Origin of the sequence: Natrinema versiforme, from assembly GCF_005576615.1 — an archaeon.
GTDB classification, from domain to species: Archaea; Halobacteriota; Halobacteria; order Halobacteriales; family Natrialbaceae; genus Natrinema; species Natrinema versiforme_A.
This window is the reverse complement of sequence record NZ_CP040330.1, coordinates 1-57382: the sequence shown is the minus strand read 5'-3', so window position 1 is coordinate 57382 and position 57382 is coordinate 1. Positions and strand designations below refer to the sequence as shown.

Below are 57382 nucleotides of genomic sequence, written 5' to 3'. Positions count from 1 at the left end.
GACATACTCCATGCCGTAGTAACGGAACCATATATAGATTTTTGATTGTCAATCATAATTCGGATACTGCTACGGATACACACACGGTTGAGGTTGATTAGCAGATGTTCGTTCACTAGTAAATCAGTTCTCATAACCTTATATCCTTAAACGTGTATTATGGCCATGAACTGGCCGAACGTGATCGAAACGGCGGAACTCGGGACCAGTTATTCCCGCATCGGGGTCGTCCGCTCGCCCATGGACCGAAACGTCGGCGGATTCGACCGGCTCGGCCGCCTCGTCCTCGCGGCGATACTCCTCGTCGTCGGCTACCGAAATCGGGATCGAACGCTCGGCACGCTGGCGTTCATCGCCGGTAGCGACGTCCTCGCAACCGCGATCATCCAGCGGTGTCCGGCGAACGCGGTGCTGGGAATCGACACCTGCGGGACCAGAGAGTAACGATCTGGGACGAGACGACCGGGTGCACGAGGCGAGACAACCGCTCGAGACCGGTCGAGAATCGCGCGACGCTCACTCCTCGGGCTCGTACGGGACGGCGTCGCCGTCGACCGGCGGCGCGCCGACCGCGATCACCGAGACCGCGTCGTCGGCGTCGGCGGGGTTGTACGCTCGCTGGGGCGCGCCGGGTTCGACCGCGAACAGCGACCCCTGCGGGACCGTAAACTCCTCGTCGGGCGTCTCGACGTGAAGCGTTCCCGAGAGGACGACGAACGCCTCCTCTTGGGTTTCGTGATAGTGGTAGGCGAGCGGCAACTGCTCGCCCGGTTCGGCGTCGAACCGATTGATCGCGACGGTTTCCATGCCCGCCGCGTCGCTCAGTCGGCGGAGATCGCAGGGCCGTTCATCGACTCGCTCGAGGTCGTCCGGATCGACGACGGTGTAACTCATAGGAAGTCGATTCGGAGCGATCAGCAAAAGTCCGTCGCCACCCGTTCGGGACGCCATATCCGCCGCTTCGCCGCTCAGGTCGTCCGGAACGCCCGGTCACCGGCGTCGCCGAGGCCGGGGACGATGAAGCCGTCCTCGTCGAGGCGATCGTCGATCGAGACCGTCAGCAGGTCGGCCTCGTCGACCGCTTCGTTGACCCGGAGCAGTCCTTCGGGTGCCGACACCGCGGAGAGGACGATCAGGTTCTCCGGTTGCACGGCGTTCTCGACGACGTGCTCGAGGACGGTACACATCGTACTCCCCGTCGCGAGCATCGGATCGGCGATGATGACCGTGTCCTCCTCGTGGATCTCGGGCAGTTTCACGTAGTCGACGGTGATGGGGAACGAGCCGTCCTCGGCGCGGCCGGCCTCCTCGTTGCGGCTCGCGCTGATGACGCCCTGTCGCGCTCGCGGGAACGCCTTCAGCAGTCCCTCGACAAAGGGCGTCGCGGCGCGGAGCACGTTGATGATCACGACGTCGTCGAGCCCGCGGACGCGCTCGCCCATCGTCTGCTCGAGGGGCGTCTCGATCTCGACGTACTCGGTCTCCATGCGGCCGTCGATGATCTCGTAGCCACAGATCCGGCCGAGTTTGACCAGCCCCTTTCGGAAGCTGACCTGTTCGGTCTCGACGTCGCGCAGACGCGAGAGCGTGTCCTTCGCCAATGCATGCGTGATGAGATACGCGTTGTCCCGGTCTTCGATCGGCATATCCCTACAGCCACTCGCCGGGTAGTTCACAGTATCGATCACCCACGAGCCCCGCGCCGGAACGCGATCTCGAGGCATCGACGGCTCGCGAAAGATCGGCTTGAGACCGCTAATCCGATGTTACCGAGCTGTGATCGACGCTGCGGGTCGAATTCGAGCGCTGATCGCACGGATCGAAAACCGTGCTTGGGTACCGGAAACGGACGAAACGGTGGGACCGGTTTAATCGCTCGATCGGCGTAGGCCCCGACGCTCCATCACGGGCACTGCATTCCAATGAGTCACCAGAACCAACAGCCACGGCAGGGCGGACAGCAGCCGACACGGATGACGGGCGAGCGCGGGACCCCCGGCGGCCAACAGATGGGGGGCCAAGGGATGAGCGGCGGCCAGCAACCCATGGGCGGCCAACAGACGGGCGGTCAGCAGTCGATGGGGAGCGGCCAGCAAATGGGCGGTCAGGGGATGGCCGGACAGGGAACGCAGGGCCGACAGTCGTTCGAGAACCACCTCACGAACGAGCTCCGGATCGCGCTCGAGGACTTCACCGAACTGTCCCACATCGCCGACTGGTGTGCGAAGATGTGCGCGTCGGAGGGGCCACAGCTCGCGACGTGTGCGGCTATCTGTCGCGACATCGCGGAGCTGGCCGAGTTCAACGAGAAGCTGATCGCGCGCGACTCGATGTTCGGGCCCGAGATCGCGGACACGTTCGTCCGGATCGCTCAGGAGAGCCTGCCCGAACTCCAGCAGTTCCAGCAGCACCCCCACGTCGCCGAGACGATTTCGGCGATCGACCGCACGATCGACTCCTGTACGACGCTCCTCGAGATGGTCGGTGGCGGCCAGCAGATGGGCGGCCAGCAGATGAGCGGACAGCAACCCATGGGCGGCCAACAGATGAGCGGACAGCAACCCATGGGCGGCCAACAGATGAGCGGACAGCAACCCATGGGGAGCCAGCAAATGGGCGGACAGCAACCGATGAGTGGCGGCCAGCAGCGGGGCGGCCAGCGCTAAGGCCACCGGCCGGACAGGCGAGTCACGGCAGAGAAGTTTATACCTATCCGCACGCTACCACTCGGCCAGCCGAATGGAAGAGAGTATCTCGGGGTTCAAAGTTCGCGGTGACTGGGGCGACATCGTCGAACACGGCGAGCGCATCACGCGCGCGCTTCGAGACGTCGATGTCCATGATCCTGACCAGGAGTACGGCGCGCGCTTTGCACGCGCCTTCGAGGAGTGGGACGAGTGGCGTCCCAAGGCCCACGAAACCCTCGATTCCGACGTCAGCGAAAAGACCGCCGATCAGGCCAGCGTCGAGGAAGGGAAAGGCGAGAAAGCCGGCAAAGAGCCGGACGAAGACATCAAGACCGCCGGCGAGAAGCTCTCGGAGTCCTACGAGCAACTCGAGGACGACGACGCCGAGGCCGCGGTCGACAACTGGAAGGAGTCGATCGATTACGTCGCGCGCGCGGCCGACTCCGCGAGCCGGAAGGCACTGCGCCGCGTTGAGGACACGGTCTATCAGAACGTGATGACTCAACTCGCGCCCTACTACTTCGACAACGAACTCATTAGCGCCAACATCCAGCAGGCCGCGCGCAACGGCGGGAACGGCGAGCAGTTCGTCTTCGAGGTCAACGTCAACGACGACGTGCTCAAGGAGAGCGTCTCCGACCGGCTCGCCGACTACGAGGACGAGGTCGACCGCTGGCACGTCGAGATCGAGAAGGACACCGACGCGGCCGAAGCCATCGAGGGCGCCGAGCCGCCGCCAGAGCCCGACGATAACTCGCGGTCGACGACGAACTGAGCGAGAACGCAGATCATGGTATCGGGATCGGCGAGCCTACCACGCGGAGTGATATCTCGAACGCACCAGCGTGACGAATAGCTAGCCGAACCTAGCGATCAGGGGGTGCAGACGAAACCGACGTGCGACAGTCTTCGACGTCGGGTACGGTACCGACATCACTCGCCAGCAGAAGTCGCGACTCGCTCTAATCGGGTGCGCACTCTCTAGAGTAACACCCCTGTGAGTGTGGCAGCCATCAGTCCGTCTGCGAGCCCCTCAGCCATGACCGTCTGTAAGCCACCTCTTAGAAAATCATAACTATTGGCATAGTATTTACTCATATCGGGACAGAGAAATGGGCACTCAAATAACTATGAATAAAGCCCCACTCAGCGTCGGAATACTGGGCTGGCTCATCCTTCTCAACGGGATCCGAATCGCTATTCGAGGCAGTAGTGGGGCTCCCTCTCTCGGGACGTGGCCATCGATCGTCGTAGGCGGGTGCACGGTCGCTCTCGGTTGGACGATCATTACCGGCCGACCGATCGGTCTCGCCGGCGGATTCCTTACCTGGAGTTACCACGTTATAGCGGGGTTCTTCGGCGTTCTCAACGCAGGTACCGTCGAAGATAATACCGATCTACTACTGGGTATCGTGACTGCCACGACGCTCTGGCTGACCGGCCTCTGGATCCTGTACAAACACAGGGAGTTCTTTCTCGAGCACGTCGCGACCGAGTCCGAGCCAGTCGAGTAATGCGCGCGAGGTTCCGATGCGGCGGAAAACGGACACGATAATCGGGCAGATGCTCGCGGATCTCCCAACCGCATTGACTCGAGCAGAACCTGTGCGATTGCGCTCTCTGCTCGGCCGCCGCTGGCAGTCACAGGTCGGCACACACTTGTACGATCCGCTAATAGGAGGCGAGTAGATGGTCGAAATCGCCACGCTCGGAACCTTTCTCGTGGCCGCACTCGCGAGTCTCTTCATGGCCTGGGCGATCGGTGCCGGCTCGAGCGGCTCCACCCCGTTCGCACCGGCCGTCGGCGCGAACGCGATTTCGGTGATGCGAGCGGGCTTTCTCGTCGGACTGCTGGGTTTCGCCGGCGCAGTTCTGCAGGGGGCGAACGTCTCCGAGGCGGTCGGGACCGGACTGATCGCCGGCGACGTGACGCTCTCGTCGCTTGCCGCCACGCTCGCCCTGCTCATCGCGGCCGGACTGGTCGCGATCGGTATCTTCACTGGCTATCCGATAGCGACGGCGTTTACGGTTACCGGCGCAGTCATCGGGACCGGTCTCGCGATGGGCGGTGACCCGGCGTGGCCGAAGTACACCCAGATCGCCACGCTGTGGGTCCTGACACCCTTTGTCGGGGGCTCGATCGCCTACGCGGTCGCCCGAGCGCTCCGCGCCGAGGTGGTCGCCGAGGAGTACCTCATCATCGTCTTGGCCGCCGTCGTCGGCGCGATCGTCGCCAACATCGAGTTCGCGCTCCTCGGGTCGGGGTCCGGCGGGGCGTCGATCGCACAGGCCTCGAGCGGCTGGATTCCCGGACCGGCGGTCGCCGGAACCGCCGCCGCGACGCTCGTGATCGCGGCGCTGTGGGCGGGCGCGATCGCGGTCGATCTCAGAAGCGGAACCGAACGCGGCGAGCGCCACTTCCTGCTGATCCTCGGCGGGCTCGTCGCGTTCTCCGCCGGCGGCAGTCAGGTCGGGCTCGCGATCGGGCCGCTGATCCCGCTGTCGGGCGAACTGGACCTGCCGCTGATCGCGATGCTCGTCGGCGGCGGCTTCGGCCTGTTACTGGGGTCGTGGACCGGCGCGCCGCGAATGATCAAGGCGATCTCGCAGGACTACTCCTCGCTGGGGCCGCGGCGGTCGATCGCCGCGCTCATCCCCTCCTTTATCATCGCGCAGGCCGCGGTCCTGTACGGCATTCCGGTCTCGTTCAACGAAATTATCGTCAGCGCGATCATCGGGAGCGGCTACGCCGCGGCCGGCAGCGGCGGCGGCGTCAGTGCCCGCAAGATGGGCGTTACCGTACTCGCGTGGATCGGGTCGCTCGCCGGTGCGATCGTCGTCTCCTACGTCGGCTACACCGCCGTCGGCGCGATCCTCCTCTGAGCGGGCCGACATCGAACGGTCTTTACACGACGGATCGTGAGTTCGAGTATGGACGAGGACGCCGTCGATGTCACCGACACTCCCGACGAGACGATCCAGTGGCGGCGGGACGCGAGCACCTCCCGCACCGTGCGCCTCCTGTGGATGCTCGGGGTCGGCACCTTCTTCGCCGCGATCGGCATCGTCATCTGGTGGCGACTGTACAGAGTCGCCGGCGAAGCCGCCGGCGGAGTCGGCCGAACCGTCGTCACTGCTCTCGTCGTCGCGCTCGCTGCGACCGTCCTCGCGCTGGCCGCCTCGAGTCAAACCGAACGACACCTCGAGCGACTCGTCCGGCGGCTCCCGGTCGACGTGCCCTCAGGAACGAGCCTGAATCGGGCGATGGACGCCGCCGTTGGGACGGTCGTGATGGGGTCGGTCATCGGCGGGCTGATGGGAATCGGCCGATACGTCTCCCAGACCGGGTTACTGGCCGGTGCCGGCCCCTTTACCGGGCTGGCGGCCCTCTGTCTCCCGCTCGCGCTCATCGCCCTCGTCCTCGCCTCGTTCCTGCAGTCCGTCGGCGCGCTCGACCGCGACGAGGGGACGATCTACCTCTACGAACCGGAGCAGGCGATCGACCTCGCGGTGATCGATGCCGTGTCGGTCCGAGAAATCGGGGACGCCGCAGTGCTGGGGCTCACGTACGCGCAGCCGGACGGCCAGTACGTACAGGGGCCGCGCCGGATCGTCGTTCCGCCGGCGGTCGCTCGCGACATCGCGGCGATCGTCGAATCGCGGGACTGACCGGTCGAAGAACTCGGACGACGCGGCTCACTCGTCGTTTTCGTCGATTTCCATCGGCGCAGCCTCGCTTTCCGGCTCCGCTTCGCTCTCCTCGTCCGGCACCTCGAGTTTCTTGAGCCGGGCTTTCAGAATGCGGGTGTTCTCGACGGTTTCGACCGTAATTCGGACGCCGTCGTAGGTTATCTCCTCGCCTTCCTCGACCAGCCGGCCCGCGCGGTTGAAGATGAAGCCGGCGATGGTCTCGAACTCCTGGCCCTCGGGGAGGTCGATCTCGAGGGATTCGTTGACGTCCTCGATGTTGACCTCGCCGCGGACGAGGACGGTGTCGTCGTCGATTGCCTCGATGGGCTGTTCCTCGCCGCCCTCGAGGATCTCGCCGATGATCTCCTCGATCATGTCCTCCATCGTCACCAGCCCCTCCGTGGTCCCGAACTCGTCGATGACGATCGCCATGTGCATCCGATTTTCCCGCATCTCGGTCAGGAGTTCGTCGACGTTCTTCGATTCGGGCACGTGCAGGGTCGGCTGGATGAGATCCGCCAGCTCGAGTTCGGCGTCGCCGGTCTCGCCGTAGTTGAGGTCGCGGACCAGATCGCGGATGTGGACGACGCCTTGGACGTTGTCGAGGCTGCCCTCGTAGACGGGGACGCGGGCGTGACCGCTCTGGATACAGGTCTCGATCGCCTCGTCGATGTCGGCGTCTTTCGGAACCGCCGTCATGTCGAGTCGCGGGGTCATCACCTCCTTGACGATCGTGTTGTTAAAGCGGAAGATCCGCTGGAGCATCTCGTGTTCCTCCTCCTCTAAGACCCCCTCGCGCTCGCCGGACTCGATCATCTCCTGAATTTCGTCACGGGTCACGTACGGTGACTCGATCGCACCCGTCGATCCGATGAGGTTGTTGATCTGGCGCGTCAGGTAATCGAAGAGGGCGATCAGCGGATAAAGCAAGTACTCCGTCGCCTTCAGCGGCCTCGCGATGCGAATCGACCACGTCTCGGCGTTCTCGACGGCGTAGGACTTGGGGACGCTCTCGCCGAAGAGGAGAACGAGCGCGGTGATCCCGAACGTCGCCAGCAAGACCCCGACCAGCCCGCCGAAGTGCATCGACAGGATCGCCGTCGCGATCGAGGACATCGCGATGTTGACGATGTTGTTGCCGACCAGAATCGTCACGAGCAGCCGGTGGGGGTCGTTCTTGAGCCCCTTGACCAACTCCGCACCCGGGATGTCGTCCTCGATCATCCCCTCGAGCCGGTGTTTCGGCAGGTTGAACATCGCGATCTCGGACGAGGAGAAGAACCCGGAGAGGGCGATGAGGACGACGACGGCGAGCGCGCCGAGAGTCGTCACTACCGACTGATCGAACTCGAGTCCCACGAACGGGACTTCATAGGCAGCCAACGGAACCGCAAACAGCGGAGACAACGCCATTGATATACAGCCTTATAGCCGGATCGGTTAACCGTTTCCCATTTTACAACGGGTTACGGACATCGCCGCCGGCGACGACACGTTTACCCGGTCCGTTCCCCTACGTTCGAGTATGAGCGAGACCGCCGAGCCACCGATCACGTTCTACCGGCTCCAAGGCTGTCCGTACTGCGAGCGGGTCGCCCGGCTGCTCAACGAGTACGACCTCTCGTACCGGTCGCGGTTCGTCGAACCGATGCACTCCGAACGGAACGTCGTCAAGCGCGTCGCCGGCGTCCGGACCGTTCCCGTCGTCGTCGACGAGAACACCGGCGTCACGATGGCGGAGAGCGCCAACATCGTGGACTACCTCGAGTCGACCTACGGGCGCGACCGGCCCGACGCGGCCGCGGCGGGTGCCGGAGGTGACGACTGATGCCGGAGTTCGATGTCGTCGAATTGGGTCCGGCGGACCACCCCGAACCCGGCGAGGAAGCCCCCGAGTTCACCCGACCGTTCGTCACCGACGAGTTCTGGGAGGATCGAACGCTGTCGGACCTCGTCGGCGATGGCGAGAGTCGAACCATCCTCGTCTTCACCCCGATGACCGGCTCGTTCCTCGCCAAGTACGTCTGGGACGAACTCGAAGAACGCAACTGGGACGAACGTGCGGACCGCGTCGTTGGCGTCACGGCCTCGACGCCCTACGGCGTCAAGCGGTTCCTCGAGGACAACGACTACCCCTTCGCGTTCTTCGCCGACCCCGGCAACAGGGTCGCGGAATCGTACGGGATCGACCACGACCTCGACGGCATGACCGGTATCAGCGAACCGCGGGTCGCCTTCTTCGCGCTCGGCGACGATCGAACGGTCGAGGGCACGTGGGTCGCCACCGACTGGCCCGACTTCCCCGACTACGACGCCCTCGAGGCGGAACTCGGCCTCGAGTAACCGGCGCTGAGCGACAGCTTTTTGCGCGCGATCCACCGATTTCGAATCGAATGAGCGAGTTCGACCGCGCAGCCGAGGCGATCGAGGCGGGGGAGCTCGTCGTCTACCCGACCGAGACGGTCTACGGCCTCGCCGCGGACGCCCTCGATCCCGCCGCCGTCGAGCGCGTCTTCGAGGTGAAAGGCCGGGACCGCTCGAAACCGATCTCCTTCGCGGTGCCCTCGGTCCCGTCGGCGCTGCGACACGTCCGCGCGACCGAGCGGGAGCGACAGTTCATGGGAACGTTTCTCCCCGGCCCCGTGACGGTCCTCTGCCGGCGACGCGACTCCGTCCCCGACGAACTCACGGCGGGGCGGGACCGCGTCGGAGTCAGGGTGCCGGACCACGCCGTCGCGCTGCGACTCTGTGAGCGGGCCGGAACGCCGATCACGTCGACCAGCGCGAACGTCAGCGGGCGGGAGAGCGCCCGCCGACCCGCCGAGCTCGATCCCGAGATCCGCGAGGCCGCGGCCGTCGTCCTCGACGACGGGGAGACCGACGGCGGGACCGAGAGCACCGTCGTCGACGTCTCGAGCGAAACGATCCACCGACGCGGCGCGATGGCCGACGAGATAGAGGTCTGGCTCGAGCGACACTGAACCTCGACAGCCGCGACTGCCGATCGCCCGGTACCCGCTGCTGCCGTCCCGTTGGGCGACGGTAGCTATATAAGACAACGATCCAATAGGTTCGCATACGTCGCCCCATGAGCAGTCATCCCACCAACGAGTCGTGGTTCGGGACGCAACCAGTGCTGTGGTTCCTCCTCGCCGTCGCGGTCCCCGGCGGTGTGTACGCCGGCAGTGGGATCGTATTCGCCGGGCAGTCCCTCGAGAGCGCGGTGCTGATCGGCATCACCTTCGGGCTCGTCTTCGCCGTCACGACCGCGATCCTGAAATACGCGCTAGGTCGGTAGCTCGCGCCGACGGGCTACAATCCCAGCAGCGACCGCACGGTCCGGGTTTTGACGCCACACTCCGCCGCGAACTCGCAGGACTCGCACTTCGAGCGATTGTTCGTCCGGGACGGCGGCCCGTCCAGTTCCCGAACCGCACGGAGCGCGCTCCGATACTGGGCTTTCCGTCGCGTCGTCATCCGCACCGACCGAATCACCCCGGCGGCCGGATACTCGAGCCACGCCCGTTCGACCGGTTCCTGGTGCTCCCACGCCAGCGCCTTGGCGGCCGCGACCGCGTGGACCGATTGGGATCGCCAGACGCCGTTGTCGGGCGGTTCGCCCGGCGAGACAACCACCGGCTCGAGCGGCTCTGCGAGTACCTTGTGGACGATCCCGCGACAGTCCCGGCCGGTCGCGAGCACTTCCCGATCGCGGGGATTCCGGAGCCGGTCCCACTGGCCCGCGTCCTCGAGTCGCCCTTTGGTCGCAGCCAGCCGATCGCGGTATTGGGTCGGCGAGCGGGCGATCGGTTCCGCCGCGAGGTCGTCCGGCGGGGCCTCGAGCAGGGATTCGTACCGGGGCTCGAGATCTCGAACCCGCTCGACCTCGGGCGGTGGCTCGCGGTTGACATCGTCGCGGGTCCGCTCGTAGTAACACTTCCGGGCGCAGTAGGCTGCGGTCCGCAAATCGCTAAATGAGACTCGAGTGTCAGTCACGAACCGTCTGGCCGCGCCTTCGCATAAGAAGTCTCGTGAGCTTACAGGTAGGCGGAGCGAACGTCGATGCATCCGCGAGCGAACGAAAGCGCGGCGCGTAGCGCCGCGAAAAGACGAGCGGCTAAGCCGCGAGTCGAGTGAGCGAGCGGGCCGACGACTGATCCGGAGCGAGCGAAGCGAGTGGAGGGGAAAGAGGAGTGCTTTTGGTCCAGCTTTTACCGAGGGAGGTTTCGCTGGTAGTAACCAGCGAAACCTCACGCAGCGTAAAAGGTGGGTTCTAGAAGTCCACGTTCGTCTCCATCCCCTCGGTCGCGTCCTCGAGGCCGTCCTCGCGGAGGTCAGAGGTCATCTGCTCGGAGAGTTCCGAGTCCGCGAGGATGCTGTCGAACTCGTCGCGGTAGCGGTCGTTGGCCGCTCGAGACTCGTCTTCGGCCGCGGCGATGCGCCGGTAGCGACGGATCCGGTCGGCGCTGACGTCGTACTCCGCCGCGAGCGTGGCGTCGTCTTCCTCGCGATTGCGGATCGCTGCGAGATCGACTTCGTCGGCGTCGTCCTCGCCGACGAGGTGCAGCGACATTCGGGCCTCGAAGATGTCCGCGGCATCGACGCCGAGATCGTCGGCGATCGCCTCGTCGCTCCGGCCGTCGTAGAACGCTCTGGCGACCGCAATCAACTCGTCGTCCGATAACTGCGTTTCGAACGCATAGCGTTCCCGCATCTGCTGGACGACACTCTCGAGGCGATCCTCGTCCGATCGCTCGTCTCGCTCGAGGGAGCCGCGCGTGTTCTCTTGGGACTCGGTGACGGTTTCCTCGCCGTCGGTGACGTCGGTGAAGATATCCCGGAGTTCCTCGGTCTTATCGTTCATGGGTGGACACTCCAGACGGGAGTCTATTTAAACCTGTTGCCAGATCACGTTGGGTCGGACTACTGACATGGTCGACAATTATGAACTCGAAATAGTCCGAAAATTTCCGCAAGACGGCGTAGGGGTGGTCTGCCGAGCAGTGTGGCAAGAATTAAGTTACAGCCCTCCCCCTCAATGGACATGCACGCGTTAGCACAGTCAGATGTCGCGAGGGACACGTACTGGGGAATCACCAGCGTGGAATACGCGGTGTTCTACCTCCTCGCGTTTACCGCCGTCGCCGTCTTCATGTACGGCGTCTACCGGCGGTTCGCCCGCTATGCGGCGGGCGACGACGATTCGTTCCCTCGTGTGAACGATCTGCAGAACCGTATCGCGAGCGCGGCCAAGATCGTGCTCTCGAACGAGAAACAGTTCAACAGGGATCTCTACGGCGGCCTGATGCACTCGTTTATCCTCTGGGGATTCCTGACGCTGTTTATCGCGACGCTCATCCTCATGGCCGAGGAGTACGCCGCGGAGAAACTCCTCCACCTCTCCTTCTGGAACGGTGACTTCTATCTCGCCTACCAGTTCATCGTCGACGCCATGGGGCTGCTGTTCGTCGTCGGCATCGGGATGGCCATGTACCGACGGTACTGGGTCCGCAACCATCGCCTCTGGGACCGCCACACCTCGAGCGAGGACGATCTTTTCATCTGGACGCTGTTCGCGCTCGGTGTTGGCGGCTTCCTGCTCGAAGGCCTCCGTGTCTACAGCGCCGGGATCCCGGACCACGAAATCGTCAGTTTCGTCGCCTACGGCATGGCGCTGGGCTTCGACGCGATCGGTCTCCCGACGCTCGGGCCCGAACAGGCCGGCCTCAACGGGGCCGGGCTGAACGTCGAGAACCTCCACTGGCTCGCGTGGTGGTCTCACTCGCTGATCGCGTTCTTCTTCATCGCGTGGATCCCCTACGCCAAGCCGTTTCACATGATCTCCTCCTTCGCGAACGTCGTCACGCGCGACGAGAAGGCCGGCCAGCGCCTGCCGAATATCCCCTCGGATCTGGACGCGACCAACGCCGAGTCCATCGACGACTTCACGTGGAAGGAAATCCTCGATCAGGACGCCTGTACCAAGTGCGGCCGGTGTTCCTCGGTCTGTCCCGCGAAGGCGTCCGACCGCCCGCTCGACCCGCGCAACGTCATCCTCGACCTGAAATCCTACCGCGAGGACCTCGAGGCCGGCGGCGAGGAGCAACCCATCATCGCCGACGGCGGGACGAGCGTCATCAACTCGGAGACCATGGAGTCCTGCATGGCCTGTATGGCCTGTATGGACGCCTGCCCCGTCGAAATCGAGCACCTCAAGAGCTTTACGCGGCTCAACCGCCAGATGGCCGATCAGGGCGACGTCGCCCCCAGCATGCAGGACGTCTTCCAGAACGTCATGCAAAACGGCAACACCTTCGGCGACTCGCCGCGCAATCGCGGTGACTGGGCCGACGAACTCGAGTTCGACGTCACCGACGCCCGCGAGGAGGAAGTCGACTACCTCTGGTACGTCGGCGACTTTCCGAGCTACGACGAGCGCAACAAGCAGGTCGCCCGCTCGCTGGCGACCATCCTCAAAGAGGCCGACGTGAGCTTCGGCATCCTCTTCGACGACGAGAAGTTCGACGGCAACGACATCCGCCGCGTCGGCGAGGAGTTCCTCTACATCGAACTCGCCGGCCACCACGTCGAGACGTGGGACGACTGCGAGTTCGACAAGATCGTCTGTACCGATCCCCACTCGTACAACACCTTCAAGAACGAGTATCCGGAGGTCGACTTCGAGGAGTTCGCCGACGACCCAATGATGCCCTTCGACTACGAAGAGCAGTGGAACGAGGACGGCGAGATCGACGTCTACCACTGGACCCAAGCCGTCGAGGAACTCGTCGAGGAGGGCAAGCTCGACCTGAACGGTACCGAACTCGACTACACCGTCACCTACCACGACCCGTGTCACCTCGGGCGGTACAACGACGAGTACGAGGCCCCGCGCGAACTCATCACGGCCACGGGCTGTACGTTAGACGAGATGCCCCGCAACCGCAGCAACTCCTTCTGCTGTGGCGGCGGCGGTGGCGGCCTCTGGATGGACTTCGAAGAGGAGCCCAAACCCAGCGAGGAGCGGATCCGGGAAGCGCTCGAGGACACCGACGCCGGCAGCGGCGTCGAGAAGTTCGTCGTCGCCTGTCCGATGTGCATGACGATGTACGAGGACGGCCGCAAGACCGGCGGCTACGAGGACGAGATCGAGGTCGTCGACGTGGCCGAACTCATCGTCGAAGCGATCGGGAAGGCAGACGAGGCACAAGTCGAAGTCACGGCGGACTGATCGATTCGCAGCCACCTCGGGTTTTGCAACGCTACCGTTTCGATCGCTCCCTCCTGAGACTGACGTACTTTGTCAAAATATCTCTATTCTAACTATTCTTATAATCTTACCAGTTGAGCCAATTTGAGGAACGAGCTGGTCGTTGAGTGACTTGAACTAGAATGCTCGCAGACCTGCTCAGCGAGTTCTATGACGCAGATTTAAAAGGACCTTGGAAGAATGAGCGGACGGCGACGCCCGTCAGGACATTCGCCGTCCGCCTCCACGAAACCGGTTGTTCGCTCCGCGAGACAACAACAACTTGGCGGAATTAAGCGTTGAACGCTCGCATGGAGCGGATTAGAATTGGTGCATCGGCTGGCTGACAGCGGGTACGACCCGCCTGAGGCGCAACCGAAGCGGGTCGCAGTTGACGAGACTGCTGTCAAGATCAACAGCGAGTGGTCTTGGTTATACGCTGCAATAGACACTGAGACGAAGCTGATTCTCGATGTCCTGTTATTTGGTCGGCATGCCACCGATCCGGCAGCTGCGTTTCTGCATCGACTCGACGAGAAATACGATCTCACCGATACCGTATTTCTCGTGGACCAATTCGGCAATCGGACTGCCCTTGCTCGATTCAGATTAAGCGGGCGGGTCAACTACACCGAGCGAAACCTCATCGAAACGTAGTTTCACACCCTCAAAATTCGCATCGACCGCTTCCAAACTCGTGGGTGGGAAGTCGGTTGAGCGCACGCGAATGCTTTGAACAATTAATACACTACTACAACCGTCAGGGACCGTACCACGCTCTCGACGGAAAGACACCAATCGAGGAGGTACAGGACTAAACAGCGCCCTATTTAGTAGATATTATTTAATTCAATATAGTTAGAAAGATTTTTATTCAGGATTACCAACCTATTATATGGAGCATGAGAGAATCCAGAAGGACCATATTGAAGTCGGTTAGTAGTGCAGCAATTATCGGTCTATCCGCAAACTCCGTCAGTGGATCACCGGATAATGAACATCGTGTTTTCGAAAATGCATTAGAAATTGTTGAGGAAACATCTAGTGTAGATAAAATGATTAAATATATGGAAAAAAGAGGTCACGGTCATGACAGTCTTAGGGGAAGAATAACCTAGAATTACATCAATGAAAGAAATGGTGTATCGACACAACAATCAGAAATAAACAAATCATCTCTAGATATTTATATTTCACTATTCGGCCCATCATGTGAAAGAGCTAATGAACATGGGTATGAGGACTCATTTTACGCATATATTGGCTGGGAATTTGACGGCAACGAAAGTGAGTGTGGCCGGAGTAATACATTCGGTGCGAAAGACTGTATAGGTCTGACATACAAAGAGGATGCGTGGTATGTCCCAGATGGGGCTGACGGATCTTGGATGTCCGACAAGGTCTCAGTTTCACCAAAATACTATCAAGAAAACGGAATTGCATGTAAGTTTGATGATGAATCATTAGGGGAAGTCTGTGATAAAGAAAACAAAGGAAAGCACTGGTATTTCGCTGCCCCTCTCAAATTCGCAGACGGTGACTTCGAACCTGGGTCTCGCCAAGTTTGGGCAGTTTATAGCCATCAAAATGTCGCGAAATACCTGGGTGATCTCCAACTGAACTTTGGGGCCATATCATATTCAACAGCTAATGATCCAATAGCATGGCAACGCCATACGAATGAAGAAGGAGAGCAACTTATAATGAACGATCAAGACGCAACTTCCTGTACGATTTGAGGTTAAGTCTCTAGCAACGAAACCAAAGGAAGTTTGGTATTGGCCAACGTGAATTACCGGTAGATAATATATTGTTTCTTTATAATTATGGGACGAGAATATCGTAGGACGTTCGCTATTTCCATACTAGCAGCGTTATCAGGGTGTGGCTATTTTCGGGAGGACTCTGTCAGTTGTCCGACTGAGAGACGATTCATTATAAAAAATAATGATGATATCACCCATAACATAGAAATAAAAATAACAGATTCAGAAACCTCAGAGATAGTATTTGAAGAGGTCAGGGCAGTTGGCCCAAATAAACAAAAGGATTTCAGTCATTTATTATCTTCTCTGAAGGAATATGAAGTCACACTTAAAGTCGAATCACTTGATGCAGAGTTCAAAGTTTCAGAGACTACGGCCTGCGCCATAGTGAAATCCTCACAAAAAATAGATATTATTTACAATGGAGAATGAGACCACATATACGTCAAAATGCTATTTTTGCAATTTTTAATAATATATAATCATACCATTGGCCTGCTCTCTATCTGTTCTTTTACCTCCCGGACGAACTCGAGGAAGTTGTCGAAGACCAGTTTCGCCTCGCACGCCTGCTGGTAGTTCGCCTCGGTAATCTCGCCGAGGATCGACTCGAGGCGCTCGTCGGAGAGTTCCTTCCGGTGGACGAGTTCGCGGGCGGTCTTGGTGTCGTACTCGGGGTGGAACTGGACGCCGAAGACCCGGTCCTTGCGGAAGCCGTGGTTCGAGTAGTCGTTTTCGGCGAGGGGCTCGGCACCCGGCGGGAGGTCGGCGACCTCGTCGGAGTGGCTGGTGAAGGCGGTAAAGGACTCGTCGATGCCGTCGAACAGCCGCGACTCGCCGGTGTGCTCGATCTCGCTGTAGCCGACTTCGTAGACGCCCATGTCCGCGACGGTTCCGCCGAGGACGTCGGCCAGTAGCTGGTGGCCCCAACAGACGCCGAGGAAGGGAACGCCGCGATCGATCGCCTCGCCGACCCACTCCTTGATGGGGGCCATCCACTCTTCGTCCCAGTAGACCGACGCTCGAGAGCCGGTGACGACGGCCCCGTCGTACGCGAAGTCGTCGGGGACCGTGCCGTCGGTGGCGTCGAATTCGGCGAGCGAAGCGTCGAGTTCGCGTCGGAAGTTCCGCGTCGTGTTCTCGTCCCGATGGGCCGCGTTCAGGACGGCAATTCGGAGCTGACTCACGGGACGCTAGTGGCCACTCGAGACGCATAGACTTTCCGTCCCACGCCGCCGTTGCCGCAACCGCTGACGGCTAGGACCGGCGTTCCGTGGCCGTCGAGTGAATGGAAGCCGGTCGCGGTCGCAGTCGAAAATCCGACGCGAAACGACCGCGGCCGATCCGCGACGCCTCACTGGAGATAATACCGACCGTCCGCGTCGCGGCGGACTCGGTCGCCGGCGTCGAACCACCCGTCGGCAAACTCGCCGCGATCATCGGCCTCGTCGTGGTCCTCACTGTGCAGTTCCGCGGGCTCGTACCAGTTCTCCTCCTCGGTCCCGGCGGCGTTGACGTATCCGTCGGCGACCATCGGCCCGGAGAGCTGAAGTCGGCCGGTCGCCTGACCGTCCAGCACCGTTCCGTCGTCGTCGACCAGGCGAACTCGACAGTCGGGAACCGGCCGGCCGACGGCGGTCTCGTCGGTATCGGCTCCGTTCGTCCCCGTCTCGAACCCCTGGCTCAGCGCGGTCGGACACTCGAGGCGGCCGTAGACCCGCGCGACCGGAACCGCCCGATCGCGGTAGGCCGCGATCACGTCCTCGCTGACCGGGGCCGCACAGACCGCTCGCTCGAGCGAGTCGACGGCGGCGTCGAAACCGGATTCGGCGGCGAGATCACGAAGGGTCGTCGCCCGGCCGGGCAAGAACGTCGCCGACTCGGACTCGATCGCGGCGAGCGTGTCACCGGGATCGAACGCACGATCGAGCAAGAGGGTGCCGCCGGCGTATAGCACCGACAGTGCGACGCGAACGAGGGCGTCCGCGGCCGACAGCGGTGTGGTCAGCGGGACGATATCGTTCGCGGCGAGCCCCCACGCCGCGACGGCCGTAGAGCAGTTGCGCTCGACGGCCGCGGCGGAATACCCGGCGATCGGACGCCCCGTGTCGCCGTGGAGAGCCAGTAGTGGGTTGTCGCCCGCCGCCGCGTGCCGCTCGTCGAAATCGACAGCGGCGCGGTCAGCGTCGGCGAGTTCCGCGAGTGTCACCGTCCGATCGAAGGGAATCGACCGCACCAGATCCCGTTGGGCCGCCTCCGAAACGACCAGATCGGGATCGAGGACGTCGAACGGGCGCTCGACGGAGGCCGGCGTCAGCAGGTGCGAAATTGGCGCGAACGTCGCACCGAGTCGCCGACAGGCGAAAACCAGCGCGAGCGCGGCGACCCGGTTTCGCGTGACGAGACAGACGGTGTCTCCCGGGCCGACATCCAGCGCCGCGAGCCGCTCGGCCGTCCGCGTCGCGATCGTCGATAACTCGTCGTAGGAGACCCGATCCTCGTGGATCGTCTCCGCCGGCGCGTACAGCCGCTGCTCTGAGATATCGACGACCGCCGTCCGATCCGGGAACTGCTCGGCCCGGCGAGCCAACGAGAGGGTCACGGCGGGACCTCCAACGCTCGAGTACGTAGTAGATAGGGGGTCAGTCGCAAGCACGGGACGGCGACGTGTACAGAGAGACCGCGCACCGAGCAGCGGCGAGTCGACTCAGTCGTCGTCAGTGTGTTCCGCGAGAGCCCCCAGCAACAGATCGTTGACCGTCCGCGAGCGCTCGACGAATGCGAGGTGGCCCGCATCCTCGAGTCCGCTGAACTCCCCGCGCGGAAGCCCGCGAGCCAGTTCCCGTCCGGCCGCGGGCGACACCAGTTCGTCCGCCTCGCCGTGGATCACCCGCGTCGGCTGGGTCACCTCGACCAGCCACTCGGTCGCGTCGAACTCCTCGAGGGCCGCGACCTGTGCCGCCCAGCCCGCCCGGTCGGCGTCGCCGTCGGCCCGCCAGTCGACGATTCCTTCCACTGCGTCGGGCTGGGCCTCGTGGAAGTCCGCGGAGAGGGCCGCCTCGAGCGATTCCCGGAGCGCATCGGGATCGCCCGGGGGCGCGAAGAGGGGTTCAAGGTCGAACGCCGATCCCTCAGCCCCCGTCCCGAACAGCGTCAGCGTCTCGACGCGACTCGAGGTCCGGGCCGCCGCCAGCGCGATCGCGCCGCCGAGCCCGCAGCCCACGAGGTGAGCGTTGGTGATCTCGCAGTCGGCGAGGACCGCCTCGAGGTCGGCGACGAGCGCCTCGAGGGAATACGGTCCGGGCGGTGCGTCCGAGCGGCCGGTTCCGCGGAGATCCCAGACGACGGCCTCGTGGGGGCCGACGATGGCAGCGTGTTGCCAGCCCCAGAGCCAGCCGCCGAGGCCGGCCTCGGGGACGAAGACGACGGGCTCGCCCTCCCCCGCGCGATCGTAGTACAGCGAGACCGATCCGTTCGATGCAGTGGGCATGGGAGAATCGACGGGACGGGTACCGAAAGAAGGGATCGATTTCGACTCGAGCGATCGGCCTAGCGAGACCGCCGAATCAGGCGTTCAGGATCTGGCGCAACACGTCCGGGGCGTCCTCGAGCGCCGCGTCTAAGTCATCGACGTTCGGGCCGCCGCCCTGTGCGAAGTCCGGCGGGCCGCCGCCGCCGCCGCCGACCTTGGCGGCGAGTTCGCCGACGACCTCGCCGGCGTTGACGCCCACGTCGTCGGGCACCGCGACGACGAACTGGGCGCCGCTCTCGCCGCTGCCCAGCACTGCGATTTTGCCCTCTTCGACGAGGGCGTTGGCGGTCGCACGGAGTTCGCCCATATCGGCGTCGATCCGGTCGATGACGGCCGTCGTCTCGCCGATGTCGACTTCCTCGCCGCCGCCACCGCCGCCGGCGCGGGCCTCGGCGAGTTGTTCTTTGAGGTCCTCGATCTCCTTGCCTCGAGCCTTCCACTCGTCGAAGAACCGTTCGGCGGTCTCGGGCACGTCTTCGGGGGACACGTCGAGGACCGCGGCGGCGTCGTACAGCGCGTCCTCTTTGGTCTGGGTGGCCTCGATGGCGGCCTCGCCGGCGGCGAAGGTGATTCGCTCGACGCCGTCTTGGACTCGCTCGGTGTTGAGGACCTTGATCGAGCCGATATCGCCGGTTCGGGCGACGTGTGTGCCACCGCAGGCCTGGACGTCTTCCTCGACGTGAATCAGCCGGATCTGCTCGCCCGGGGGGATGCCGCCCTGATAGAGGTCGAAGCCGTGTTCGGACTCGGCATCGTGGCGGTCGGGCCACTCCTGGGTGACCTGCGTGTTGTCCATGACGATCTCGTTTGCCCGTTGCTCGATCCGCTTGACGTCCTCGCGGGAGATCCGGTCGTAGTGGCGAACGTCGATCCGCGAACTCTCGACGCCCTTCTGGGCACCGGCCTGCCGGATGTGCTCGCCCAGCACCTGTCGCGCGGCGTGGATGACGATGTGGGTCGCCGTGTGGTGGCGCATGAGCTGACGGCGTCGACCGCCGTCGATCTGTCCGTTGACCAGTTCGCCCTTGCCGGGATCCTCGTCGGTCCGGTGGAGGATGACGCCGTCCTCGATCTGGACGTCCGCGACCTCCACGGTCGTATCGTCGGTCGAGAGCGTCCCCGTATCGGCCGGTTGGCCACCGCCCTCGGGATAGAACATCGTCTGGTCCAAGACGACGTCGTAGCCGTCCTCGCGCTCGAAGACATCGAGCACGACCGCCTCGAACTGCGTGCGCTGCTGGTCGTCGTAGTAGAGTTTCTCCGTCTCTGGCAGGTCCTCGAAGCGCTCGTCCGCCTCGTCCTCGTCTTCGGCGGCCGCCTCGGGCGTGTCGTGGCGCTTCGCGACGAGGCTGTAGAAGTCGTCGGGGATATCGACGTCCGCGCCCGTCTCCTCGGCGATCTCGGCGACCATATCGGGCTGGATGCCGTGGGAGTCGTAGAGTTCGATCAACTCCTCGGTCGGAATGGGCTCGCCTTTCTTCGCGTACTCCTCGGCCAGCGTCTCGACCCGGCGACCGCCCCGCTCGAGCGTCTCGCGGTACTTCTCGACCTCGGTGCGGACGATGTCCCGGATCGTGTCGCGGTTCTCGTACTCGAGGCGCTCGGCCTGCATGTCGACCAGTTCGTCCAGCGGCGCGTCGATGCCGACGGTGTCACAGAGCCGCTTGGTGCGTCGGAGGACCATCCGCGCGAGATAGCCCGTGCCGACGTTCGAGGGAACGATGCCGTCGCCCAGCATATAGGCGAGCGTGCGGCAGTGGTCGGCGATGGCGTAGATGTCCTCGAGGGGTTCCATCAGCGCCTCGAGTTCCGCGATGTCGACGTCGAGTTCGGCGGCGATATCGCCGCGGGCGGTCTCCATGTCCTCGGCCTCGTCGATGTCCATGTGGCCCGCGAGTTTCGCGGCCCGATGGATCAGTTCCTCCTGCTCGTCGGTGTGGTCGAGCCCGGCGTTCTCCTTCAAAAAGGCGATCATGTCGGGGTAGACCGCCTCGTAGACGGTCGGCGTCCCTTGGGAGACCCACGTCCACCGCTCGAGCCCGTAGCCGGTGTCGACGATGTAGGTGTCCATCGGGCTGTAGCGGTTCCCGTCTTTCATCTCGTACTCGCCGTCGGGGTCTTGCTCCATGGACATGAAGACCAGCGTGGCGAGTTCGACGCCGCGGTAGATGACCTCGATGGCGGGGCCGGCGTTGCCGCCGCCGACCCACGGGTCCTCGATGTAGATGACTTCCTCGAGGTCGACGCCCATCGAGTCGAAGAAGCCGTCGCAGAGTTCGACGGTGTGGTCCTTCCAGTAGACCTCGCCGTGGTAGGCGTACTTGTCCTCGGGGACATCCTCGCGCGTGTTGAACGCGTGGTGGGCCATCATCTCGAAGGCCATCGTGTGTCGGCCGGTCTTGCCGACGTTGTCGATGTCCTGCATCCGAATGCAGGGCTGGGAGACCGTCAGCGGGTTCGCCGGCGGCGGCGTCTCGCCGCTGGTGACCAGCGGCTGGAAGTCGTAGATCGACGCCTGGGTCAACAGGACGTCGTCGCGCCAGCGGTTCGCCGCGACGGGGTAGGGATCGATTCGCTCGTGGTCGTTGGCCTCGAAGTAAGAGAGAAAGGCCTCGCGCATCTCGGTGAGGCTGTACGACCCATCGAAGCCCGAGTTGTCGATGAAGCCGTACTCTTCGCAGGGCGGCTCACCGCAGGTCACCCGGTCGTGGTCGCGCGTCCAGAAGTGAGCGCCACACTCCGGGCACTCCTTGCGCTCGAACCCTTCTTCCTCGAAGTACTCGAGGCGGTATTCCTCCGCCAGTTCGCTCATTACGCGTGTATTCGCCCTGCAGCGCGTAAAACAGTTCCGCAACTGCCGTCGCGAAACCAGCATCCGACGCGACTATGAGCGAGACAGTTGTGAACGGGAACACCTCGTACCGGAACGCCGGTACCGCGGATAGACGGTGTCCGTCAATCCCTCGCGGCGCTCGCGCGGCGGCTCGTCGATGCACAGTTGCGCCGCCAGTGCCGAGAGAAGTGATAGGAAAATAATAAGTATCTGCCGATAAAATACACGGATAATGGTGGGAATGGAACGGAGTCGGACGGGTGGACAGGTGAGTCGATCCGGGAGGTGCGATCGGACGGTTCCGAACCCTCCTGCGGACGGACACGGGCGCGGTGACGGGTCCCGAAACAGGGGCGACCGCTGATCATGTCGACGCGACGGTCCCTGCTCCGGAAGGCGGGCCTGACCGGTATCGGAACGACGATCGGCGTGACGCTCCTCCCCTCGCCGCCGAACGCGACGGACCCCAGCGGCACGGTCGAGGCCGCCGAACCCCCCGAGGAAGTCGCCGACTGGCTCGACGAACCGATCACCGACGAGAGCGACGCGCCGATCGGCCGCTACCACTACGAGCCGACCAGAAACGGGTTCCGCGCGACCGCACCGTTCAACGTCGTGCTCCTCCCCGAGGCCGACGGCGAACGGGGCCTCGAGCGCGTCATGTCCGTCCTCGACGACGAGGGGTGGGTCCGCAGTCCCGAAGAGTACACCCGGTTCGCGTGGGATCGGGAACGCGAGGCGTTCGTGCGCCAACAGGCGACGGCCGCCCAGACCTACTACGGGACCAACGGCCGGCGACACGTCCGGTGCTGGTCGTTCGAGAGCATCGTCTCGATGCAGGCCCACGAGGACACGAGCGCCCGCCCGAAACACGGTATCGCCTCCTACGAGCGCGGTCGGGACACCGTCGAGGCGATCTTCGCCGAGGACGGCTGGGAAATCTCCCCCGGCACGATCGACCTGCGAAACGAAAAGGGGCCCGACCACGACGGGCTCGCGACGGTCATCGCGGAGGAGCCGTGAGCACCGAAACCGACGACCGTCGATCGCTCGACACGCGAGCGGCTATCGGGACCGTCCTCGAGCACCCGCTGCTCGGACTCGAGCGGCGACGAACGGCGCTCACCGTGGTGTACCTGTTGGGGCTGGTCGCGATGTTCTGGGCCAGCTACCTCGGAACGCGGGTGCCGGTCACCGACGCGCTGCGCAATACGCTGACGACGGGGCTGGACACGCTCAGCATGGTCTTCATCGCGCTGGTGACCCCGACGATCCTGCTCGTGCCGTTGTGCTATGCAATCTGGAACGGTGGACCGGGACTCTCCTTCGTCCTCCCGCTCGTGCCGGTCGGTATCGGAGACGTCATCGCCGGCGCGTACGTGCTCGATCTCGACATCGCGATCGGCCTGACCGTCGGCGCGACCGCGGCCGCAGTCGCGCTCGTCGCCGTGGACGTCCGCCGGGCCGACTCGCTGCGGTTCTGGCGGGCCGGCGTGGACGAGGACCGGTTGCTGTTCGTCACCGCAGCCGCGGTCGTCGCCGCCGTCGGCGTCGGCCGCTTCGTCGACACCGCACCCGCCTACATGCTCGAGTGGTACGCGCCCCTCGGCGGCTGCTGGCTCGTGACCGCCGCGCTCGTCGGCGGCTACTGGATCGTCTGGGCTCGATCGGCGCTGGGGGCTGCCGGCGGTCACGATCCGGCGGATTCGTAGCCCCGCTCCGACTGCGAACCGGTCACCGTCGTCTCGGTTTGAATCCGGTGATCGCGAGGGACGACTCAGCGATCGATATCGGGGATACCGTTTTACCGGGCGAGAGTCTCACGCAACACAGACACTTGAACGGCGACGGCACGACGACCACACCGGCGAACCCGCGACCGCGGACGGTACTCTACGTGGCCGGCTCGGAGAGCGCCGCCAGCGACGGCGCTGCGCAACTCGAGGCCCATCCCTCGGGTCCGAAGCGGTCGGTCCACGCCATCACCGCGGTCGAGCGGGTCCGGAGTTGGGCCCCGGAGGCCGACTGCGTCGTCTTCGCCGAGACGCCGACGACGGCGGCCGGCTCCGCGCTGCTCGAGGTCGTCGACGCCTGCGGCGCGACGCCCGTGATCCTCTTTACCGAGTCGTCGTTCGCGCCGACGGCCGCCCGCTCGACGGGCGGGATCGACGGCTACGTCCGCCGTGATACCGACGACGCCGTCGCACATCTCGCGGACGAGATCGAGTGGGTCTGCAGGGGCGAGAACGGGGCGACCGCCGACGCCGATACCGAGACGGAACCGGAGACAGATAGCGAAGACGACGTGATCGCGATGGGCGGCGAGCGAGCGCCGTCGACCGGCGATCCGGCCGACTCGACCGGGCCGGCCGCCCGGCTCCTCGAGTCGGTCCCCGAACTGGTGGCCTGTCGCGACCGCGACCGGCTCTTCGAGTTGCTGGTCGAGAGCGCGGCCGACGCCCTCGAGCGCGAGTCCTGCTGGCTGTCGACCGTACACTTCGGGGAGTTCACGCCGCGAGCGACCGCGCCGACGGTTTCCGAGGCCGACCTCGAGCCGCTGTCGCGCGAGGGACCGCTCGGCGAGGCCCTCCGAACGGGCGAGGTGCTTCGGATCGACGATATCACGGCCGACGACCGGCTACCGACCCCGCTCGAGGGGATCGCGTCGCTGTGCTGTGTCCCGGTCGGCGACGTGGGTATCCTGCAGATCGCCGCCGCGGAGCAGGCGGCGTTCGACGAGGGCGACTGCGACCTGCTCGCGACGTGGTGTCGAGGTGCCGCCGCGGTCCTCGAGCGGATCGACGCCGACGCGAGCCACGACACGGCGCGCGAACGGCTGCGCCGGGAGCGCGATCGACTGCGGACGGAACGGGACCGGATAGCGACCGAACGCGACCGTCTCCGAACCCTGTTCGCGAACGTGCCGGAACCGGCGGTCCGCTACGAGATCGACGACGGGCGGCCGATCGTCCGGACGGTCAACGACACCTTCGCCGATGTCTTTGGCACCGATCCCGAGGCGATCGTCGGCGCGCCCGTCGACGAGGACACCGTCCCGCCGGGCCTCGAGGCCCGGCGGGCGACGCTGCTCGAGTCGCTGCGGGCGGGCGAGCGCCGTCAGTTCGTCAGTCGCCGGGTGACCGACGACGGCGTCCGCGAATTCCTGCTGACGCTGGTGCCGGTCGAGGCGGGCGCGAGCGGAGACGCGGCCACCGACGAGAACGGGGCGGAGCGGACGCCCGATCACAACCCCGAGGGGCTGATCGTCTACAGCGACGTGACCGAGGCGAACCGCCGGGAGCGTGAGGCCGCCGCCGCCGAAGCGCGCCTCGAGACGATCGCGGAACTGGTCGACGACGACATCCGAACGCCGCTGAACGTCGCCCGGGGCTACCTCGAGTTGGCCGCCGAGACCGGCGATCCGGAGCACTTCGCGGAGGTCGACGACGCACAGGAGCGGCTCCGCGAACTCGTCGATCAGTTGGTCGCGATCGCCCGGCGGGACGACGTGCTCGTCGAGACCGAACCCGTCGCCGTCCACGACGTCGCGCGGCGAGCGTGGGTCGCCGTCGACACCGGCGACGCGCGGCTCGTCACCCGGGCGGCGAACGATCGCGTGCTCGAGGCGGACAAAGCGCGGCTGCGAGAACTGTTCGAACACCTGCTGCAGGCCGTCGTCGACGGCGCGGAGGAAGACGCCGACGCCGAAATCGGGGCGGGTGACGCGGGCGACGGCGCACCGGTCGTCACCGTCGGCGCGACCGAGGACGGCTTCTACGTCGCCCGGCGCACCCCCGACGGCGACGCCGCGACCGTCGACGACGGACTCGAGACGAACGCCGTCCCCGGCCGACTGGCCGCGGCTGACGGCACCGGGTTCGGGCTCGGTACCGTCGAGCGCATCGCCGACGCTCACGGCTGGAGCGTCGGGGTCGCCGAGGACGACGACCGCGTCGCGTTCGCGTTCCGCGGCGTCAACGGTGGCGGCGGAGACGCAGCAGCAAAGAGTGACCGTTAATTGTCGTCGTCGAGCGCCAGCGACGCCAGCATCGCCTCGAGTTGCAGGCGCTCGTTCGCGCCCTCGGTGATCCGGAAGTCAACCTCGCCGAGTCGCTCGAGCAGGCGGACCGTCGCCTGCTCGGGGATGTCGAACTCCCACGCGGAGCGGTGGAGTTGGTCGATGACGTCGCCGCCGGCGAGACCGCGCTCGGTCAGCAGGTCCTCCAAGGCGGCGCGGGCGGCGGTGAAGTCGCCGTCGATGGCGTGGTCGACCATCGCCTCGACCTCCTCGGGACGGGCGGTCGCGGTGATCGCGAAGACAGTTTCCTCGTCGACGGTCTCGCCCATCACGGCGGCGGCCTGCAGGGCGTTGATCGCCTTCCGCATGTCGCCGTCGGCCGCGTAGACCAGCGCGTCGACGCCGTCGTCGGTCACTTCGATGTCCTCGGTGGCGGCGATCTCCCGGACCTGCGCTTCGATTGCTTTTCCGGAGAGTTCGGTAAAGCGGAAGACCGCACAGCGAGATTGGATGGGGTCGATGATCTGGCTCGAGTAGTTACACGAGAGGATGAAGCGGGTGTTGTTGGAGAACTGCTCCATCGTCCGGCGCAGCGCGGACTGGGCGTCGGAGGTCAGCGCGTCGGCCTCGTCCAGGAAGATGATGCGGTGGTCGTAGCCGCCGAACGAAGAGCGCGCGAAGTCCTTGATCCGGTCGCGGACGACGTCGATCCCGCGCTGGTCGGAGGCGTTCAACTCGAGGAAGTTCTCGCGCCAGTCGTCGTCGTAGACCTCGCGGGCGATGGCCTGCGCGGCCGTCGTGTTGTGCATGACCGTTGGAACGTCCCCTGCAACGTAGTTCCGCGTTCCGGGTACCGTCAGGTCGTAAACACGCTGCTCGTCCTGTATTCGCTCGATATCCGTCACGCGGTCGAAATAAAGCGTTTCACGCGAGAGTCGGTCGAGTGTGACCAACTGTTCGACGACCGCCATCGAGCACATCTCGTCGGCCACATCGAGAACTCGATCGGCAACAGTCTCGAACCGCGGTAGTGACGCGAGGTCGTGATCGTCGTTCTCAACGAGGGCACGGACATCACTGCCGAGTAACTCCGTCTCTTCCGCGATTCGATTGTCTGAGACGCCGAGTGCGTCAATCGCATTCCGGAGCGATTCCTGGACTGAATCGGTCTCCGGCGTTTCGGTACGGGAGTCGAGCGTGACGAGTAACTCCCCAGTACGACTCGCAGTCGGCGACCGTCGGCCGTCAGCGTATTCGAGAAGCCGATCCGTCCGAATATCGGTTGACGCTTCGACTTCCTTTCGCGCCTCGATCGGTTCCAACGCATCCCGCTGGCTGATCCATTCAGTTGGAACGGCACTCAACGAACGAAGGTCGGATCGAACCTGTTCGATTTCCTGCTTGACCTGTTGGGCGGCCTCGAGACGGTCCGACGCAGCCTCAAGCACGCTGTCGACATCCTCGAGATAGGCCTCACGACCGGGGTTATCAGGATTCAGCGTCTCCCTCACCAACGGCTCCTTTTTCAGTGCGAGCGTTCGACAGAGGTCGTCGACGGACGTCTGTGCGGGCATCGTGTCGTAATTCGGATTCCCGGAACCGGTCGTCGCGTCAGCGAGCCGGTCCCGTTTATGAGAGAGCGTGAATCCGACTGCATCTTCGAAACGCGAGAGCGCCGAAACTCCGGAAACGTACAACTGGTGGTACTCCGTTTTCGATCCTGAACCGTTCGTCGCCGCCTTCTCGACGCGCTTTCGCCGCGTCGGAATCCCAAACGAAGCGAGCAGGTACGAACAGAGCGTGATCAGCGATTCGTCTTTCTGTGTCAGTTCGATCGTTCCCTGCTCCGCGACGTACGCTTCCGAATCGAAGACGGCCTGCAAGAACGCTGCCCGAGCGTCGTCAGGAGCGTGAACGAGTGTCGAGCCGATCCCCGATTCCGACGACTCACCGAAGACGTCGAAACAAGATTCGAGGAAGTGGTGAAGCGACTTGGTCCGCAGTTCGACGTACGGGACGTCTTTCTGTATGCCCCGGGTCGTCTCGAGGTCGAACAGTTCCTGTGCGATGCGTTCGAACGACTCACGGAGAGCCTCGTCCGTATTGTAGAATTTGATACGGCCGTTCTCGATACGTGCTTCGCTGATCGCCAGCCCGACGAACCGCGCCAGATCCGGCGTGAGTTCCCACGGCGGCGTGATCGGACCGGATCGTTTGTTGTACGGCGTGACGTACTGTACGGCCTCTACGTTGGATCGAAGCTCGGATTCTGCAACATCGAGCGATCGGAGGTACGCAAGCGAACAGGTTGCCGACGGCTCCTCGAGATCGATCGAGACGTCTCGTGCGTAATTCTGCGCCGTCTTACGAGTGATCTCGTATTCGGTGGCGATCTCGGCGACCGAATAGCCTCGTCGAAGACAGCCAATTACTGTCTTCTTCTGTCCGACGTAATTCTCTTCGGCTGGGATTTCGTATCGCTCGGCGAACGATTCCGAGACGGTGACGAACGTTCTGTCGCCATCCATCGACGAGAGCCAGTCGAGCGATGCGGATGTGTCGTCAGGAGCGAGTGGCGTTTCCAGTGGCCGGACGATCCGCTCATCGCCGGACAGCGATCCGGCTTCCCGCCACTCGAGGCCTGTCTCGTCGGCCACGAGAAGTTTGTGTTCCGGCGTGACCGTGAACTCGTTTCCGTCTCGCGTTGTAATCGAGACGAGATTGGTCGCTTCCTTCGAGAAGACGTGAGATGGGGAGACGTATTCGAACGAACCGTCGTTGTCGTACGTCAGAATCTCGAGGTCGTCGTCCGGCGTTCCGAATCCGTCGACATCACCGACGACAGTGGAGATCGGAGCGACACCTTTGTTCGTCAGCACCGGTGTCTCGCCGGTGACACACTTCCCCGTGCCCGCCGGCCCCGCGAACATGAGATGCGGGAGGTCGTCCTGCTCGACGTAGTTTTGCAGGCGCGGAACGATGTTCTCGTGGCCCTTGATCTCGTCGAGGCGCTCCGGTCGGTACTTCTCGATCCAGACTTCGGTCTTCCCGGGTGTGGGCTCCGCCGCCTCGGCGTCGGCCTCGCTCATACCGGCCGAAGGGGCGGCCGGAAGATAAATCGCCCGAAGGTCGCTCTCGAGTCCGTCCGATCGCAACCGCATCGAGCGCCGACGGCGACTACCTATGTCGACCGGCCAGCGGCGACCGGTCGGCGGCGACGGACGGGGAGCCCCGCGACTGACGACCGCACCCGAGAAATCGCTCGAGAGCCGATCTACCGCCGCGTGACCGGTCCGATTCCTGATATCTGTGTAACAGGTTTTACTCCCTGCTCGGCGAAGCGAGAGACGAGATGTGTGGGACACATTCACTATCGCAACTCGTCGTCGTGGTGTTGGTCGCGCTCGTCGCCTGTAGCATCGTCCCGGCCACGGCCGCCGCCCAGACGAACGGCCAGACCGGCGGGACGGTCGTCGTCGAGGAGGACGAAACCGTCGACAGCCTCGAGGCGTTCGGCGGAAGCGTCGTCGTGCGCGGCACCGTCACCGGCGACGTCAGCGCCGTCGGGGGCGATGTGCGAATCGAAAACACTGGCGAGGTCGGCGGCGACCTCGAGGCGGCCGGCGGGAGCGTGACCATCGCCGGCACCGTCGACGGTGACGTCGAGACCGGTGCGGGGAGTCTCACGATCACCGAGTCTGGCACCGTCGGCGGTACCGTGATGGCCGGCGTCGGGAGCGCGACGATCGACGGCACGATCGAGGGCGACGCCGAAATCGGGGCCGAGACGATCCGGCTGGGCGAGAGCGCCTCGATCGCGGGCGATCTGCGCTACGACGGCGACCTCGAGGGCAACACCGACGCGGTCGCGGGCGAGATCGAGGAGGACGCCTCGCTCGGCGTCGACGTCGCGCCGACGATCCAGCCCTTCGCGTCGTGGCTGTTCGCAGCCTACGTCCTCGCGGTGAACCTGCTGATCGGTGCCCTGTTGCTCGCGCTGTTCCCGCGGTTCTCCGACGGCGTCGCCGACCGCGTCGCGTCGGGACCGCTCCGTTCCGGGCTGGTCGGACTGGGGGTCCTCGTCGGGGTTCCCGTGCTCTTGGTCGCACTCGCGATCACCGTCGTCGGCATCCCGCTGTCGCTGATCGGCGGCTTCGCGTTCGCCCTGTTGCTCTGGATCGGCGTCATCTACGGCCGTTTTGCCATCGCCGCGTGGCTCCTCTCGCTGGTCGGCCTGGGCAACCGCTGGCTCGCACTCGTCGTCGGGCTGGTCGCCGGTGCCGCCCTCGGTCGGCTGCCGATACCGATCGTCGGCGACGCGATCAACCTGCTCGTCCTCCTGCTCGGCCTCGGGGCGCTCGTTCGCGGGCTGGTCGGCCACTGGCGGGCCGCCCGAAACCGCGAGCAGGACCGGCCCGTCGGTCCCGATCCGGACGAACCGACCGCCGATTGAGGCCGATCCGCGGGCCTCGAGCGATGCGCTCAAGGCCGCGCTCGCGTAACGCGAGGTATGCACGTCACCGTCGACATCAAGGGCGAGGACACCTACGAACTCGATCTCGAGGCGGTGGCGGGGGCCGCAGCCGCCGACGCTGATACCGCTGGCGGGGTCGACGACGCCGACGACGCCAGCGGTCCCGCCGGCGCAACGCCGACCTACGCGGACCTGCTCCGCGAGGTCGACCTGAGCCCCCACGAGGTGAGCGTCCTCGTCGACGGTCGCCCGGTCCCCGAGGACCAGCCCGTCGAGAGCGACCACGTGACGGTACTGCGGCTGATCAAGGGCGGGTAACGCCGTCGACTCGCGCGGCGACGTGAGCGCCGCGGCGGCTTCGAGGGGTTCCACCGAACGGCTCGAGACGCCCTTGAACGGGTCGATCACCTGCGATCAAGATACTTGGTCGGCGTCCCTGATTAGCGTGGTATGTCGAACCCGCTCAGGGAGTCCGACCCGTCGGTCGCCGACGCCGTCGACCGCGAGCGCGACCGGCAGGAGTCGACGCTGGGAATGATCGCCTCGGAGAACCACGCCTCCGAAGCCGTCCTCGCCGCACAGGGGACCGCACTGACCAACAAGTACGCCGAGGGGTACCCCGGCGCGCGCTACTACGGCGGCTGCGAACACGTCGATGAGGTCGAGCGAACGGCGATCGAGCGGGCGAAGTCGCTGTGGGGAGCCGACCACGTCAACGTCCAGCCCCACTCCGGAACGCAGGCGAACATGGGCGTCTACTTCGCCGCCCTCGAGCCGGGCGAGACGATCCTCTCGCTGGATCTCGCCCACGGCGGCCACCTCAGTCACGGCCACCACGTCAACTTCTCCGGACAGCTCTACGACGTCGACCAGTACGAGGTCGATCCGGAGACGGGCTACATCGACTACGCCGCGCTCGAAGAACGGGCCCGCGAGGTCGAGCCGGCGATGATCGTCAGCGGCTCCTCGGCGTACCCCCGCGAGTTCGACTGGGAGCGCGTCGGCGAAATCGCCGACGCCGTCGACGCCGTCCACCTCGCCGACATCGCCCACATCACCGGCCTCGTCGCGGCCGGCGTCCACTCGAGTCCGGTCGAGCACGCGGACTTCGTCACCGGCAGCACGCACAAGACCGTCCGCGCCGGTCGGGGCGGGATCATCATGTGCGACGAGGCCTACGCCGACGACGTCGACAGCGCCGTCTTCCCCGGGAGTCAGGGCGGCCCGCTCATGCACAACATCGCCGGCAAGGCCGTCGGCTTCGGGGACGCCCTCGAGCCCGAATTTGAGGACTACGCCGAACGAACCGTCGAGAACGCGGCCACGCTCGCGGCCGTCCTCCGCGACCGGGGGCTGTCGCTGGTCTCCGGCGGCACCGACAAGCACCTCGTACTCGTCGATCTGCGGGAGTCCCACCCCGACCTCACCGGCGACGACGCGGAAGCGGCGCTCTCGGAGGTCGGCATCGTCATCAACAAGAACACCGTCCCGGGGGAGACCCGGTCGCCGTTCGTCACCAGCGGAATCCGGATCGGCACACCCGCGCTGACGACCCGCGGGTTCGGCCCCGAGGAGATCGAGACGGTCGCCCACTGCATCGCCGACGTCATCGACGCGCCCGACGACGACGCGACGCTCGAGCGGGTCTCGACGGCGGTCGACGACCTCTGTGACTCGTTCCCCGTATACGGGTAGCCGCCGCGACAGCCGCGGTCGACTCGAGGGACTGTCTCAGGAAGACCGCTGGAGCGGGGATCGATCCTGAACGAGCAGTATGAGGATACTATCGCATTCTTCCGCGAAACGCTTCCACTCGAGTTTCGGCGAATCAGTCGCACACTACAGATGCGCAAGTACCTTTTTCCGCCTCGGGTTCGTTCGCTGTGCTCACTCACCTCTCGGCGCAAAAATCTACGCTAAAAAGGCCGCTCACTCCCTTCGGTCGCTCGCGGGTGCAGCGCTTGCGTTTCGACCGCAGCGGTAACGCCTCCGCCTGTATTGAACGAAGTTGCTGTCCGACTTTGGAGGAACTCTCGAACTATGTTTCACCAACCTTGGTTTCGAAATCTCCGTCAGGTATGTGGTCGAATGTATTATGGAGGGTCGTGGTACCTCGACTCTCGGAAGGGTTATCCCTCAGTCACCCCTACACTTGTTTGTAATGGCAAACGGTAACGTTGATTTCTTCAACGACACAGGCGGCTACGGTTTCATTTCGACGGATGACGGCGACCTCGACGACGACGAAGACGTTTTCTTCCACATGGAGGATGTCGGCGGTCCGGACCTCGAAGAAGGTACTGAGGTCGAGTTCGACATCGAGTCCTCACCGAAGGGCCCTCGCGCGGCGAACGTCGTCCGGCAGTAAGACCGAGACACACCGTCGCTCACAGCGACGAACAACGACCTTGATTTTTCAGACGGTTACACGTCCAAGCTGACGCTATCAATACATTCTGTACGGATCGTTCGTCGGGACCGATAGCGAAACGCACAGTGGTATTCTCGGATCGCGAGTCACGCGAGCGGATCGCGACTGATCACGGCTATCCGAGACGAAGCGAGAAAGACGAGCGCAGGCCGAGACGGTCGCTCCGACGCGTCCCCGCTCAATCGTCGTCGGAGGCGGCCGAACCGGTCGGAGTGGTCGACCGGTCCTCTTCGCGGAGGAAGACCGCCCGACGGCTGCCGAAGACCCAGATCATGACGCCGACGGCGAGCAGCGTGATGATCGCGAAGGGGCCGCCGGCGATGATCGCGGCCTGTTGCAACGCGGCGGTGCCGCCGGCGACCATCAGCAGCGAGGCCAGCGTCCCCATGAGAACGCTCCAGATGACCCGGTTGATCGTCGACGGCTTCTCCTTGCCCCCGGTGGTGAGCATCCCCAGCGCGAGCGTCGAGGAGTCCGCCGATGTCACGAAGAACGTCGTCACCAGCACCAAGAAGAGGGCGGTGAGCAACTCGCCGGCCGGCAGCGCCTCGAACAGCGGGTAGCCGGCGACGGCCTCCTGGTAGCCCCACGCCTCGAGCGTGCCGAGGATGTCGGCCTGCCCGCTCGACTGCATGAAGATCGAGGTGCCGCCCATCGTCGCGAACCACGGGATCGTGATGGCCGTCGAGGCGACGACGCCGGTGGCGGCGACCTGCCGGACGGTTCGCCCTCGGGAAATGCGGGCGATAAAGAGGCCGACGAACGGGGCCCACGAGAACCACCACGCCCAGTAGAAGACGGTCCACGCGCCGACGAAGCCGGCGTCGGCACCCTGCCCGCCGGTCTCGCCCGCACCCATGAAGAAGCTCATCGAGACGAACTCGTTGATGTACGCCCCCAGCGCCTGCGTGCCGACGGTCATGATGTACACCGTCGGTCCGAGGACGAACGCCGCGGCCGTCAGGACGACGAACAGCCCCATGTTGAAGTACGAAATGCGGCGGATGCCTCGCTCGACGCCCAGCGCGACCGAGATCGTAAAGGCCACCGTCAGCCCCGTGATCACGAGCACCGTGCCGGCGTCGCCGAAGGAGACGCCGGCGGCGTACTCGAGGCCGATGAGGAACTGGTTGCCGACCAGCCCCAGCGTCGTCGCGATGCCGCCGATGGTGGCGAAGACGGCGAGGACGTCCACGAGTTTCGCCCACGGGCCGTCGAGGTTGTCGAACCCGACGATCGGGCCGATGATCGTCGAGATGCGCAGCGGCGCGTCCCGGCGGTACGCGAAGTAGGCGATCGGGATCGCCACGATCACGTAGGCCGACCACGCCGAGAGCCCCCAGTGGAAGAACGTGTACTGGAGCGCGCTGACGGCGGCCCCCGTCGACTCGGCTTCGGCCCCGGAAAACGGCGAGGGCGTCGAGTAGTGGAAGATCGCCTCCGCCGGCCCCCAGAAGACGATACCGGCGGCGATCCCCGCGGAGTACAACATCGCGAAGTATCCGAGGAAACTGAACTCCGGATCTTCGTCGTCCTCCCCCAGCTTGATATTGCCCCACGGGCCGAAGATGAGGTACAACACGAACGCCACGAGGGCGAACATCGACACGAGGTACGCCCAACCGAAGCTCGTCCACAGGAACTCGTTCGTCCCCTCCATGACCTCGAGCGTTCGACTCTCCCGGAAGAGAAACGCCACGACGATCAGCGCGGCGACGACGAAGCCGACCCCGAAGACGACGGGGTCGAGTTCGTCGAGAAAGGTACGGATCGGCCCGGTTTCGTCCGTCGTGCGATCGGCATCGCTCATGGGGGATCACGCGCCAGCGACGGTGAGACGGCGGTCGTGTTCGATTCAGTCACACTCGCTGACGGGCCGACGGACGCACCGTCGCCCCGCGACGGCACCGGTTCCGCGTCGTTCCATTCCATGGTGACATGCACCACGGCATAAGATACCAAGGGTATCAATCAACGTTTATCTTAATAACCGGTGCCACTTTTATACTCAGGACCGAACATAGTAGCGGCCCGGACGGTTTCGGTGACGAAACGAGATCCGGAGGATCGAAAACGTGGTCACGCGTTCACGTGCTTGACCTCGTAGCCGCGGTCGCGTATCGACCGAACGATCGCCCGCGATTGGCCCGAGCCGCTCGTCTCGATCTGGAAGACGAGGTGGGCTTCACCCACGTCGAGTTCGGGCGCCGAGCGGTCGTGGCGGACGGTCTGGATGTTCGCACCGCGTTCCGCGATGAGTCCCGACACCTCCTCCATCTTGCCGGGTCGGTCGTCGATCCTGACCCGGAGCCGCAACAGTTGCTCGCGGTCGGTCAGCGCGTGGACGAGCACCGTCTGTAACATCGTCATGTCGAGGTTGCCGCCGCTCAGCAGCGGCATCACCGTCTCGCCGCGCACGTCGAGTTCGTCGCTGACGATCGCGGCGACCGACGCCGCTCCGGCCCCCTCGACCACCTGTTTCGCCCGCTCGAGTAGGAGGAGCACTGCACGGGCGATCTCGCCGTCGGTGACGGTGACGACCTCGTCGACGCGGTCCTCGATCAGCGAGAGCGTCAGGTCGGAGATACCGCCCGTCGCGATGCCGTCAGCGATCGTGTCGACCGAGTCGAGCGAGACGGCCGTTCCCTTCCGGAGGCTCTCGGAGACGGTCGACGCACCGGCCGCCTGCACGCCGACGATGCGCGTCTCCGGCGAGCGCTCGGCGAAGGCCGTCGCGATCCCCGAGATCAGCCCGCCGCCGCCGATCGGGACGACGACCGTGTCGACCGACGAGAGGTCGTCGTACATCTCGAGGCCGAGGGTCCCCTGCCCGGCGACGATCGCCGGATCGTCGTAGGCGTGGACGAACGTCGTCCGCTCGTCGTCGACGAGTCCCCGCGCGTGTGCCATCGCCTCGCGGAAGTCGCTGCCGACGAGTTCGACGTCGGCACCGTAGCCGCGGGTCGCGTCGACTTTCGCCTGCGGCGCGCCGCGGGGCATGACGATGGTCGAGTCGACGCCGAGTTCCGTCGCGGCGAGCGCGACGCCTTGGGCGTGGTTGCCGGCGCTGGCCGCGACGACCCGCTCGGTCTCGCCCTCGGCGACGCACTGGGCGATCTTGTTGTACGCGCCGCGAGTCTTGAACGACCCCGTCCACTGCAGGTGCTCCATCTTGAGGTGGACCTCGCCGCCGGTCAGTTCGTCGAGCGACGTGCTCCGTTCGACCGGCGTGGGCTTGACGACCGACTCGTCGTCGAGGCGGTCCCGGGCCGCTTCGATGTCCTCGAACGCGACGGCGTGTCGCTCTCGGTTCATGGGTCAGCGGATCAGCTTCTCGCGGTCGGGATCGAACAGCGGTTCGTCCCGTACCGTCGCGGCGTGGCGTTCGTTCTCGTAACTGATCTCGACCTCGCGGCCGGGTTCGGCGTCATTCGTCGGCAGGTAGGCGTACGCGATCCCGGCGTCGATCGAGTAGCCATAGTCCGCCCGCGTGACGTAGCCGAGCGCGTCGTCGCCGCCGGGCTCGAGCACCGGATGTCCAGTGTCGACGATCGCGCCCCGCTCGTCGAGCGTGATCGGAACGAGCTCGCGGTCGATCCCGTTCTCCCGGGCCTCGAGCAGCGCGTCTTTCCCGACGAAGTCCGTCTCGAGGTCGACCGCGAAACCGATCCCGGCCTCGTAGGGGTCGTACTCGGGGGTCACGTCGGTCCCCCACAGCCGGTATCCCTTCTCCATGCTCGTCGAGTCGAGCGCCGCCCAGCCGATCGGAACGATGCCGTGCTCCTCGCCGGCGTCCTCGATCAGCTCCCAGAGCCGCGCGCCGTACTCCGTCGGCGCGTACAGTTCCCAGCCCAGTTCGCCGGCGTAGGAGAGCCGGAGCATCGTGACCGGAACGCCCTCGAGGTAGGTCTCCTCGGCGGTGTAGAACGGGAACGCGTCGTTCGAGAGGTCCGTCTCGACGAGCGACGAGAGGACGTTGCGCGCCTCGGGGCCGAAGACGCCGATGCCGCACATGTCCGAGTCGCGGGTCCGCACCGACACCGAGCCGTCGTCGGGCGCGTGCTCGCGGATCCACCGCGAGTGCAGCGTCGCGGAGTTGCCGCCGCCCGTAAACACCGTGTAGCGATCCTCGGCGAGCCGCGCGACGGTCACGTCCGCGAGAACCCCGCCGTCCTCGTTGCACATCGCCGCGTAGCGGATCCGGCCCGGCGAGACGTCGACATCGTTGGTCAGCAGCCCCTGGAGGAGGTCGGTCGCGCCCTCGCCGGTCACCTCGATTCCGGTGTAGGTGGTCATGTCGACCATTCCGACGCGGTCGCGGACGGCCTGATGTTCGACGCCGTGAGCCTTCGACCAGCCGCGCTCGAGCCAGTCGGGCCTGTCCGGCACGTCGTACTCCTCGAGCAGGGCCTCGTTCGTCTCGTACCACTGCGGGGTCTCCCAGCCGCCTGAGTCGTAGAACTCCGCGCCGAGTTCGTCCTGTCGGCGGTAGAACGGGCTCCGGCGAAGCCCGCGCTGACCCTCGGGCTGTTCGCGCGGGTGGATCAGTTGGTAGACCTCCTGATACTGCTGTGCGCCGCGACCCTGCGTGTACTCCCGCGACCCCGCGTGGGGCTGGAACCGCGAAATATGTGCGCCCGTGGGGTCGACGCGCTCGCCGTCGAGGCGGGGGACGCCGTCTTCCATCCAGTGGGCCACGATGTTCCCGGCCCCGCCCGACTGGGTGACCCAGATCGCGAGCGCCCACCAGAGCCCGTCGATCTCCTCGGTCGGCCCGAGGATCGGCATCCCGTCTGGGGTGAAACAGAACATTCCGTTGATGCCGGACTCGAACTCGGCGTCCCGCAGAGAAGGGACGAGTTCGCAGGCCGCGTCGTAAGCCGTCTGCTCGTGGTCCGGGTGGGTGTTCTCGTAGAAGTGCTCCGACGTGAACTCCCGCAGCGACGGGTACTCGAGGCCCAGATCCTCGAGTTTGTCCGGGCCGTAGATGTCCGCGGGATCGACGAGCAGCGGTTCGTGATTGTACGAACCGATCCCGTAGCGCTCGCCGTGCTGGCGGAAGTACAGCGACCGGTCCTGATGCCGAAGCAGCGGCTGTTCGATCTCGCCGCTCGCGCCCGCGAGTTCCGGGAGGTCGTCCGAGACGAGGTACTGGTGGGCACAGGGCACCAGCGGCACGTCGATGTCGACCATGTCGCCGAACAGCGGCCCCCAGATGTTCGTTGCCAGCAGCACCTCGTCGGCCGCGATGCGTCCGCGGTCCGTGTCGACCGCCCGGATCTCGCCGCCCTCGACCGCGAGGTCGGTCACCGTCGTCTCGCCGTAGAACTCGACGCCGGCCGCTCGAGCCCGTTCGGCCATCGCGGCCGAGGCGTCGACGGCGTGGGCCTTGCCGTCCGTCGGAACGTAGTAGCCGCCGCGGATGACCGATTCGTCGATCTGGGGAACGCGGTCGGCCACCTCGGCGGGCGAGAGGAGTTCACCGTCCTCGATCCCGTAGGACTGGCCCCGCTCGCGCTTTCGTTTGAGGAACTCCCAGCGGTCCTCGGTGTAGGCGACCTCGATGCCCCCGCAGGTCCGGAAGCTCTCGAGGTCCTCGTACAGTTCGCGCGTGTACGACGCCATCCGCGTCATCAGCTTGTTGCCGCCCGTCTGGAAGACCAGCCCCGGGGCGTGGGAGGTGGAGCCGCCGGTCTCGAATAGCGGCCCCTGATCGACGACGACGACGTCTTCGCGCCCGAGGGCGGCGAGGTGGTAGGCGGCGCTACAGCCGACGCAACCGGCACCGACGATAACGGTTCCTGCGCTGTCGGGAATCGTGGTCCCTGTACTCATGTGTCATGGTTACTGCCAGACGGCCGAGCATAGCTATCCGGGTGGATAATCTGTGCCGTATAACAACCGGACGGCGTGGGATCGGAACGCGATCACCGAAACTCGAACCGGACGACGGCGACGAAAATCGACTCGAGCGGCGGTTCCGACGCTGTGAGCGGGGGAATCGATGGTATCGAATCGGGGACCGAACGGCGGGAGACTACTCGTCGTCGAACCGATCCAGCCGAAACATCTCGATCGGGTGGTCGGTCTCGCCGTCGACCGCGAGATCGGCGAGGATCTCGCCGATGACGCTGGCGAACTTGAATCCGTGGCCCGAAAAGCCCGCGCCGACGGCCACCTGCGGGTGGTCGGGCAGCGTGTCGAGGATGAAGTGCTCGTCGGGGGAGTTCGTGAACATGCAGGTCGCGAGCCGCATCGTCGGCCCGGCCGCCTCGGGGAAGTAGTTCGTCGTGACCTCGCGGAGGAGTCGCTCGTCTTCCGGACCGGGCTCGGTGTCGTAGTCGTCCGGATCGACCCGCTCGTCGCGGTGGTGGTACTTGCCGATCTTGAACCCCGGCACGTCGTAGATCGGCAGCCCGTAGAACCGCCCCTCGGGCACTTTGAGGTTCCAGACCGGGAAGTTCTCCGGTTCGAACGTCGCCGGGCGGTCGGGCTGGAACCAACCGAGCACCTGCCGCTCGGGGACCGCGAGGCCCGAGAGCGCGTCGGTGAACTTGTAGTTCCACGCCCCGGCGGCGAGCACCAGCCGCTCGGCCGCGTAGGTGCCGCGGTCGGTCTCGACCCGGACGCCGCCGTCGGGCGTCGGCTCCCACTCGAGGACCCGCTCGCGGGCGCGGACCTCGGCACCCGCCGCTTGGGCCGTCTCGACGTGGCCGACGATCGACTGTTCGGGGACGACGAACCCGCCGTCGGGCTGGTACAACGCTCTGTACCCCTCCGGGAGGTCGTAGCCGGGGAACCGCTCGGAGACTGCCTCGCTCGTGAGCACTTCGTGGGGGATGTCGTGTTCCTCGCAGGAGCGCAGCGATCCCTCGAAGACGACGTTGTCCGAGGGGCCGGCGTCGATCGAGCCCGTCCGGTGGATCACCTCGCGGCCGGTTTCCGCCGCGAGATCGTCCCAGAGCTCGTAGGCCCGCTCGATCAGCGGAATGTAGGAGGGGTGCTCGTAGTAGGCCCGCCGGATGATCCGCGTGATGCCGTGTGACGAGCCCATCGTGTGGGGCACGTCGTAGCGCTCGAGTCCCAGCACATCGAGTCCGCGGTCGGCGAGGTGGGCCGTCGTCGCGCTGCCCATCCCGCCGACGCCGATCACGACGACGTCGTATCGGTCTTCGCTCGCGCTCATACTGCCGACCGATTCGACGACACAGCCCTTGATTGTTAGTCCGTCTCATATCGTGCCTTTTTGAAGCGTCGGCGAGCGACCGGGTCGGGAACGGCGGTTGGCAGTCTCCGGGGCTCGTTTCTCAAACCGGCTCAACTAGACAGTGCCGTTTGAAACCGTCTATCGGTCGCGTGGACATTTCTAGGCTATGCAATCGGGAGAAAGTATAGCAATACTTTTTGGTGGTGGTACTACTACTACTACCTGTAGGCCAGTCGGCATACCAACGCAGCCTACACTCGATCGAGAAAAGGAATCTGACCGCGGCCACGGTCAGATTAGTCGTCGGCCGATTCCTCAGTCGGTGCGGCGATCGCGACGGCAACGAACATCCAGCCAAGATGATTTCCCTGTCCTATCAGGGCAATGCCGCCTGTCGCGAACGCCGCTTTCACTTTCGGAGTGATCGATTCTCACCCCTGCTGACTCTCTTGTTTAGCCACGTAATTCAGCCGTACGTGAAGTGGTCAGAGACCACACCCATCCGGTTGGTCGGGCGGCAGAAAAAGCCCACCGGTCGCGTGTATCCGTACCATTCAACCGCGGCAGCCGCCGGTTCGACTCCCTGTCCGACAACAACCCACCGACGTACTGGTCTTCCCATTCGCGACGCGCCTCGAGCTCGTCCGTCGATAGCGACGCGGCTTGATTCCCACCTCGAGCCGTCGGCGGTCTCTGCGGACCGTCTCGTCGGTCATCACTTATAGGTACGAACTACCTGCGATCAACCCTTATTGAACGATACGGCAAGACATACCACATAGTATGTCACGGTGGAACAACGGCCGCGACGAGGTCGAACCGGTCAGTCCCGACATCACCGACGAGACGAACGCGCTGCCGGCGCGGTACTTCACCGATCCGGACGTCCACGAGATGGAGAAGGAGACGGTGTTCGGTCGGTACTGGGTGTACGCGGGTCACACGAACTGTATTCCCGAGCCGGGCGATTACTTCACCCGGACGGTCGGCGATCGAGAGATCATCGTCGTCCGGACCAACGGCGGCGACGTGCAGGCGTTTTACAACGTCTGCGCCCACCGCGGGTCGGCGATGGTCGAGGAGACGCCGATAACCGATCCGGGCAACGCGAACCGCATCCAGTGTCCGTACCACCTCTGGACGTACGACCTCGAGGGCGACCTCGCGAGCACGCCGAAGAGCTTCGAGGAGGCGCGGCTGAACCCCGACCTCGAGGACGACGACGTCCCCGAGTTAGACGCCGAGGAAAACGCCCTTATGGACGTTCACACGGATCGAATCGGGCCGTTCGTCTTCGTCAACTTCGCCGAGGAGCCGATGTCCCTCGCCGAACAGGCCGGCTCGATGAAGACCGAACTCGAGGCGCTCCCGCTCGAGGAGTACCACCTCGCCAGACGCATCGTCTCGGAGGTCGAGTGCAACTGGAAGGTCTTCGGCGGCAACTACTCCGAGTGCGACCACTGTCAGGCGAACCACCAGGACTGGGTGAAAGACCTCGAACTCCTCGACTCCAAACTCGAGGTCAACGACTACCACTGGATCCTCCACTACCAGCACAAGGAAGACGTCGACGACGAGATGCGTATCCACGAGGAACACGAGGCGAAGTTCTACTACTTCTGGCCGAACTTCACGGTCAACATGTACGGGACCGCCGACGGCTACGGCACCTACATCATCGACCCCATCGACGAGGGGCGGTTCCAACTCGTCGCGGACTACTACTTTAGGAACCCCGACCTGACCGACGAAGAGGAGACGTTCGTTCGGACGAGCAGGCAACTCCAGGAGGAGGACTTCGAACTCGTCGAGCGCCAGCAACGCGGCCTCGAGTCGGGCGCAATCGCCCAAGCCAGACTCGGGCCGAACGAACACACCGTCCACAAGCTCCACCGCCTCGCACAGGAGGCCTACGAGGCCTGATCGAGCCACAGCTTTCTACTATGAGCCACCAACGCCCCGCGTTCACGGTCGCGTGCGAGGAGTGCGGCGTCGACGCGGACCTCGAGTCGGCGAACGGAATCGTCGACTTCTACCGCCGACATCACCGGTTGACGGGCCACGACGCGACGATCACGCGTGTCGACCTCGCGTTCGAACTGCCGACCGACGGCGACCTCGAGACCGTCGTCGCCGACCTCGAGAGCCGCTACGATGACGGCGTCCCGATCGGCGTCGTCGCCGCGGCGATGGACGAGCAGGGCGTCTCCGTCGGCGACACGCTCGCGGAGATTTACGACGTTCGGATGACCGGTGCGCTCTACGAGCCCCGGGACGACCACCTCGCCGCCGTCTGAGCGGAGCGGACCGAACCGTTCGCACCGTCTCGGTTTCGCGGCCGCGTTACTCCTCGAGGAGCGTCGTCTCGACCAGTTGGCCGGTTCCGCGACGGATGCGCCCGCCGACGGCCGTCGGGGAGATGCCGAGGCTGTCTGCGAGTTCCTCGAGCGACGTTTCGCGGGGTTCCTCGAAGTAGCCCTCCTCGTAGGCGGTCACCAGCGCGGCGCGCTGTTCGTCGGTCACCGCCGGGACCGCCTCGCCGGTCCACTCGTCCTGCCGGAACATCCGGTGGAGATCGAAGGCGATGTCCGTTTCCTCGCAGCACTCCCAGAGTTCGGCGAGGGCTTCTCGATCGGGGAGGTGGAGGCGATTGGTCCACCCTCGGTCGTTGCTCTGGGCTTTCAACAGTAGCCCGCCGAGTTCGGTCGTCATCGGCGAGATCAGCGTAGTGTCTGCAGGGTGCTGGAGCCGATAGATGCGCGTCGATCCGAGGTCGTCGACGAGCATCCAGTCCGCGACCGTGTGATCGCGCTCGAGGACATCCTCGAACGTCTCGTCCGCACCCTCGACGAGGTAGAAGAACAGTCCCGTCTCGGGGTCCGTCGTGGAGTGGGGCACGACCTCGATGGACGCCTCCGGGCAGTCGCGAATCGTCGGCGTCAGCGCGAGATCGGGGTGGGCGACATCGAGGATTGCGATCAGACTCACGGGTTGTCACATCGGCTCTTCGTGGCGCGTTTCGGTTCGGAGATCGACTTCCGAACGGCTGTTTTTCGACTGACTGTCAACGAAGCGGACGTGTTCGGCACCCATACTGTCAGACAGTACCACACACGATTACTTAATCGTTACTTCGGACGTAACACGACGAACGAAACCGGTATCGGTTCATCGTCGGCTCCCGGGGAACGCTCTCCGAGCCACCGGTGAAAGCCCAGTCGCTTTCCCGGTCGACACGGTACGCGGCGTATGGCCGAACCCGCCCTCGAGGTGACGCTGCCGAACGTCGGCTCGGGACCGGATCGACTGGCGCTCGCGGACCTGACGGCACCGGTCGAACCGGCGGACCCGACGACGGGCGACGAGCCGGACCCCGCCTACGACGCCGTCGTTCTGTTGCTCCACCGCGACCACCACGCGGGACAGTGTCGCCGGCAGGTCCGGGCCGTCGCCGACCGCTACGACGAGTTCCGCGAGCGGGGCTGTGCGGTCGTCTCGGTCGTTCCCGAACCGCGCGAGCGAGTCCGAGAGTGGCAAGAGCGGTACGACCTCCCCTATCCCATCTGTGCGGATCCGGACGCGACCCTCGGCGACGCCTTCGACCAGCCCGTTCGCCTCGGGTCGCTCGGTCGCCGCTTCGATCTCGTCGGCCGGATGCCGGCCGCGATCATCTTCGACGTCCGGGCCGCGGATCCCGACGAGCTGGCGGTCACCGCGGCCTACCGCGGCCGAACGATGCTCGACCGACCCGCGATCGACGCGTTGTTAGCCCACGCCGACCGACGCTCCTGACGAATGTTCGTCCGCACCGCCACCCCGGACGACGCCCTCGAGGTGCGGCGCATCCTCGACGCGGCCATGCTCGAGCCGGGAAACGTTGAGAGCCGAATCGCGGAGGGAAACGTTCTGGTCGCCGGCGACGAGCGCGGCGGGACGACCGACACGAACCGCGAACGGGTGCTCGGCACGGTCGTGCTCGAGTCCCTCGAGGAGGGCGAAGACGGCGACCGCGGTGCCCACGTCTCGGCGATCGGTGTTCGTCGCCGTCACCGCGGGCGCGGCATCGGCCGGGCGTTGATCGACCGCGCCATCGACCGAGAAGGGCGGCTGACGGCGCGGTTCGACGACGGCGTCCGCCCGTTCTACGAGCGGGTCGGCTTCGCGATCGAACCGATCGACGAGCAGCGACACCGCGGCATCAAGGGCAGTCCCGAGACCGAGTCCGACTAACGACCCGTCGCCTGCTGGCGGAGCTTTCTCCCGAGAGAACGTGGTAGCCACCGCCGCATGGCACTCAAAGGGTTACTCAGCGGCAATCCGTCGCGAAACGCCAAACTCTACCTCGGGATCGGTCTCGTCTCGCTGGTGAAGGCGGTCGCGGTCCGCAACGACCGAAACCGGTTCCGGCGGGAACTGACCGACGCCGCTATGTTCATCGGCGTCGGCCTCGCGTTGCGCCAGTACAGTCAGCTCAAAGCCGAGAAACGACAGGAGCTCGAATCGCAGGTCCCCGACTGGGCGATCGACATCGCGACCTCCGAACAGGCCCAGCAGGGCGTCCGGAGCCTTGCGAAACAGCGGATGGGGCGGCAGTCCGAACCGGAGCCGAGCCTGAAGGATCGGGCCCAGCGCGCGCTCTTGAGTCGCTGATCACGGGTCTGGGAGCGTCTCGAGCGGGCCTCGGATTCTTACTACGGATTAAAAATTGGGTCGAGTCGTTCGATAGCTACGTCTACGGATGAAACACGTACGGTCACTATCGCATATCATACCGGAATCAACTCATAACGGCATTCTCAAGGAATTAGAATAGTTGAGGGTGGGCACTGCTAGATTGAGGAGGCTTTTCTACAACGTTTCCGGTAGCACATGACATCACCAATGAGAGTATTCTATGTCAGAAAATACCGGGAAGATTGAATATAACTTCCCATTATTTACAGACGTGGCATCCAATAGAAATGGCCGATCGCGGAGGAGTATTATTCGTTCAACAGCAGGGATAGCCAGTTTGGGCGGTGTCTCCCTCTTTGCTTCCGGCACAGGAGCGGCGACATCTAGTGGTACTCGAGGAAAGTACGGCTATGTGATTACCGAAGACGGCGATCTCGCCTACAATGGCGATAAGTCCTACATGGCCGCAGCAGTCGAGGGCCTGAATAAGAAGCATGACAAAGGCGAGATAGAGTTCTCGATGGAGAACGGGACTGTGATGACGAAGCAACGACCACCAAGAGTGTCGCCACTCCGAACAGTGTTACTACCACCGGGTGCGAAGGAGATAACGACTACAAAACGAAATTGACCGGCTCTGAGATGGAGCATAGACTCTATGTGGATCACTGCAACTGTAACGACATTATCGATATGCTGACTGTCGGCGTTGAGGCAGGGGCGCTCGCGACGGTTATCAGTGGTTATGTTGGAAACCTCCCGGTGGTAGTTGCGAGTGCAACCGCAACGTTCCTCCTTCGGGTTGGGAAACAGCTAATCGACAACAATGATGAGGGAGAAGGCATCGTAATCATAGCGACATCTGGTATTCTGGGCGATGATCTGACCCCAAAAGGACTCGAACCGCAGTAATTCGAACAGCACACTCCACCACAAAATACTTCACTCTATCCATAGTAAAAAATATAATGACATTTGAAACAGGATACACGAAATACCCGAAGCTGTCCGTGTTCATGATCTTTTTCTCCATCTTTCTCATGGCCTCAGCCGTTCATTTCGTGGGCTGGGATGGAATCGTGGAGGTGGAAAGCTTTTGGGAAACGTCCATCTTCGTGACAGGGGCGATAAACGGCCTACTCGCTTTGATCGCTCTGATTTGGGTAGCGATCCGATAGTCGGGCCCCAATTTTCTGCATAGCGATTATAGAGGTGGATTACTCAGCGACGGGCAGAAATCGTTAGAACATAGAGATTTGGAATATACCCCATTTGGACTGAACAGGGCTTTACAGAAGATTCTCGATACCGAAGCCGTAGTACTGCTACTGTCAGGCCAAAACCGGCTCGAGGTCGGCCGTAAAGTGACGTAACTCGCGGTTTTCGGGTTCGGAGACGATCTCGAGTCCGTCGACCCCCTCGCGCTTCTCGAGGACGGCTGCGGCGGTCTCCGCGACGTGTTCGAAGTGTTCGGTGTGATACGTACGGCGCGGCACCGCGAGGCGGACCAGTTCCGGTCGGTCCGTATCGGGGAACGCGAAGCTCCCGAGTTCGACCCCGCGGACGCCGCCCTCTCGATACAGTTCGCAGACCAGCGCCTGCCCCGGGAACTCGTCGTCCGAGAGGTGGGGGAGCGCCGCGCCGGCGTCGAGGTAGACGGCGTGGCCGCCGGGCGGCGTGTAGATCGGCACGCCGGCGTCCTCGAGCAGCGCGGCGAACTCCCGGACGCCGTCGAGGCGGTCGGCCACGTACGCCTCCTCGACGGCCTCGCGGAGACCGACAGCCAGCGCGGCGACGTCTCGTCCGGACATCCCGCCGTAGGTGGGGAAGCCCTCGTAGAGGATCGCTCGCTGCTTGCACCGCTCGAACAGCGCCTCGTCGTCGGTCGCGACGAAGCCGCCCGCGTTGGCCAGTCCGTCCTTCTTGCCGCTCATGACGATGGCGTCGGCGTAGGAGAGCTGTTCGCGGGCGATTTCGTCGATATCGGCCCCGGCGAACTCCGCTTCGCGCCGCCGGACGAAGCCGGCGTTCTCGGCGAACCGGCAAGCGTCGATGACGAACGTCGCGTCGATCTCGTCGGCGAAGTCCCGTACGCGACGGGTGTTCTCGACGGAGACCGGTTGCCCCGCCGTCGAGTTGTTCGTGATCGTCGAAATCACCAGCGGCACGCGCTCGGTGCCTACCTCGTCGACGACCGACCGGGCGCGCTCGAGCGAGAGGTTTCCCTTGAACGGCGCGTCGGTTGCGAGGTCGTGAGCCCCCTCGGCCGGGCAGTCAACCGGGTCGGCCCCCTGATTCGCGACGTGGGCCCGCGTCGTGTCGAAGTGGGTGTTGTTGAGCGCGACATCGCCCTCCTCGAGGAGGGTGCCGTAGAGGACGTTCTCCGCGCCCCGTCCCTGATGGGTCGGCACGACCCGCTCGAATCCCATCACGTCCCGGACGGCCGACTCGAGTTCGTCGAAGCTCCGCGAGCCGGCGTAGGACTCGTCGCCGCGCATCAGCGCCGCCCACTGGGCGTCGCTCATCGCACCGGTACCGCTGTCGGTCAGGAGATCGACGAAGACGTCCTCGGCGTCGAGATTGAAGGCGTTGTACCCGGCTTCGGCGAGTGCTCGTTCGCGCTGGTCCCGCGAGGGGAGCCGGATTCGTTCGGCTACTTTCGTCTTGTACGCGACCATACCCACGCAACGCCGTCGCGCGTGTTCAGTCTAGCTGAGAGTTCGTGTTCATCGATGAGTCGAACCGTCCGTTTCGGACCGGATCGGATCATCGACGGGCGAACGTAGCGACGGCCCGTTGTGCGACCCCATCAGTTCCCGTCCGCGCCGGCGCGACCGAAGGCGTCGGTATCGATTCGCGTCGTCGTCGGGTCGGGACCGACGAGTTCCAGCTCGTCCGCCGTCGCGTGGGAAACGGTGAGCGACCGGTCGGACGCGGAATCGTCGCTCCGAGCAGTGTCTCGAGTGTCCGTCCCCGCGGCGCTTCGGGCCTCTGGCACCGGTTCGCCGTCGCCCTCGTCCGCAGCAGCCGGTTCTTCGGAACCGGTCGGCGCTTCGGCCTCGAGTATCACTCCGGACTCGAGCGGCGCTTCGGTCTCGTCGGCAGCGGCCGTCTCGTCGGACCCGACCACGCGCTCGGCGACCGCGTTGAGTTCAGCAGCCGTCGACTCGACGAGGCCCTCGTCCTCGCGGCCGGCGACGACAGCCGCCTCGAACTCCTCGAATTCGGACGGGGATGCTCCGTCGATCTGATCGGCCGGCGCGTCGGTCGAGTCGGTCGAGTCGGTCGAGCCGTCGGAGTCCCGGTCCTCGAGCTCGGCCGCTCGAGTCTCAGTGGCCTGGGCCTCGAGATCGGCGAACAGTTCGGCGGCCGTCGTGTCGTCGACATCGATCCGGTCGTCCGGGACCGTATCGTGTGCGCCGCCCTCGGCGGCGAGTTCGTCGGGCGATTCGACGCCGAACTCGGCCAGCACCGCGTCGGGATCGGGGTCGATCTCTTCGAACACGTCCGTGCCCGGCTGCTCTGTGCTCATAGGTGCGACTCCCATCCCGTTCCCCTTCGTTACGACCCCGTTACCGAGATTTCGAGCGGCTAATCAACGACTAAAACAGTGTTTCGATCGCGAGAACGTCGCCGCGAAATCGGCCGACGGGATCGGTTCCGGTCCCGACTCGAGGCGCGCTCCCTAGAACAGGTCCTGGGTCAACTCGAGGGTCTCCTCGCGGTCGTCCCAGTTGACGAAGAGGGCGACGCTGGTCGCGCTCGTGATGATGTCCTGCAGGTGGATGCGGGCCTCGGCGAGGGGGTTGACGATCTCGCTGATGATCCCCGGCTGGTTGGGAAGTTCGCCGCCGGTCACGCGGATGACGGCGATCGGCGAGTCGACGGTGACACTCGAGAGTTCGTCGCGTGCGATGACCTCGCGGTGGAGGATGTTCTCTGCGCGTTCGGCCTCCTCCTCGTCGATGTAGAACGTGATGGTGTCCATTCCGCTGGCGACGGCGTCGATGTTGACGTCGCTCTCGTCGAGCGCCTCCGAGAGGTGATGGAAGATACCGGGCTCGTTTCGGATCGCCCGACCGGCGACGGTCAGGCAGGCCAGCGGCCGCTCGCGCAGGTCGACGAGGTTCTTGAATTCGCCTTCGATACTCGTCCCGCCCGAGAGCAGGTCGCCGTGCTGGTAGTGGACGACGCGGACGTCCAAGTTGCCCTCCTTGTAGGAGAGCGCGGAGGGCGCGACGACCTCGGCCCCGCGGAAGGAGAGGTTCCGGAGTTCGTCGACCGAAATCTCGCCGACGTTCCGGGCCCCTTCGACGACGTGGGGGTCGCCGGTCATGACGCCCTCGACGTCGGTCACGATGACGACCTCGTCGGCGTCCATGTACTTGCCCATCATGACCGCCGTGGTATCGCTGCCGCCCCGTCCCAGCGTCGTGATCGAGCCGTCCGGCCCCTCCGCGAGGAAGCCGGTGATGACCGGAACCGTACCGTCGAGATCCGCCGCGACCTCCGCGGCGCGTTCTCGGGTTTCCTCGACGTTGACCTCGCCGTACTCGTCGGTGACCACGGGCCACCGATCGCTGCCGGGCTCGAGGAAGATCGCGTCGATGCCGCGGGCCGACAGCGCGGCCTTGAGCATGCGAACGGAGGTCCGCTCGCCCATGCTGACGATCTGGGCGCGGTCTGCCTCGTCGGTCTCGAAGGAAATCTCGTCGAGCAGTTCGTCGGTGGTCGACCCCATCGCGCTGGCGACGACGGCGATCTCGTGGCCGTCCTCGACGGCCGCGGCGATCGAATCCGCGGCGCGGTTGATCCGGTCCCCGCTACCGAGACTCGTCCCGCCGAACTTGGCTACGACGCGCATGCCGACACCTCACTGGCCGCGTGCGTTACGGTGGTATGACTCATACTCGGTCCGTTACCAGAGCGTGCAGATAACTGTGTCCCATCGTTCGCATTTTTATCCGCCCCCGCTCGAGCGCGGGGCCGCCCGACCGGGCCGACGATCGGTCCCGAACGATCGCTGTCGACGGTGATCCGCGACGGGATTTATGTTCGTGCGCCGCATTACCATACGTCGATGAACGTACGGGACGCACTCGAGGCCGATGCCGACGCGCTCGCGTCGATCGCCGACTCCCCGACGGACGTGATGCGGAATCTCGTCCACGACCGAACGGTGCGCGTCGCGGAGGACGGGAGCAACGATCCCAACGCGGACGTCTCGGGATCGCAGTACGACGGCTCCGATCCGGAGGACCTGCTCGGCTTCATCAGCTTCGACGCGCGCGAGGACACCGTCCACGTCACCCAACTCGACGGCACGGACGAGGCCTGCAAGCGGCTGCTGGCCGAACCCGTCCGATTCGCCGAACGCGAGTCGATGGCCGTCGAAGTGCTGGCGTCACAGGACGCCGACCCCATCGAGAACGCCGCCGAAGACCTCGGCTTCGACCGCCGCGGCCGAGGTCCGCGGTTCAACGGCTCGCCGACGACGCGGTTCCGACTCGAGCCATAGCGAGGAGAACAGCGTATTCGTACCGCGAGTGAGCGAAGCGAACGAGCGGGCCGACGACTGACCCGGAGCGTAGCGGAGGGGAAAGAGGAGTGCTTTTGATCGAAATTTTGCCGAGGGAGCGGCTTCGCCGCGACCGCAGAGCAAAATTTCGTTAGGAGAACTTCTGGACCGTCACGTCGAGCGTGTCCAGATCGACGATCGGTGCGAAGCCGGCGTCGGGATCGATGTTGACGCTCTTCTGGAAGTCGGTCTGAGCCTGCCAGCAGCCGGAGTTGATCGCGAGCACGTCGTGGTACTTGCCGAAGCCGAGTTTGTGGACGTGGCCCGTATGGAAGATGTCGGGCACCTCGTCGATGATCAGATAGTCTTTCTCCTCGGGTGCGAGCCGGGTGTGGCCCCCGAACTGGGGCGCGACGTGGCGCTTCTTGAGGAGGTGGTACATCGCCTTGTGCGGGTCGTCGTAGCTCGCTTTGTCCTCGGGCAGTTCCGCGATGACCTCGTCCAGCGAGACGCCGTGGTACATCAGTACGGAGACGCCCTCGACGGTCACCATCGACGGGTTGCTCACGATCTGGGGGTCGTGTGCGGACATGATCTCCCGGAGCTCCTCGTCGAAGCCGGGCTGGGGTTCGGCGAGACGGACCGCGTCGTGGTTCCCCGGGATCATGACGATCTCGATGTCGCCGGGGATCTTCTTCAGATGCTCGCTGAACGCCTCGTACTGCTCGTAGATGTCGACGATGTCGAGTTCGTCGTCCTGATCGGGATAGACGCCGACGCCCTCGACCATATCGCCGGCGAGCAGCAGGTACTCGACGTGTTCGGCCTCCGGCGTGTGCAACCAGTCGGCGAAGGCGTTCCACGCGTCGGCCATGAACTCCTGACTGCCGACGTGGACGTCGCTGATCAGCGCCGCCTGCACGTGACGGTCCGCCGTCGACGGCTCGTGGGTCCGCGGAACGTCCGGGAAGTGCATCGAGTCGACGAAGGCGATTCCCGAATCGTCCGCCAGCGTCCCCTCCATCGCCAACACCTCGTCACAGAGCAGTTCGTCGACCAGATCGACGTACTCCCGATCCTTCATCACCAGCCACGGGAAGGTCCCGGTCGCGTCCTCGAGTTCGACCAGCCAGTGGCCGCTGGCCGTCGAGCGGATGTCGTTGACCAACCCGACCATCGCGACCTCGCTGCCGCCCGGCATACTCTGAATTGCCGTCGCCGGTCGGTGATTGATCCGCCCGCGCAGTTTCGCTCCGAGTCGATCGAGGCGATCCCGAAAGACGGAGACGAAGTCGCTGTATTCGCCCGTTCCCGTGCTCTGGCCGGTCATATCGCCGACGATCTCGACCGACCGTTGGGCCGGATCGGCGGACCGATTCGCCGACGGGGACCCCTCCGTTTCAACTGGAGCGGGATCGGCCCGTTCGCCGCCGCTGGCCCCACCAGTTCCAGTCGAAGCGGAGGGGGTTGGGGAGGGGTCCGTGGAGGAGTGGTCCACAGGCGTGGGACCGTCTCCGACGGCGGCGGACTCGGAACTGGGTTCGGCCGAGCCGCCCGCGTCGTCCGTCGAGAGGGCCGCCTCCACGTGCTCGGTACGGACGACCAGCGCGTCGTTCGGGATGTCCTCGAGCACGCGCTCGAGGGCCGCGCCGGGGTCCGCCGCCGACGCGAGCCGGGTCACCGCCTCGCGTTCGGCGTTGTACCCGCGGCTCGTGAGTTCGCTGACGATCCGAGCGGGGGCCTCGAGTGGCACACACCTCGCATTCGCGAGGGAGGCAAAAAGGGTAGCGACTCGCCGTCTCAGGCGGGTGCCGCGTTCTCGCGAGCGACCCGCACGCGGCGACGAGTCTGCCGGAAGGTTGATAGCTCGGTCCGCGAAACCGACTACCGATGGACGGCCCCGACGGCGGCGAACGGAACGGCGAGCGGTCCGGAACTCGCGACGAACGCTCCGGATCGAAGCCGTTTCCGACGGAGTCTCCCGATCATCGCGATCCGAACGCCGCTGCCGACCGCCAACCGAAGCCGGGCACTCGAGCGCGAGCCGATCGCGACGAGACGGTCACGATCGAGGACGACGGGATCGTCCGCTGGCTGCTCGAGACTGACGACTGGACGGTCACCGTCGGTCGAGATATCGCGACGTGTCTCGCTATCGTGGCGGTCATCAGCCTCCTCCTGTTCGGCAGCAGCGGCGTCTGGCCGGCGTTCGTCGCCGTCGAGAGCGGGAGCATGGAACCGAATATCGCGCAGGGAGACCTCGTCTTTATTGCCGACGATGACCGGTTCGTCGGGGACGGTGCCGTCGCGGGAACCGGTATAGTCACGTTCCAGAGCGGGCAGGCGACCGATCACGAGAAATTCGCCACCAGCGGGGACGTGATCGTCTTCCTGCCGAACGGCGATCCGACCGAGACGCCGACGATCCACCGCGCCCACTTCTGGGTCGAGACGGGCGAAAACTGGATCGAGACCAAGGCCGATTCCAGTTTCACGAACGGTGCGACCTGCAACGAGATCGTCTCGTGTCCGGCACCGCACGACGGCTTCATCACGAAAGGCGACGCCAATCCCGGCTACGACCAACTGCCGCGGTCGGGCGCGGACACGACCGTCGTCAGCGCGGACTGGGTCACCGGGAAAGCAATGGCTCGAGTGCCGTGGATCGGCGGAATCACGCTCGCGGTCGGTTCGGTGCGGTCGCTGACCGGCGTCGGCTCGATCGCCGTCCTCGCCGGGGCGGGCGTCCTCGCACTCGTTCTGTTCGCGATGGCCGCCAGCGAGCGCGACCCGTAACGGTATCGGTGGCACGGAGTCGCCGCCGATCGGTACCGACTCGTTCGAACAGAAAGTTGATTGTCGGGCCCGGTAAAACGGGTGACGATGAGCGGTTCTAACTCCGGGGATCCCCCGGACGATTCCGGCGACAACGATCGCGAGCAACGGGATCGAAGCGCCGGCGCGTCACAGTCACCACCCGCGGCCGAGGAACCGTCACGGAACGGTCCCGAACGCGACCCCGCTTCCGTTTCCGATTCCGACGCCGATGCCGTAACGATCGAGGACGACGGTGTTCTCCGCTGGTTCCTCAAAACCGACGACGAGACCGTGATGATGGCTCGAGACGTGCTGAGCAGCGTCGCCATCGTCGCAGCCGTCGGTCTCCTCCTGTTCGCGGTCAGCGGCATCTGGCCGCCACTGGTCGCCGTCGAGAGCGGGAGCATGGAACCGAACATGCACACGGGCGACCTCATCTTCGTCGTCGACGATGACCGATTCGTCGGTGACAACCCCGCTGCCGGAACTGGCGTCGTCACGCTCGAGAACGGCCAGGAAAGCGGCTACGATAAGTTCAGCAACCCCGGAGACGTGATCGTCTATCAACCGAACGGCGATGCATCGGAGGTTCCGGTAATCCATCGCGCCCACTTCTGGGTCGAGGAGGACGAGCACTGGGTCGATACGAAGGCGAGCGAAGAAATCGTCGGCGACGCGACCTGTGCGGAAGTCACCACCTGTCCCGCCGATCACGCCGGTTTCGTCACGAAAGGTGACGCCAACGACGGCTACGATCAGTACGGGAACGGGATCAGCGACGTCGTCAAACCCGAGTGGGTCACCGGCAAAGCGATGTACCGCATTCCGTGGCTCGGCAACGTCCGCCTGACGTTCGATAAACTCCTCGGCGGGATGCTCGCTCCCACGTCGCCCTCGAGCCAGCCGCTACAGGACCCGGCATCGGCGACGATGACATCGACGCCGACGCCGAACGGTCCCGATGCTTCCGGCTCCGGCCTGCACGGTGAACTAGCCGGCGTCGTCGGCATCGCCAGTGTCGGAGCCGGTGCCACGGTCGCGATCGGCCGGTCCCGTCGCTGAGTCGGCCGCGTGGTCGCTTCGACTCGTCTCGTTCCGGTTCGCCGCTCTCTTTCTCTCTGAGCATCCTCGTACTCGCTCGTCGCCCGACTCGTTCTCCCGCGTCCATCTCAATGTGGCGAGTTGACTGAGTAGCCGACGACAGTCAACGACAGCGACAACGGCCTAGAGTAGGACGGTCTCGAGTGGAAGCAAGGGGGTTGCCGCGAACCACAGATTGAGTGTTCTCACCGGCCCGGACAGGCCGATAACAGTGAGCAGTCACGAAGGATAGGTGACGAGAGAGTGACACTGAACGGGACAGACAGTGGGCGACTGGCCGACGGGCGGCAGTTCGTCAGTTCTCGAACCGCGCCTGAACGAACGGCTGGATGTCGTCGATATCGCTCAGTCGGGAGTCGCTCAGTAAGACAGCCTCCGTCTCTTCGAGTGGAACGGAGAGACTGATTTCCTTAGTCCGGCCGTACCGCCCCTTCGAGACGACGACGGCGTTGACGATCCCGAGCATGTCGAGTTCGCTGATCAGATCCGTCACGCGCCGCTGGGTCAGGACGTCCGCGTCGATCTCCTCGCAGAGGCGCTTGTAGATGTTGAACACCTCGCCCGTGTTGATGCTGTGGACGCCGTTTTTCTCGAGGAGGATGATCGCGAAGAGGACGAGCTTGCTCTGGGTGGGCAGGGTGCGGACGACCTCGACGACGCGGTCGAGTTCGATCTTGTCCTGGGCCTGCCGGACGTGTTCCTCGATGATCGTTTCGGCCTGCGATCGCTCGGCCAGTTCGCCCGCGGTCCGAAGCAGATCCAGCGCGCGTCGCGCGTCGCCGTGTTCCTGCGCGGCGAAGGCCGCACACAGCGGGATCACGTCGTCGGAGAGTGCGTTGCCCTTGAACGCGACCTCCGATCGGTGTTTGAGGATATCCCGCAGCTGATTCGCGTCGTAGGGCGGGAAGACGATCTCTTCCTCGCCCAGCGAGGACTTGACCCGCGGATCGAGGAAGTCGGTGAACTTCAGATCGTTCGAGATGCCGATGATCGACACCCGCGAGTTCTCCAGTTCGGAGTTCATCCGCGAGAGGTTATAGAGCGTGTCGTCACCGCTTTTCTCGACGAGTTTGTCGATCTCGTCTAACATGATGACGACGACCCGCTCGTCGTAGTCGACGGCGTCGAAGAAGACGCTGTAGACCCGATCGGTCGGCCAGCCGGTCATCGGGACCTCCTCGAAGGAGTCCTTGTCGGCCTCGAGTTCGTCGATCCGGTCTTCGACCTCGGATCGGCTCCCGAACGGCGTCGACTCGAGTGGGTGATCCGGCGGGAGCGCGGCCGAATCGGTCATCGCCTCGTCGCGATCGGAAGCGTCGGTATCCGTCGGCACGGGGTTCTCCGCGGGCGATGTATCGGGCGGCTGTGATGGCTCGTCCGAAGACCCCCCTGCTTCGAGTGGAAGATCGCTCGACGTCGCGTCGATGTCGCTTATATTGTCTCCAGTCGAAATGTCGGTCTCCGACACCGTCTTCTCGGTCTCTGTTCGCGTCTCCTCGCTCGAGACGAAATCGAAGGGGTCCGATGCCGTTCCCTCGTCAGTTCGATCGGTCGAGTCGGCCGTGTCAGCACGCCGGCGTTCCGCATCGGCGTCGTACTCCTCGAGGGCCTCGAACAGCGACTCGAGGTCCGCGACTCGATCGTCGATACGCTCTTTGTTCTTCTCGATGAACTTGTTCGCGAGCTGTGCGAGCACGCGGTACTGGGTATCGGTGACCTCGCAGTTGATGTACTCGACGTCACACGGGACGCTGTACTTCTGGGAGGTGCTCTCGAGTTCCTTGCTGACGAACTTCGCACTGGCGGTCTTGCCGGTCCCCGTCTTCCCGTAGATGAGGATGTTCGACGGCGTTTCGCCCCGAAGCGCGGCGACGAGAATCGTCGCCATCTTGTTGATCTGGTCGCTCCGATGGGGGAGTTCGTGTGGCGTATAGGACGGGCGGAGAACCTCCTTGTTCTCGAAGATCGGTTCTCCGCTGAGAAGGTCGTCGAATAACCCCTGATTCGACTCTTCGTCGCCGAGATCCGCGTTCTCGAAATTCGACGAGAACCCGCTCGTTCCGTCGACCTCGACCTCGTCTGAGCCAGTGATCTCTGAGTTATCGTCTGACATCCGTCATTCAGCACCCCCTTATTTCGAGTGGAACGCCGGACCGGGGAGCAGGAATATTACGGTATGATGGCCTCCGTGGGATGATCCACGGTTCCAGATACCCGATTCGGGTCCAGTTGATGCAAACGAAACAGAGGAAAACCACGCTAATAAAGCCTTCCCTTCCCCCCTCGTTCCGATCGACCGAACTGTTTCGCCGCCACGTCTATCGGTCTCTGAAAGTCACGTCCGGTGTTCGATCGCAACGCTGCCGAACGATATCGTTTGAAGATAAATATATAATTGAACGTGCGTACGAGCGACACGAGGATGTTCTCGCTCGAGACGAAACGGGACCGGTCACGGTGAAGATCGGGATGCGTGTCACTCCGCTGCTGTTCTCGTCAACTCTCGGTCGTGGTGACGGCCGAAACGGTGTCCCATTGGGGATCGTTTCGAGTCGACGGGACTCAGTTACATAGGGTCTCTTCTCTCGAGCGAGTACAGCGACTGCTACTGTGTGCGAAGTTCGTATCAAGATTCGACCCGCTGGTTGACCGGTGGCTTCGACTCCCCCTCTGTTCAGGCGATCTGTGAGTCGACGGCGAGATGACTCATTCGGGAGGTATCGGATTCGAACTGTGTCTTTGTATAAGATATCAGTCAGGTTCATGCGATCAGACGGAAAACGATCTCGGAGATCGAATTAGAGTGTGTTCCACGCTAACGGTTAGCTCCCAAGGGTGGAAGCCCCCCACCCCTTTGTTTCGAGTGGAACGAGCCAAAGGGCGGGGGAGGGGGAGGACGGGCATTTAGGACGGGAAGCTTTATTTGGATAGGCTAGAAACAGTATCCGCAGAACTAGCAGACCAAATAATTCTACTAGAGTTGTTTTTGTTGTTGCTAGTTCCTGCTAGAATCGGTTCTCATTGTTCCATGTGTTACTAGACCAGCGTCAGGGTTACTAGAACCGTCTCTTTCAACCGATTCGCCCGTCTCATCCCCCTGAACGGCGGCTCGAGTCGAAAGGAGGGTGAGGAACCTCTCCAATCACTCCGAATCAATCCGTCCGACCAGCCACGCCCTCGACAGTCTCCAGTTGAAACGAAGGGGTGGGGGCTTCGAGATGGTCTCCGGAGTACTAGAATGATATTTATTCTCACTTCCCTTTCTCTGTTGCTGGCCGAGAAACTATCACAATGCGTACTCGTCTCGAGTGAGAGCGCCGGTATCGTTCTTCGGCAACGAGTATCCCGATTATCGAAATTCGACTCATCTTCGCAGCAACTATCT

At 64.3% G+C, this 57382-nt stretch carries 53 protein-coding genes and 1 pseudogene (1 of these 54 cut by a window edge); 33 read left to right on the top strand and 21 right to left on the bottom strand.

The window, feature by feature from the left end:
* Positions 1 to 5: the beginning of a TAXI family TRAP transporter solute-binding subunit gene (locus tag FEJ81_RS00280; RefSeq protein WP_138243381.1), read on the bottom strand. The gene continues 940 nt to the left of window position 1, outside the view; only the first 5 of its 945 coding nucleotides appear in the window; its start codon is at positions 3 to 5; its stop codon lies off the left edge, out of view.
* A gap of 235 nt (positions 6 to 240) precedes the next feature.
* On the opposite strand from FEJ81_RS00280, the gene FEJ81_RS00275 reads away from it, so the two are divergent.
* Complete coding sequence (locus FEJ81_RS00275; RefSeq protein WP_138246680.1) at positions 241 to 444, top strand: YgaP family membrane protein; 204 nt, start codon at positions 241 to 243, stop codon at positions 442 to 444.
* 72 nt (positions 445 to 516) lie between these two features.
* On the opposite strand, the gene FEJ81_RS00270 is transcribed toward FEJ81_RS00275, so the two are convergent.
* A complete protein-coding gene (locus FEJ81_RS00270; protein WP_138243380.1) occupies positions 517 to 894 on the bottom strand; it encodes a cupin domain-containing protein in 378 nt (125 codons plus the stop codon).
* A 74-nt stretch (positions 895 to 968) separates the two neighbouring features.
* Positions 969 to 1646 carry a uracil phosphoribosyltransferase gene (gene upp / locus FEJ81_RS00265; protein ID WP_138243379.1) on the bottom strand — a complete coding sequence of 226 codons (678 nt, stop codon included), beginning with the start codon at positions 1644 to 1646 and terminating at the stop codon, positions 969 to 971.
* A gap of 276 nt (positions 1647 to 1922) precedes the next feature.
* Between upp and FEJ81_RS00260 the strand changes: the two genes are divergently transcribed.
* From FEJ81_RS00260 to FEJ81_RS00240, 5 genes are all read left to right on the top strand, one after another.
* Positions 1923 to 2666 (top strand): hypothetical protein, encoded by a 744-nt coding sequence (locus FEJ81_RS00260; RefSeq protein WP_229504742.1) that lies wholly within the window; start codon positions 1923 to 1925, stop codon positions 2664 to 2666.
* A gap of 73 nt (positions 2667 to 2739) precedes the next feature.
* On the top strand, positions 2740 to 3462 hold the full coding sequence (locus tag FEJ81_RS00255) for a DUF5828 family protein (protein ID WP_138243378.1): 723 nt from the start codon (positions 2740 to 2742) through the stop codon (positions 3460 to 3462).
* 355 nt (positions 3463 to 3817) lie between these two features.
* A complete protein-coding gene (locus FEJ81_RS00250; protein ID WP_229504741.1) occupies positions 3818 to 4201 on the top strand; it encodes a hypothetical protein in 384 nt (127 codons plus the stop codon).
* Positions 4202 to 4376: 175 nt separating this feature from the next.
* Entirely contained in the window at positions 4377 to 5570 is a 1194-nt protein-coding gene (locus tag FEJ81_RS00245; RefSeq protein ID WP_138243376.1) for an inorganic phosphate transporter, read from the top strand.
* 48 nt (positions 5571 to 5618) lie between these two features.
* A complete protein-coding gene (locus tag FEJ81_RS00240; protein ID WP_138243375.1) occupies positions 5619 to 6356 on the top strand; it encodes a hypothetical protein in 738 nt (245 codons plus the stop codon).
* A gap of 27 nt (positions 6357 to 6383) precedes the next feature.
* On the opposite strand, the gene FEJ81_RS00235 is transcribed toward FEJ81_RS00240, so the two are convergent.
* Positions 6384 to 7790, bottom strand: a complete 1407-nt coding sequence (locus FEJ81_RS00235; protein WP_138243374.1) for a hemolysin family protein — start codon at positions 7788 to 7790, stop codon at positions 6384 to 6386.
* Between the two features lie 112 nt (positions 7791 to 7902).
* On the opposite strand from FEJ81_RS00235, the gene FEJ81_RS00230 reads away from it, so the two are divergent.
* The 4 genes from FEJ81_RS00230 (at position 7903) to FEJ81_RS00215 (ending at position 9675) form a co-directional block, all read left to right on the top strand.
* Positions 7903 to 8205, top strand: a complete 303-nt coding sequence (locus FEJ81_RS00230; RefSeq protein ID WP_138243373.1) for a glutaredoxin family protein — start codon at positions 7903 to 7905, stop codon at positions 8203 to 8205.
* Complete coding sequence (locus FEJ81_RS00225; RefSeq protein WP_138243372.1) at positions 8205 to 8720, top strand: redoxin domain-containing protein; 516 nt, start codon at positions 8205 to 8207, stop codon at positions 8718 to 8720. Before FEJ81_RS00230 ends, FEJ81_RS00225 begins: the two co-directional genes overlap by 1 nt.
* A gap of 50 nt (positions 8721 to 8770) precedes the next feature.
* Positions 8771 to 9358 (top strand): L-threonylcarbamoyladenylate synthase, encoded by a 588-nt coding sequence (locus FEJ81_RS00220; RefSeq protein WP_138243371.1) that lies wholly within the window; start codon positions 8771 to 8773, stop codon positions 9356 to 9358.
* 107 nt (positions 9359 to 9465) lie between these two features.
* Positions 9466 to 9675: a hypothetical protein gene (locus FEJ81_RS00215; RefSeq protein ID WP_138243370.1), complete on the top strand. Its 210-nt coding sequence runs from the start codon at positions 9466 to 9468 to the stop codon at positions 9673 to 9675.
* 14 nt (positions 9676 to 9689) lie between these two features.
* On the opposite strand, the gene FEJ81_RS00210 is transcribed toward FEJ81_RS00215, so the two are convergent.
* Positions 9690 to 10373: a CRISPR-associated protein Cas4 gene (locus FEJ81_RS00210; protein ID WP_138243369.1), complete on the bottom strand. Its 684-nt coding sequence runs from the start codon at positions 10371 to 10373 to the stop codon at positions 9690 to 9692.
* A gap of 277 nt (positions 10374 to 10650) precedes the next feature.
* On the bottom strand, positions 10651 to 11241 hold the full coding sequence (locus tag FEJ81_RS00205; RefSeq protein WP_138243368.1) for a conditioned medium-induced protein 4: 591 nt from the start codon (positions 11239 to 11241) through the stop codon (positions 10651 to 10653).
* A gap of 180 nt (positions 11242 to 11421) precedes the next feature.
* On the opposite strand from FEJ81_RS00205, the gene FEJ81_RS00200 reads away from it, so the two are divergent.
* From FEJ81_RS00200 to FEJ81_RS00180, 5 genes and pseudogenes are all read left to right on the top strand, one after another.
* Positions 11422 to 13608 carry a (Fe-S)-binding protein gene (locus tag FEJ81_RS00200; protein ID WP_138243367.1) on the top strand — a complete coding sequence of 729 codons (2187 nt, stop codon included), beginning with the start codon at positions 11422 to 11424 and terminating at the stop codon, positions 13606 to 13608.
* Between the two features lie 161 nt (positions 13609 to 13769).
* Positions 13770 to 14444: pseudogene (locus tag FEJ81_RS00195) on the top strand (IS6 family transposase).
* Positions 14445 to 14528: 84 nt separating this feature from the next.
* Entirely contained in the window at positions 14529 to 14744 is a 216-nt protein-coding gene (locus FEJ81_RS00190) for a hypothetical protein (protein ID WP_138243366.1), read from the top strand.
* 270 nt (positions 14745 to 15014) lie between these two features.
* Positions 15015 to 15365, top strand: coding sequence for a hypothetical protein (locus FEJ81_RS00185; RefSeq protein ID WP_138243365.1), 351 nt, complete (start codon positions 15015 to 15017; stop codon positions 15363 to 15365).
* An 87-nt stretch (positions 15366 to 15452) separates the two neighbouring features.
* Positions 15453 to 15824 (top strand): hypothetical protein, encoded by a 372-nt coding sequence (locus FEJ81_RS00180; RefSeq protein WP_138243364.1) that lies wholly within the window; start codon positions 15453 to 15455, stop codon positions 15822 to 15824.
* Positions 15825 to 15874: 50 nt separating this feature from the next.
* On the opposite strand, the gene FEJ81_RS00175 is transcribed toward FEJ81_RS00180, so the two are convergent.
* The 4 genes from FEJ81_RS00175 to alaS all read right to left on the bottom strand — a co-directional run bounded on the left by FEJ81_RS00175 (position 15875) and on the right by alaS (position 21736).
* Positions 15875 to 16579, bottom strand: coding sequence for a type 1 glutamine amidotransferase (locus FEJ81_RS00175; RefSeq protein WP_138243363.1), 705 nt, complete (start codon positions 16577 to 16579; stop codon positions 15875 to 15877).
* Between the two features lie 167 nt (positions 16580 to 16746).
* Complete coding sequence (locus tag FEJ81_RS00170; protein ID WP_138243362.1) at positions 16747 to 17994, bottom strand: class I adenylate-forming enzyme family protein; 1248 nt, start codon at positions 17992 to 17994, stop codon at positions 16747 to 16749.
* A gap of 105 nt (positions 17995 to 18099) precedes the next feature.
* Positions 18100 to 18882 carry an alpha/beta fold hydrolase gene (locus tag FEJ81_RS00165; RefSeq protein WP_138243361.1) on the bottom strand — a complete coding sequence of 261 codons (783 nt, stop codon included), beginning with the start codon at positions 18880 to 18882 and terminating at the stop codon, positions 18100 to 18102.
* A gap of 76 nt (positions 18883 to 18958) precedes the next feature.
* Positions 18959 to 21736 carry an alanine--tRNA ligase gene (alaS, locus tag FEJ81_RS00160; protein WP_138243360.1) on the bottom strand — a complete coding sequence of 926 codons (2778 nt, stop codon included), beginning with the start codon at positions 21734 to 21736 and terminating at the stop codon, positions 18959 to 18961.
* Positions 21737 to 22123: 387 nt separating this feature from the next.
* On the opposite strand from alaS, the gene FEJ81_RS00155 reads away from it, so the two are divergent.
* The 3 genes from FEJ81_RS00155 to FEJ81_RS00145 all read left to right on the top strand — a co-directional run bounded on the left by FEJ81_RS00155 (position 22124) and on the right by FEJ81_RS00145 (position 25775).
* Entirely contained in the window at positions 22124 to 22780 is a 657-nt protein-coding gene (locus FEJ81_RS00155) for a hypothetical protein (protein ID WP_138243359.1), read from the top strand.
* Entirely contained in the window at positions 22777 to 23469 is a 693-nt protein-coding gene (locus tag FEJ81_RS00150) for a hypothetical protein (protein WP_138243358.1), read from the top strand. The genes FEJ81_RS00155 and FEJ81_RS00150 overlap by 4 nt, the downstream gene beginning before the upstream one ends.
* A 125-nt stretch (positions 23470 to 23594) precedes the next feature.
* Positions 23595 to 25775, top strand: coding sequence for a GAF domain-containing protein (locus FEJ81_RS00145; RefSeq protein WP_138243357.1), 2181 nt, complete (start codon positions 23595 to 23597; stop codon positions 25773 to 25775).
* On the opposite strand, the gene FEJ81_RS00140 is transcribed toward FEJ81_RS00145, so the two are convergent.
* Positions 25772 to 28864 (bottom strand): replication factor C small subunit, encoded by a 3093-nt coding sequence (locus FEJ81_RS00140; RefSeq protein ID WP_138243356.1) that lies wholly within the window; start codon positions 28862 to 28864, stop codon positions 25772 to 25774. The genes FEJ81_RS00145 and FEJ81_RS00140 overlap by 4 nt on opposite strands.
* 263 nt (positions 28865 to 29127) lie before the next feature.
* Here FEJ81_RS00140 and FEJ81_RS00135 point away from each other — a divergent pair, with 263 nt between their 5' ends.
* The 4 genes from FEJ81_RS00135 to FEJ81_RS00120 all read left to right on the top strand — a co-directional run bounded on the left by FEJ81_RS00135 (position 29128) and on the right by FEJ81_RS00120 (position 32617).
* The gene (locus tag FEJ81_RS00135) at positions 29128 to 30228 is read left to right on the top strand and encodes a bactofilin family protein (protein WP_138243355.1); all 1101 of its coding nucleotides are present in this window, start codon (positions 29128 to 29130) and stop codon (positions 30226 to 30228) included.
* Between the two features lie 57 nt (positions 30229 to 30285).
* Entirely contained in the window at positions 30286 to 30567 is a 282-nt protein-coding gene (gene samp2, locus FEJ81_RS24315) for a ubiquitin-like small modifier protein SAMP2 (protein ID WP_138243354.1), read from the top strand.
* A gap of 132 nt (positions 30568 to 30699) precedes the next feature.
* Entirely contained in the window at positions 30700 to 31944 is a 1245-nt protein-coding gene (glyA, locus tag FEJ81_RS00125) for a serine hydroxymethyltransferase (protein ID WP_138243353.1), read from the top strand.
* A 466-nt stretch (positions 31945 to 32410) separates the two neighbouring features.
* The gene (locus FEJ81_RS00120; RefSeq protein WP_138243352.1) at positions 32411 to 32617 is read left to right on the top strand and encodes a cold-shock protein; all 207 of its coding nucleotides are present in this window, start codon (positions 32411 to 32413) and stop codon (positions 32615 to 32617) included.
* A gap of 241 nt (positions 32618 to 32858) precedes the next feature.
* On the opposite strand, the gene FEJ81_RS00115 is transcribed toward FEJ81_RS00120, so the two are convergent.
* The 4 genes from FEJ81_RS00115 to solA form a co-directional block, all read right to left on the bottom strand.
* On the bottom strand, positions 32859 to 34490 hold the full coding sequence (locus tag FEJ81_RS00115) for a BCCT family transporter (RefSeq protein WP_138243351.1): 1632 nt from the start codon (positions 34488 to 34490) through the stop codon (positions 32859 to 32861).
* Positions 34491 to 34759: 269 nt separating this feature from the next.
* Entirely contained in the window at positions 34760 to 35995 is a 1236-nt protein-coding gene (gene ilvA, locus FEJ81_RS00110) for a threonine ammonia-lyase (RefSeq protein WP_138243350.1), read from the bottom strand.
* Between the two features lie 3 nt (positions 35996 to 35998).
* A complete protein-coding gene (locus FEJ81_RS00105) occupies positions 35999 to 38515 on the bottom strand; it encodes a GcvT family protein (RefSeq protein WP_138243349.1) in 2517 nt (838 codons plus the stop codon).
* A 202-nt stretch (positions 38516 to 38717) separates the two neighbouring features.
* Positions 38718 to 39866, bottom strand: a complete 1149-nt coding sequence (gene solA, locus FEJ81_RS00100) for an N-methyl-L-tryptophan oxidase (RefSeq protein ID WP_138243348.1) — start codon at positions 39864 to 39866, stop codon at positions 38718 to 38720.
* An 804-nt stretch (positions 39867 to 40670) separates the two neighbouring features.
* Here solA and FEJ81_RS00095 point away from each other — a divergent pair.
* Together FEJ81_RS00095 and FEJ81_RS00090 are read left to right on the top strand one after the other, a co-directional pair.
* Positions 40671 to 41810, top strand: a complete 1140-nt coding sequence (locus FEJ81_RS00095; RefSeq protein WP_138243347.1) for an aromatic ring-hydroxylating oxygenase subunit alpha — start codon at positions 40671 to 40673, stop codon at positions 41808 to 41810.
* Positions 41811 to 41830: 20 nt separating this feature from the next.
* Positions 41831 to 42184, top strand: a complete 354-nt coding sequence (locus tag FEJ81_RS00090) for a hypothetical protein (RefSeq protein WP_138243346.1) — start codon at positions 41831 to 41833, stop codon at positions 42182 to 42184.
* Between the two features lie 46 nt (positions 42185 to 42230).
* On the opposite strand, the gene FEJ81_RS00085 is transcribed toward FEJ81_RS00090, so the two are convergent.
* A complete protein-coding gene (locus tag FEJ81_RS00085; RefSeq protein ID WP_175416329.1) occupies positions 42231 to 42875 on the bottom strand; it encodes a helix-turn-helix domain-containing protein in 645 nt (214 codons plus the stop codon).
* 261 nt (positions 42876 to 43136) lie between these two features.
* On the opposite strand from FEJ81_RS00085, the gene FEJ81_RS00080 reads away from it, so the two are divergent.
* The 6 genes from FEJ81_RS00080 (at position 43137) to FEJ81_RS00055 (ending at position 45739) form a co-directional block, all read left to right on the top strand.
* Complete coding sequence (locus tag FEJ81_RS00080; RefSeq protein WP_138243345.1) at positions 43137 to 43679, top strand: redoxin domain-containing protein; 543 nt, start codon at positions 43137 to 43139, stop codon at positions 43677 to 43679.
* Between the two features lie 3 nt (positions 43680 to 43682).
* Complete coding sequence (locus FEJ81_RS00075; RefSeq protein WP_138243344.1) at positions 43683 to 44117, top strand: GNAT family N-acetyltransferase; 435 nt, start codon at positions 43683 to 43685, stop codon at positions 44115 to 44117.
* Positions 44118 to 44174: 57 nt separating this feature from the next.
* Positions 44175 to 44537 carry a hypothetical protein gene (locus FEJ81_RS00070; RefSeq protein WP_138243343.1) on the top strand — a complete coding sequence of 121 codons (363 nt, stop codon included), beginning with the start codon at positions 44175 to 44177 and terminating at the stop codon, positions 44535 to 44537.
* A 244-nt stretch (positions 44538 to 44781) separates the two neighbouring features.
* A complete protein-coding gene (locus FEJ81_RS00065) occupies positions 44782 to 45192 on the top strand; it encodes a hypothetical protein (protein WP_138243342.1) in 411 nt (136 codons plus the stop codon).
* Between the two features lie 11 nt (positions 45193 to 45203).
* On the top strand, positions 45204 to 45473 hold the full coding sequence (locus FEJ81_RS00060; protein ID WP_138243341.1) for a hypothetical protein: 270 nt from the start codon (positions 45204 to 45206) through the stop codon (positions 45471 to 45473).
* A gap of 56 nt (positions 45474 to 45529) precedes the next feature.
* A complete protein-coding gene (locus tag FEJ81_RS00055; RefSeq protein ID WP_138243340.1) occupies positions 45530 to 45739 on the top strand; it encodes a hypothetical protein in 210 nt (69 codons plus the stop codon).
* 153 nt (positions 45740 to 45892) lie between these two features.
* Here the strand turns inward: FEJ81_RS00055 and FEJ81_RS00050 are convergent, their stop codons facing one another.
* From FEJ81_RS00050 to FEJ81_RS00040, 3 genes are all read right to left on the bottom strand, one after another.
* On the bottom strand, positions 45893 to 47239 hold the full coding sequence (locus FEJ81_RS00050; RefSeq protein ID WP_138243339.1) for a tryptophanase: 1347 nt from the start codon (positions 47237 to 47239) through the stop codon (positions 45893 to 45895).
* A 131-nt stretch (positions 47240 to 47370) separates the two neighbouring features.
* Positions 47371 to 48093, bottom strand: a complete 723-nt coding sequence (locus tag FEJ81_RS00045) for a prolipoprotein diacylglyceryl transferase (RefSeq protein ID WP_138243338.1) — start codon at positions 48091 to 48093, stop codon at positions 47371 to 47373.
* A 153-nt stretch (positions 48094 to 48246) separates the two neighbouring features.
* Positions 48247 to 49425 carry an aspartate kinase gene (locus FEJ81_RS00040; RefSeq protein WP_138243337.1) on the bottom strand — a complete coding sequence of 393 codons (1179 nt, stop codon included), beginning with the start codon at positions 49423 to 49425 and terminating at the stop codon, positions 48247 to 48249.
* Positions 49426 to 49641: 216 nt separating this feature from the next.
* Between FEJ81_RS00040 and FEJ81_RS00035 the strand changes: the two genes are divergently transcribed.
* The gene (locus FEJ81_RS00035) at positions 49642 to 50079 is read left to right on the top strand and encodes a hypothetical protein (protein WP_138243336.1); all 438 of its coding nucleotides are present in this window, start codon (positions 49642 to 49644) and stop codon (positions 50077 to 50079) included.
* Between the two features lie 151 nt (positions 50080 to 50230).
* Here FEJ81_RS00035 and FEJ81_RS00030 read toward each other — a convergent pair whose 3' ends face one another.
* Positions 50231 to 51832: a DNA-directed DNA polymerase II small subunit gene (locus FEJ81_RS00030; protein ID WP_138243335.1), complete on the bottom strand. Its 1602-nt coding sequence runs from the start codon at positions 51830 to 51832 to the stop codon at positions 50231 to 50233.
* Positions 51833 to 51969: 137 nt separating this feature from the next.
* Between FEJ81_RS00030 and FEJ81_RS00025 the strand changes: the two genes are divergently transcribed.
* Positions 51970 to 52875 carry a S24/S26 family peptidase gene (locus tag FEJ81_RS00025; RefSeq protein WP_138243334.1) on the top strand — a complete coding sequence of 302 codons (906 nt, stop codon included), beginning with the start codon at positions 51970 to 51972 and terminating at the stop codon, positions 52873 to 52875.
* Positions 52876 to 52962: 87 nt separating this feature from the next.
* On the top strand, positions 52963 to 53958 hold the full coding sequence (locus FEJ81_RS00020) for a S24/S26 family peptidase (protein ID WP_138243333.1): 996 nt from the start codon (positions 52963 to 52965) through the stop codon (positions 53956 to 53958).
* A gap of 334 nt (positions 53959 to 54292) precedes the next feature.
* Here the strand turns inward: FEJ81_RS00020 and FEJ81_RS00015 are convergent, their stop codons facing one another.
* A complete protein-coding gene (locus FEJ81_RS00015) occupies positions 54293 to 56110 on the bottom strand; it encodes a Cdc6/Cdc18 family protein (RefSeq protein WP_138243332.1) in 1818 nt (605 codons plus the stop codon).
* Between the last annotated feature and the right edge of the window lie 1272 nt (positions 56111 to 57382).

Coding starts and splice junctions, on each gene's coding strand:
- FEJ81_RS00275 (WP_138246680.1), top strand. CDS start 241: ATGGACCGAAACGTCGGCGGATTCGACCGGCTCGGCCGCCTCGTCCTC.
- FEJ81_RS00270 (WP_138243380.1), bottom strand. CDS start 894: ATGAGTTACACCGTCGTCGATCCGGACGACCTCGAGCGAGTCGATGAA.
- upp (WP_138243379.1), bottom strand. CDS start 1,646: ATGCCGATCGAAGACCGGGACAACGCGTATCTCATCACGCATGCATTG.
- FEJ81_RS00260 (WP_229504742.1), top strand. CDS start 1,923: ATGAGTCACCAGAACCAACAGCCACGGCAGGGCGGACAGCAGCCGACA.
- FEJ81_RS00255 (WP_138243378.1), top strand. CDS start 2,740: ATGGAAGAGAGTATCTCGGGGTTCAAAGTTCGCGGTGACTGGGGCGAC.
- FEJ81_RS00250 (WP_229504741.1), top strand. CDS start 3,818: ATGAATAAAGCCCCACTCAGCGTCGGAATACTGGGCTGGCTCATCCTT.
- FEJ81_RS00245 (WP_138243376.1), top strand. CDS start 4,377: ATGGTCGAAATCGCCACGCTCGGAACCTTTCTCGTGGCCGCACTCGCG.
- FEJ81_RS00240 (WP_138243375.1), top strand. CDS start 5,619: ATGGACGAGGACGCCGTCGATGTCACCGACACTCCCGACGAGACGATC.
- FEJ81_RS00235 (WP_138243374.1), bottom strand. CDS start 7,790: ATGGCGTTGTCTCCGCTGTTTGCGGTTCCGTTGGCTGCCTATGAAGTC.
- FEJ81_RS00230 (WP_138243373.1), top strand. CDS start 7,903: ATGAGCGAGACCGCCGAGCCACCGATCACGTTCTACCGGCTCCAAGGC.
- FEJ81_RS00225 (WP_138243372.1), top strand. CDS start 8,205: ATGCCGGAGTTCGATGTCGTCGAATTGGGTCCGGCGGACCACCCCGAA.
- FEJ81_RS00220 (WP_138243371.1), top strand. CDS start 8,771: ATGAGCGAGTTCGACCGCGCAGCCGAGGCGATCGAGGCGGGGGAGCTC.
- FEJ81_RS00215 (WP_138243370.1), top strand. CDS start 9,466: ATGAGCAGTCATCCCACCAACGAGTCGTGGTTCGGGACGCAACCAGTG.
- FEJ81_RS00205 (WP_138243368.1), bottom strand. CDS start 11,241: ATGAACGATAAGACCGAGGAACTCCGGGATATCTTCACCGACGTCACC.
- FEJ81_RS00200 (WP_138243367.1), top strand. CDS start 11,422: ATGCACGCGTTAGCACAGTCAGATGTCGCGAGGGACACGTACTGGGGA.
- FEJ81_RS00190 (WP_138243366.1), top strand. CDS start 14,529: ATGAGAGAATCCAGAAGGACCATATTGAAGTCGGTTAGTAGTGCAGCA.
- FEJ81_RS00185 (WP_138243365.1), top strand. CDS start 15,015: ATGTCCGACAAGGTCTCAGTTTCACCAAAATACTATCAAGAAAACGGA.
- FEJ81_RS00180 (WP_138243364.1), top strand. CDS start 15,453: ATGGGACGAGAATATCGTAGGACGTTCGCTATTTCCATACTAGCAGCG.
- FEJ81_RS00165 (WP_138243361.1), bottom strand. CDS start 18,882: ATGCCCACTGCATCGAACGGATCGGTCTCGCTGTACTACGATCGCGCG.
- alaS (WP_138243360.1), bottom strand. CDS start 21,736: ATGAGCGAACTGGCGGAGGAATACCGCCTCGAGTACTTCGAGGAAGAA.
- FEJ81_RS00155 (WP_138243359.1), top strand. CDS start 22,124: ATGTCGACGCGACGGTCCCTGCTCCGGAAGGCGGGCCTGACCGGTATC.
- FEJ81_RS00140 (WP_138243356.1), bottom strand. CDS start 28,864: ATGAGCGAGGCCGACGCCGAGGCGGCGGAGCCCACACCCGGGAAGACC.
- FEJ81_RS00135 (WP_138243355.1), top strand. CDS start 29,128: ATGTGTGGGACACATTCACTATCGCAACTCGTCGTCGTGGTGTTGGTC.
- samp2 (WP_138243354.1), top strand. CDS start 30,286: ATGCACGTCACCGTCGACATCAAGGGCGAGGACACCTACGAACTCGAT.
- glyA (WP_138243353.1), top strand. CDS start 30,700: ATGTCGAACCCGCTCAGGGAGTCCGACCCGTCGGTCGCCGACGCCGTC.
- FEJ81_RS00120 (WP_138243352.1), top strand. CDS start 32,411: ATGGCAAACGGTAACGTTGATTTCTTCAACGACACAGGCGGCTACGGT.
- FEJ81_RS00115 (WP_138243351.1), bottom strand. CDS start 34,490: ATGAGCGATGCCGATCGCACGACGGACGAAACCGGGCCGATCCGTACC.
- ilvA (WP_138243350.1), bottom strand. CDS start 35,995: ATGAACCGAGAGCGACACGCCGTCGCGTTCGAGGACATCGAAGCGGCC.
- FEJ81_RS00105 (WP_138243349.1), bottom strand. CDS start 38,515: ATGAGTACAGGGACCACGATTCCCGACAGCGCAGGAACCGTTATCGTC.
- solA (WP_138243348.1), bottom strand. CDS start 39,866: ATGAGCGCGAGCGAAGACCGATACGACGTCGTCGTGATCGGCGTCGGC.
- FEJ81_RS00095 (WP_138243347.1), top strand. CDS start 40,671: ATGTCACGGTGGAACAACGGCCGCGACGAGGTCGAACCGGTCAGTCCC.
- FEJ81_RS00090 (WP_138243346.1), top strand. CDS start 41,831: ATGAGCCACCAACGCCCCGCGTTCACGGTCGCGTGCGAGGAGTGCGGC.
- FEJ81_RS00080 (WP_138243345.1), top strand. CDS start 43,137: ATGGCCGAACCCGCCCTCGAGGTGACGCTGCCGAACGTCGGCTCGGGA.
- FEJ81_RS00075 (WP_138243344.1), top strand. CDS start 43,683: ATGTTCGTCCGCACCGCCACCCCGGACGACGCCCTCGAGGTGCGGCGC.
- FEJ81_RS00070 (WP_138243343.1), top strand. CDS start 44,175: ATGGCACTCAAAGGGTTACTCAGCGGCAATCCGTCGCGAAACGCCAAA.
- FEJ81_RS00065 (WP_138243342.1), top strand. CDS start 44,782: ATGTCAGAAAATACCGGGAAGATTGAATATAACTTCCCATTATTTACA.
- FEJ81_RS00060 (WP_138243341.1), top strand. CDS start 45,204: ATGGAGCATAGACTCTATGTGGATCACTGCAACTGTAACGACATTATC.
- FEJ81_RS00055 (WP_138243340.1), top strand. CDS start 45,530: ATGACATTTGAAACAGGATACACGAAATACCCGAAGCTGTCCGTGTTC.
- FEJ81_RS00050 (WP_138243339.1), bottom strand. CDS start 47,239: ATGGTCGCGTACAAGACGAAAGTAGCCGAACGAATCCGGCTCCCCTCG.
- FEJ81_RS00045 (WP_138243338.1), bottom strand. CDS start 48,093: ATGAGCACAGAGCAGCCGGGCACGGACGTGTTCGAAGAGATCGACCCC.
- FEJ81_RS00040 (WP_138243337.1), bottom strand. CDS start 49,425: ATGCGCGTCGTAGCCAAGTTCGGCGGGACGAGTCTCGGTAGCGGGGAC.
- FEJ81_RS00035 (WP_138243336.1), top strand. CDS start 49,642: ATGAACGTACGGGACGCACTCGAGGCCGATGCCGACGCGCTCGCGTCG.
- FEJ81_RS00025 (WP_138243334.1), top strand. CDS start 51,970: ATGGACGGCCCCGACGGCGGCGAACGGAACGGCGAGCGGTCCGGAACT.
- FEJ81_RS00020 (WP_138243333.1), top strand. CDS start 52,963: ATGAGCGGTTCTAACTCCGGGGATCCCCCGGACGATTCCGGCGACAAC.
- FEJ81_RS00015 (WP_138243332.1), bottom strand. CDS start 56,110: ATGTCAGACGATAACTCAGAGATCACTGGCTCAGACGAGGTCGAGGTC.